General features: G+C 62.7%; 51 protein-coding genes (2 of these 51 cut by a window edge). 15 read left to right on the top strand and 36 right to left on the bottom strand.

Annotated features, from left to right (window positions below; genetic code table 11):
* The 3 genes from PQQ96_RS04405 to PQQ96_RS04395 all read right to left on the bottom strand — a co-directional run.
* A protein-coding gene (locus PQQ96_RS04405) for a glycosyltransferase family 4 protein (RefSeq protein WP_408289252.1) crosses the window boundary here: on the bottom strand, positions 1–779 show its beginning. The gene continues 1,669 nt to the left of window position 1, outside the view; the window shows 779 of its 2,448 coding nt (coding positions 1–779); it begins with the start codon at positions 777–779; its stop codon lies beyond the left edge, outside the window.
* Positions 776–2,242 carry a flippase gene (locus PQQ96_RS04400; protein ID WP_408289249.1) on the bottom strand — a complete coding sequence of 489 codons (1,467 nt, stop codon included), beginning with the start codon at positions 2,240–2,242 and terminating at the stop codon, positions 776–778. The genes PQQ96_RS04405 and PQQ96_RS04400 overlap by 4 nt, the downstream gene beginning before the upstream one ends.
* A 74-nt stretch (positions 2,243–2,316) precedes the next feature.
* On the bottom strand, positions 2,317–4,518 hold the full coding sequence (locus PQQ96_RS04395; RefSeq protein ID WP_408289246.1) for an NHL repeat-containing protein: 2,202 nt from the start codon (positions 4,516–4,518) through the stop codon (positions 2,317–2,319).
* A 677-nt stretch (positions 4,519–5,195) separates the two neighbouring features.
* On the opposite strand from PQQ96_RS04395, the gene PQQ96_RS04390 reads away from it, so the two are divergent.
* From PQQ96_RS04390 to gmd, 3 genes are read left to right on the top strand one after another with little or no spacing between them, the layout of a single operon-like run.
* A complete protein-coding gene (locus PQQ96_RS04390; RefSeq protein ID WP_408289243.1) occupies positions 5,196–6,284 on the top strand; it encodes an acyltransferase family protein in 1,089 nt (362 codons plus the stop codon).
* Positions 6,281–7,012, top strand: a complete 732-nt coding sequence (locus tag PQQ96_RS04385) for an SGNH/GDSL hydrolase family protein (RefSeq protein ID WP_408289241.1) — start codon at positions 6,281–6,283, stop codon at positions 7,010–7,012. Before PQQ96_RS04390 ends, PQQ96_RS04385 begins: the two co-directional genes overlap by 4 nt.
* A gap of 54 nt (positions 7,013–7,066) precedes the next feature.
* Positions 7,067–8,110, top strand: coding sequence for a GDP-mannose 4,6-dehydratase (gene gmd / locus PQQ96_RS04380; RefSeq protein WP_408289238.1), 1,044 nt, complete (start codon positions 7,067–7,069; stop codon positions 8,108–8,110).
* A gap of 99 nt (positions 8,111–8,209) precedes the next feature.
* Here gmd and PQQ96_RS04375 read toward each other — a convergent pair whose 3' ends face one another.
* The 10 genes from PQQ96_RS04375 to PQQ96_RS04330 all read right to left on the bottom strand — a co-directional run bounded on the left by PQQ96_RS04375 (position 8,210) and on the right by PQQ96_RS04330 (position 21,575).
* Entirely contained in the window at positions 8,210–9,376 is a 1,167-nt protein-coding gene (locus PQQ96_RS04375) for a glycosyltransferase family 4 protein (protein ID WP_408289235.1), read from the bottom strand.
* Positions 9,373–10,632: a glycosyltransferase family 4 protein gene (locus tag PQQ96_RS04370; protein WP_408289233.1), complete on the bottom strand. Its 1,260-nt coding sequence runs from the start codon at positions 10,630–10,632 to the stop codon at positions 9,373–9,375. The genes PQQ96_RS04375 and PQQ96_RS04370 overlap by 4 nt, the downstream gene beginning before the upstream one ends.
* On the bottom strand, positions 10,629–12,092 hold the full coding sequence (locus PQQ96_RS04365; protein ID WP_408289230.1) for a glucose-6-phosphate isomerase: 1,464 nt from the start codon (positions 12,090–12,092) through the stop codon (positions 10,629–10,631). The genes PQQ96_RS04370 and PQQ96_RS04365 overlap by 4 nt, the downstream gene beginning before the upstream one ends.
* 3 nt (positions 12,093–12,095) lie before the next feature.
* Positions 12,096–13,337, bottom strand: a complete 1,242-nt coding sequence (locus PQQ96_RS04360) for a glycosyltransferase (RefSeq protein ID WP_408289227.1) — start codon at positions 13,335–13,337, stop codon at positions 12,096–12,098.
* Positions 13,338–13,446: 109 nt separating this feature from the next.
* Complete coding sequence (locus PQQ96_RS04355) at positions 13,447–14,379, bottom strand: glycosyltransferase family 2 protein (protein ID WP_408289224.1); 933 nt, start codon at positions 14,377–14,379, stop codon at positions 13,447–13,449.
* Positions 14,380–14,454: 75 nt separating this feature from the next.
* A complete protein-coding gene (locus PQQ96_RS04350) occupies positions 14,455–16,653 on the bottom strand; it encodes a polysaccharide biosynthesis tyrosine autokinase (protein ID WP_408289383.1) in 2,199 nt (732 codons plus the stop codon).
* A gap of 157 nt (positions 16,654–16,810) precedes the next feature.
* Positions 16,811–18,049, bottom strand: coding sequence for a polysaccharide biosynthesis/export family protein (locus PQQ96_RS04345; protein WP_408289380.1), 1,239 nt, complete (start codon positions 18,047–18,049; stop codon positions 16,811–16,813).
* Positions 18,043–18,498, bottom strand: coding sequence for an arsenate reductase/protein-tyrosine-phosphatase family protein (locus PQQ96_RS04340; protein ID WP_408289221.1), 456 nt, complete (start codon positions 18,496–18,498; stop codon positions 18,043–18,045). Before PQQ96_RS04340 ends, PQQ96_RS04345 begins: the two co-directional genes overlap by 7 nt.
* Before the next feature lie 60 nt (positions 18,499–18,558).
* A complete protein-coding gene (locus PQQ96_RS04335) occupies positions 18,559–20,004 on the bottom strand; it encodes a UDP-glucose dehydrogenase family protein (protein WP_408289219.1) in 1,446 nt (481 codons plus the stop codon).
* A gap of 173 nt (positions 20,005–20,177) precedes the next feature.
* A complete protein-coding gene (locus PQQ96_RS04330; protein ID WP_408289216.1) occupies positions 20,178–21,575 on the bottom strand; it encodes an undecaprenyl-phosphate glucose phosphotransferase in 1,398 nt (465 codons plus the stop codon).
* Positions 21,576–22,222: 647 nt separating this feature from the next.
* Here PQQ96_RS04330 and PQQ96_RS04325 point away from each other — a divergent pair.
* Positions 22,223–23,776: a mannose-1-phosphate guanylyltransferase/mannose-6-phosphate isomerase gene (locus tag PQQ96_RS04325; RefSeq protein WP_408289213.1), complete on the top strand. Its 1,554-nt coding sequence runs from the start codon at positions 22,223–22,225 to the stop codon at positions 23,774–23,776.
* Positions 23,777–24,023: 247 nt separating this feature from the next.
* Here the strand turns inward: PQQ96_RS04325 and PQQ96_RS04320 are convergent, their stop codons facing one another.
* Together PQQ96_RS04320 and PQQ96_RS04315 are read right to left on the bottom strand one after the other, a co-directional pair.
* Positions 24,024–25,181, bottom strand: a complete 1,158-nt coding sequence (locus PQQ96_RS04320) for a DUF6566 family protein (protein WP_408289210.1) — start codon at positions 25,179–25,181, stop codon at positions 24,024–24,026.
* 585 nt (positions 25,182–25,766) lie between these two features.
* Positions 25,767–26,063: a YciI-like protein gene (locus PQQ96_RS04315; RefSeq protein WP_408289208.1), complete on the bottom strand. Its 297-nt coding sequence runs from the start codon at positions 26,061–26,063 to the stop codon at positions 25,767–25,769.
* Positions 26,064–26,511: 448 nt separating this feature from the next.
* Here PQQ96_RS04315 and PQQ96_RS04310 point away from each other — a divergent pair, with 448 nt between their 5' ends.
* The 3 genes from PQQ96_RS04310 to PQQ96_RS04300 all read left to right on the top strand — a co-directional run bounded on the left by PQQ96_RS04310 (position 26,512) and on the right by PQQ96_RS04300 (position 28,521).
* Positions 26,512–26,808, top strand: coding sequence for a PsiF family protein (locus PQQ96_RS04310; RefSeq protein ID WP_074283997.1), 297 nt, complete (start codon positions 26,512–26,514; stop codon positions 26,806–26,808).
* 321 nt (positions 26,809–27,129) lie between these two features.
* The gene (locus PQQ96_RS04305; RefSeq protein WP_408289205.1) at positions 27,130–27,576 is read left to right on the top strand and encodes a hypothetical protein; all 447 of its coding nucleotides are present in this window, start codon (positions 27,130–27,132) and stop codon (positions 27,574–27,576) included.
* A gap of 357 nt (positions 27,577–27,933) precedes the next feature.
* Positions 27,934–28,521, top strand: a complete 588-nt coding sequence (locus tag PQQ96_RS04300) for a BPSL1445 family SYLF domain-containing lipoprotein (RefSeq protein WP_408289202.1) — start codon at positions 27,934–27,936, stop codon at positions 28,519–28,521.
* 110 nt (positions 28,522–28,631) lie between these two features.
* Here the strand turns inward: PQQ96_RS04300 and PQQ96_RS04295 are convergent, their stop codons facing one another.
* The 10 genes from PQQ96_RS04295 to mltG form a co-directional block, all read right to left on the bottom strand.
* Complete coding sequence (locus tag PQQ96_RS04295) at positions 28,632–29,699, bottom strand: glycosyltransferase family 4 protein (RefSeq protein ID WP_408289200.1); 1,068 nt, start codon at positions 29,697–29,699, stop codon at positions 28,632–28,634.
* A 245-nt stretch (positions 29,700–29,944) separates the two neighbouring features.
* Positions 29,945–31,126, bottom strand: a complete 1,182-nt coding sequence (locus tag PQQ96_RS04290) for an AAA family ATPase (RefSeq protein ID WP_408289197.1) — start codon at positions 31,124–31,126, stop codon at positions 29,945–29,947.
* A 73-nt stretch (positions 31,127–31,199) separates the two neighbouring features.
* A complete protein-coding gene (gene otsA, locus PQQ96_RS04285) occupies positions 31,200–32,612 on the bottom strand; it encodes an alpha,alpha-trehalose-phosphate synthase (UDP-forming) (RefSeq protein ID WP_408289194.1) in 1,413 nt (470 codons plus the stop codon).
* Positions 32,613–32,966: 354 nt separating this feature from the next.
* Entirely contained in the window at positions 32,967–33,323 is a 357-nt protein-coding gene (locus PQQ96_RS04280) for a Rap1a/Tai family immunity protein (protein WP_408289191.1), read from the bottom strand.
* A 265-nt stretch (positions 33,324–33,588) separates the two neighbouring features.
* Complete coding sequence (locus tag PQQ96_RS04275) at positions 33,589–34,329, bottom strand: ankyrin repeat domain-containing protein (RefSeq protein WP_408289189.1); 741 nt, start codon at positions 34,327–34,329, stop codon at positions 33,589–33,591.
* Between the two features lie 52 nt (positions 34,330–34,381).
* The gene (locus PQQ96_RS04270) at positions 34,382–35,173 is read right to left on the bottom strand and encodes a TatD family hydrolase (protein ID WP_408289186.1); all 792 of its coding nucleotides are present in this window, start codon (positions 35,171–35,173) and stop codon (positions 34,382–34,384) included.
* A gap of 58 nt (positions 35,174–35,231) precedes the next feature.
* A complete protein-coding gene (locus PQQ96_RS04265) occupies positions 35,232–35,750 on the bottom strand; it encodes a GNAT family N-acetyltransferase (RefSeq protein WP_408289184.1) in 519 nt (172 codons plus the stop codon).
* Positions 35,751–35,856: 106 nt separating this feature from the next.
* Positions 35,857–36,891: a DNA polymerase III subunit delta' gene (locus tag PQQ96_RS04260; RefSeq protein WP_408289181.1), complete on the bottom strand. Its 1,035-nt coding sequence runs from the start codon at positions 36,889–36,891 to the stop codon at positions 35,857–35,859.
* Between the two features lie 94 nt (positions 36,892–36,985).
* Positions 36,986–37,606 (bottom strand): dTMP kinase, encoded by a 621-nt coding sequence (gene tmk / locus PQQ96_RS04255; protein WP_408289179.1) that lies wholly within the window; start codon positions 37,604–37,606, stop codon positions 36,986–36,988.
* Positions 37,606–38,616 (bottom strand): endolytic transglycosylase MltG, encoded by a 1,011-nt coding sequence (mltG, locus tag PQQ96_RS04250; RefSeq protein ID WP_408289176.1) that lies wholly within the window; start codon positions 38,614–38,616, stop codon positions 37,606–37,608. Before mltG ends, tmk begins: the two co-directional genes overlap by 1 nt.
* Positions 38,617–38,694: 78 nt before the next feature.
* On the opposite strand from mltG, the gene ygfZ reads away from it, so the two are divergent.
* Both ygfZ and PQQ96_RS04240 read left to right on the top strand, forming a co-directional pair.
* Positions 38,695–39,792 (top strand): CAF17-like 4Fe-4S cluster assembly/insertion protein YgfZ, encoded by a 1,098-nt coding sequence (gene ygfZ, locus PQQ96_RS04245; RefSeq protein ID WP_408289173.1) that lies wholly within the window; start codon positions 38,695–38,697, stop codon positions 39,790–39,792.
* Between the two features lie 90 nt (positions 39,793–39,882).
* Entirely contained in the window at positions 39,883–40,716 is an 834-nt protein-coding gene (locus PQQ96_RS04240) for an NRDE family protein (protein WP_408289170.1), read from the top strand.
* Positions 40,717–40,799: 83 nt separating this feature from the next.
* Here the strand turns inward: PQQ96_RS04240 and PQQ96_RS04235 are convergent, their stop codons facing one another.
* The 8 genes from PQQ96_RS04235 to PQQ96_RS04200 all read right to left on the bottom strand — a co-directional run bounded on the left by PQQ96_RS04235 (position 40,800) and on the right by PQQ96_RS04200 (position 47,720).
* Positions 40,800–41,759: an alpha/beta hydrolase gene (locus tag PQQ96_RS04235; RefSeq protein WP_408289167.1), complete on the bottom strand. Its 960-nt coding sequence runs from the start codon at positions 41,757–41,759 to the stop codon at positions 40,800–40,802.
* A 181-nt stretch (positions 41,760–41,940) separates the two neighbouring features.
* Positions 41,941–42,423, bottom strand: coding sequence for an outer membrane lipoprotein (locus PQQ96_RS04230; protein WP_408289165.1), 483 nt, complete (start codon positions 42,421–42,423; stop codon positions 41,941–41,943).
* A 32-nt stretch (positions 42,424–42,455) separates the two neighbouring features.
* Complete coding sequence (locus PQQ96_RS04225; protein WP_408289162.1) at positions 42,456–42,734, bottom strand: hypothetical protein; 279 nt, start codon at positions 42,732–42,734, stop codon at positions 42,456–42,458.
* A 406-nt stretch (positions 42,735–43,140) separates the two neighbouring features.
* Positions 43,141–44,037, bottom strand: a complete 897-nt coding sequence (locus PQQ96_RS04220) for an SDR family oxidoreductase (RefSeq protein ID WP_408289160.1) — start codon at positions 44,035–44,037, stop codon at positions 43,141–43,143.
* Positions 44,038–44,137: 100 nt separating this feature from the next.
* Positions 44,138–45,136: an NADP-dependent oxidoreductase gene (locus PQQ96_RS04215; RefSeq protein WP_408289158.1), complete on the bottom strand. Its 999-nt coding sequence runs from the start codon at positions 45,134–45,136 to the stop codon at positions 44,138–44,140.
* 112 nt (positions 45,137–45,248) lie between these two features.
* Positions 45,249–45,734: a PaaI family thioesterase gene (locus PQQ96_RS04210; protein ID WP_172310139.1), complete on the bottom strand. Its 486-nt coding sequence runs from the start codon at positions 45,732–45,734 to the stop codon at positions 45,249–45,251.
* Between the two features lie 8 nt (positions 45,735–45,742).
* Positions 45,743–46,045, bottom strand: coding sequence for a Dabb family protein (locus PQQ96_RS04205; RefSeq protein WP_408289154.1), 303 nt, complete (start codon positions 46,043–46,045; stop codon positions 45,743–45,745).
* A 178-nt stretch (positions 46,046–46,223) separates the two neighbouring features.
* Positions 46,224–47,720: an aminotransferase-like domain-containing protein gene (locus PQQ96_RS04200; RefSeq protein ID WP_408289377.1), complete on the bottom strand. Its 1,497-nt coding sequence runs from the start codon at positions 47,718–47,720 to the stop codon at positions 46,224–46,226.
* Between the two features lie 343 nt (positions 47,721–48,063).
* On the opposite strand from PQQ96_RS04200, the gene PQQ96_RS04195 reads away from it, so the two are divergent.
* Both PQQ96_RS04195 and PQQ96_RS04190 read left to right on the top strand, forming a co-directional pair.
* Positions 48,064–48,441 carry a hypothetical protein gene (locus PQQ96_RS04195; protein ID WP_408289151.1) on the top strand — a complete coding sequence of 126 codons (378 nt, stop codon included), beginning with the start codon at positions 48,064–48,066 and terminating at the stop codon, positions 48,439–48,441.
* A 70-nt stretch (positions 48,442–48,511) separates the two neighbouring features.
* Positions 48,512–49,054 (top strand): LEA/WHy family protein, encoded by a 543-nt coding sequence (locus PQQ96_RS04190; protein ID WP_408289148.1) that lies wholly within the window; start codon positions 48,512–48,514, stop codon positions 49,052–49,054.
* 172 nt (positions 49,055–49,226) lie between these two features.
* Here the strand turns inward: PQQ96_RS04190 and PQQ96_RS04185 are convergent, their stop codons facing one another.
* From PQQ96_RS04185 to PQQ96_RS04175, 3 genes are all read right to left on the bottom strand, one after another.
* Positions 49,227–50,405, bottom strand: a complete 1,179-nt coding sequence (locus PQQ96_RS04185; protein WP_408289145.1) for an acetyl-CoA C-acyltransferase — start codon at positions 50,403–50,405, stop codon at positions 49,227–49,229.
* A gap of 233 nt (positions 50,406–50,638) precedes the next feature.
* Positions 50,639–52,723, bottom strand: coding sequence for a 3-hydroxyacyl-CoA dehydrogenase NAD-binding domain-containing protein (locus tag PQQ96_RS04180; protein WP_408289143.1), 2,085 nt, complete (start codon positions 52,721–52,723; stop codon positions 50,639–50,641).
* Positions 52,724–52,865: 142 nt separating this feature from the next.
* Positions 52,866–54,551, bottom strand: a complete 1,686-nt coding sequence (locus PQQ96_RS04175) for a 3-(methylthio)propionyl-CoA ligase (protein ID WP_408289140.1) — start codon at positions 54,549–54,551, stop codon at positions 52,866–52,868.
* Positions 54,552–54,796: 245 nt separating this feature from the next.
* Between PQQ96_RS04175 and PQQ96_RS04170 the strand changes: the two genes are divergently transcribed.
* The 4 genes from PQQ96_RS04170 to PQQ96_RS04155 all read left to right on the top strand — a co-directional run.
* Positions 54,797–56,353, top strand: coding sequence for a protein adenylyltransferase SelO (locus tag PQQ96_RS04170; RefSeq protein WP_408289137.1), 1,557 nt, complete (start codon positions 54,797–54,799; stop codon positions 56,351–56,353).
* Positions 56,354–56,391: 38 nt separating this feature from the next.
* Positions 56,392–56,814: a peptide-methionine (R)-S-oxide reductase MsrB gene (gene msrB / locus PQQ96_RS04165; protein ID WP_408289134.1), complete on the top strand. Its 423-nt coding sequence runs from the start codon at positions 56,392–56,394 to the stop codon at positions 56,812–56,814.
* A gap of 277 nt (positions 56,815–57,091) precedes the next feature.
* Entirely contained in the window at positions 57,092–57,622 is a 531-nt protein-coding gene (locus PQQ96_RS04160) for a septation protein A (protein ID WP_408289131.1), read from the top strand.
* 1 nt (position 57,623) lies between these two features.
* A protein-coding gene (locus PQQ96_RS04155; protein WP_054042675.1) for a BolA family protein crosses the window boundary here: on the top strand, positions 57,624–57,671 show its 5' end (the start). The gene runs 267 nt beyond the window's last position; 48 of the gene's 315 nt are visible here — the first part of the coding sequence; its start codon is at positions 57,624–57,626; the stop codon falls past the right edge of the window.

Here is a 57,671-nt window from a genome sequence, read left to right as displayed (position 1 = left end):
TCGACGATCAGATCGATCTTCTTGTACGCCACCATCCGCGAGGCGGTCAGATAGAAATCCTCCTTGTCGGTGCACAGCGAAAACGCTTCGACATCGACGGGCGGAAAAATCACCTGTGCCTCGCGTTGATACACCTTCTTGATCCGCCGCGCGATAAAGTCGGAGTTCGCGACAAAGCCGTCCACCGAATTCGATGTGCGGATATCCCAGTTGCGGATGTAGTGAAGAATCAGGCGCGCCATCGCCGACTTAGGCCCGGCGGTCAGCTTCGACTGCTGCAAGTACTGGTGCTGCAGATCCCACGCATAGCGGATCGGTGAATGCACGTAGCTGATATGCACCTGATCGGGGCCAGTCAGAATGCCTTTCGCCACCGCGTGACTGCTGGAAATCACCACGTCATAGGCCGACACGTCGAGCTGCTCGATCGCGAGCGGCATCAACGGCAGATACGTGCGGTATTTGGTCCGTGCGAGCGGCAGTTTCTGGATGAACGAGGTCGTGACGGGCTTGCCGCGCAGAAAGCTGCGGTCGTCGAGAAAATCGACGAGGCTGAACAGGTCCGCATCCGGAAAGCACGCGACGATCTGTTCGAGCACCTTCTCCGCGCCCGCATAGGTGACGAGCCAGTCGTGCACGATCGCGACACGCACTGTCTTATCGCCGCGCAACGCCGTGCGGCGCGACGGCGCCTGAACGCCGGGAACGGTGGTCAGTTCAGCCAGGGCGCTGCGCGTCGTACGTTGCAGCACGGCTTCTTCAAGGACTTCGTGGTTCATGCGCTTTTCCTCGGATTCAGTCGCAACAGCAGTGAACGCGCAAGATCGCGCAAAGCAGGTGTCATCGTGATCGACCAGGCGACGTTCGCGCCGACCATCAACAGGCCGGCGACGATCGCCACAGCGAGACTCGGCAGGAAGCTGGCAAGCCACAGGCTGGCCAGCAGGAAAGCGAGGTGGGCAAGCATGTCGAGCGCGATCTGGCGTGCGCGGATCGCCGACAGGCGCAGCAGCACGGCGTAATCGAACAGTGCCCGGCCGGCCACGGCCACGGCCGCGCCGGTCAACCCGAAATGGGTGATGCCGAGCCACAATGCCCCTGCAAACAAGGGCAATTCGAACAAACCGACCCGTGCGGCAGTGGCCGGGTTGACCTGCGACTGGATCAGAATCCGCGTGACGTTCGCCTGACCGACAAGCCACACGGCGACGATCATGATGCGGCCCACCGGCGCGGCCACGGTGGCGATCTCATTGCCGACCCACAGATGCAGAAATGGCTCGAGCACCAGCATCGCGACCAGCGCGACCGGGGTAAACACACCGTTAAGAAATTCGAGCGACTGCTGCGTGATGGTGTCCGCATCCGCGCGACCCACGGCAGACAGACGCGGAAACAGCGTGCGCACCAGTGCGGTCGGCACAATGTTCAAACGCGTCACGAGATTCTGCGGCACCGTGTAGTACGTGACGAAACGCGCGCCAAGACTGGTGCCGAGCATCACGCGGTCGAGCGATTCCGCGATCATGTTGGTCACGCTCGCAATCAACATCCAGCCGCCGAAGTTGAAGAGTCCTTTCGCCACGCCAAGTTGCGGCGGCAGGATGCTGCGAATCTCCAGCACCTTCAGCGCGGAACGGCCCAGCAGAATCGCGGCCAGAATGCGCGCGAATACCGCTGCAGCAAGCACGTTCTGCAACGTCGCCCCCATCCAGAATGCAGCGCCAAGCGGCAGCAACTGGAACAGAAAAGTGCCGATGGTCTGATTGGTGTTATAGACACCGAAGCGTTCCGCGCCGTTGATTGCCCCGGCGAACACCCACGAGACGTTGGCAATCGGAATGGCCACCGCGAGCCACGGCAGCGCCATATAGACCTCATGCTGCAACTCCGGCGATACCTTGGTGAAATACGCGGTGTACAGAAACGCGCCGAAATAGATGATCAGGCCGCCAACGATGCCGGTCGCGAGATTGAGCCATGTCGCGCTCCAGAACACGCGGGCGCTCTCGCCCTTGTCGCCCGAGGCGCGCGCCTTCGAGATGTGATTCTGCGCGGCCATGCTCATGCCGAGATCGAGAATCCCGAAGTAGCCGATCAAGGTCCACACGAGACTGATCACGCCGTAGCGCTCGACGCCGAGCAGCTTGATATACGACGGCACGGTCACAAGCGAGACGAACGTCGGCAATACCAGCCCGAAGAAGTTGATCGCTACGTTCTTGAGAATGCCTTTATCCATCGGATGCCTTGAGTTAAATCGGTGACCTGATGATTCATTCGGAAGCCGTCATGCAATGCGCCAGTTCCGTCACGTCACGGTTTCCAGCGATACATCATCACTTTCCCGCGCGCGTCTTCTTCGACGAACACGAGGTACTCGCCATTGCTGCGCTTCGCCGCGCTGATGCCGTTGGGCACATCGACCCAGCCCGACGCGCGGCCCACTTCCGGGCCCGGACGGATCACGCCGACTTCCTTTCCGCTGTCCTTGTCCCACACATGCACCGCGCCGACCGGCTCCACGCCGAAGATGTATTGCCCTTCGACCGTGAGTCCGATGATCGTGGCGATGGGTTTGGTCTGCGTGGTCCACGGCAGCGTGATCGAATAGCGCTGCACCGGATTGCCGCTCGACCATTTGTCGTAGCGCACCAGCACGCGGCCCACTTCCTTCCAGAAACCGCGGTCCACGGGTGTATCGGGCGTATAGCCGGTCACATACATCGTGTCGGTGTCGGGCTCGTAGATCGCGCGATGCAGCTCGGTGAACGGTTGCGGCACCGGGTATTGCGTGAGGTTCGAATACGAGTATATGGGGTTGCCTTTCGCATCGAGTCCGCCGAAACGGAAGCGGTAGATGCCCTTCGAATCGCGGGTGCGCCAGATGTCGCCGGCGCTATCGACCCACCAGCCCCAGCCGCCCGCGAGCTTCGTGCCGCTCGTGTTGAGCGTGAATTCGTCCGTGTTGAACTTGCCGTCGCCGTTCACATCGCGCCAGATCCAGTCGCCGCCTGGCGGCGCATTCGGCACCTTGGCGACGGCGCGCTCACGCCCGGCGATGAATCCCGAAGGAATCGCCACTTCGCCGTCGTGCTGCGGGTCGAAGCGATAGATCTTCAGGTGGTCCGCGTACATGTCGGTCAGGTACAGGAACGTGTGACCCTTGAGCTTGCGAGCGATCGGCAGGCCGGGATATTGGTCAGTGTGAAAGACAGGGTCGTCGGGATACTTGAAGCGGTTCGACAGAAAGCCCGCGTATTTCCAGTCCTGACCGGCGGGCTTCGAGAGATCGAGTTCGAAGCGTTTGTTGCCGGTGTAGACGCTATCCGGACGTGACGGATCGATCCATGCCCCGTCGACGAACAACAAACCCTGCACCTGCCAGTTCTGTTTGCCGTCAGGCGCGTAGCTTTCGAGCGTGGCGCCGAGGCCCGCGCCGATCGGGTCGTAGCGCGGGCCGATGCCGTTAGTCGACACATAGACGTTGCCGCGCGCGTCCACGCCCACGCCGGTCAAACCGTTGAAGCGCTGCGGTCCTGGCTTGCCGGGCGTGCCGCTGAAAATGCCACCGCGTTCGCCAAGCGAGCCCGACTCCGTATAACGACCGTTGCTCTTGCTGAAGAACAGCACCTGCTGACGCGGGCCGTTGTCAGCGATCAGAACACGGCCTTGTGCATCGATAGCAATATCGACCGCAACCGTATCGGCGAGCAACGTGAACGTTTCGTCGATACGCTTGCCCGCGGCGGTGTAGTGCTCCACATGCAGTGCCTTGTCGTTGCGCGTGCCGCTCAACACCCAGAGCGTGCCGTCGGGGGCAAGCGCCATGCGGCCCGGTTCGTGCACCGTCCACGCGGTTCTCTGCTGCATCGATTCCGCGTCATAGACCTCGATGCGGTCGCGTGCGGTGTTCGCCGCATAAAGCGTGGTGTCGTTCGCAGCTAGTCCGCCGATCTCAGCACTCGTGCCCGTCGGCACTTCGTTCATCATCAGAAAGCCGGCTGCCAGTTGTGCATGCGGGTCGGCGTTTTTCGCGGCTGGCTGGAAAGGCGCGGCGCGCTTCGGATCGGCGATTTGCCTGCGTGAAATACCGAACCATTGCTTGCCTTTGTCCGGCCAAACGCCCTGCTCGACCAGGTGCCCCTTCTCGTTGCCAACCGCGATCGCCAGGAAGGCGTACTTGCGATTCAGCGCGACTGCGCTGCCGCCGCTGTTGCCCCAGCCATGCGTGCCACCCGCGAAGCCCAGCATCTTGCCGTTCTGGTAGACGCTCGCTTCGGCACCGCTTTCATCCCACGGCGCGTTCGTATAGACCTTGCCGTCGGGCGCGACCGCAATCGCGGTGATGTTGATCTGTGTCCACGTGCCGTCGCCGAAACCGAAGGTGTTGCCAATCCAGGAGTTTTTCGCGTTCAACACGGTTTCCGCGGATGCTGTGACGCTGACCGATGCCGCCGTCATACCGGCAGCACAGGCAAGGACAGCAATCCAGGTTTTGAACGTGAAACGGGCCAAAGTAATTCCTCCAATCAGGGCCGTGCCGCGATCAGGCAGATCGCCCGCGCGGGTGCAAAATTCAATGAAGTGACGGCAGAGACCGCTAGAAGCGACGTAAGAACGTGAGACTGATTGACGCAAGACACGACGTATAAGACGAGGCTTCGGGACCAGGCTCACCGCAGAGCCGTTACCCAAACGCGAACACTGAGCGGGTGACGCACGCGCCTTCCCTGACCGCCCTGATCCGCACGGCTCACATTACGTGGAAAAAACGCCACGACGAAAATCGAAAATAATTCAAAAATATTCGTCGCTTTAAGCGTGACGAAAGAAATCGATTTAAAAATAGATTAAATAAAAATGGCAGTGGATGCCCGCGTCCGGCAACGCCATGGCGCCCATCTTTACCGATGCAGCCTGATGTCGTCCGCACTTCTTACGCATTGCGACAATTTCAGGACACAAGCATAAAAATCTATTTCTAATGGATAACGAAACACCCTGTTGCAATCTGATTCATTTATCCATTTCATTCCCGTTTTTTCATCAATTTATTTTCCCTAGAATCGATTGCACTTCCGTTGCGACGCGAAGCGAGCGCGCTCCTGCCTTCCTCTTAAGCCCTGTGCTTGACTTGAGAAGTCTCACGCGTTCCTTCGCCCGGCCCATCCGCTTCACACCATGGACGGTTCATGACTGCTAGCGCACTGCCTTTAGCGCCCTCTCACTCTCGCCGCATCGTGCAGCTCGACGGCTTGCGCGCCATCGCCGTGCTTGCGGTGTTCGCGCAGCACGCCTTGAAGGCGCCGCTGTGGATGGGTGTCGATCTGTTTTTTGTTCTGAGTGGCTTTCTGATCACCGGCATCCTGCTCGAACGCAAGGCGCGTCAGCAGTCCTATTTCGGCTACTTCTATGCACGCCGGGCGCGGCGCATCCTGCCGCCTTATCTGCTGCTGATGGTCGTGTCGTCGATTCTGTTTGGCTTCGGTTGGGCGCAGCACTGGCAGTGGTACGCGTTTTTCGCGACCAATATCGGCGACGCGCTCAATCAAAGCGGCCACGACAGTCTGAATGTGCTGTGGTCGCTGGCGGTCGAAGAGCAGTTCTATATTTTCTGGCCGTTCGTGATCCTGTTGCTGCCCGAGCGCGTGCTCGGCTACGTGGCCGCCGCGTCGATCGTGCTCGTGCCGGTGCTGCGCGCGATCGCCACGCCGTGGTTCGATTCGTTCTGGCCCATTTATTACCTGACGCCGTTCCGCATGGACCTGTTGGCGGCCGGCGCGCTGCTCGCGGTCGCCGTACGGCGCGATCGCCATGCACTCGAGCCGTTCAAGGGCCTCGCCGTGCTCGGGTTTTTCGCCGCGCTCGCCGTGCTTGCGTGGCTGCATCTGCACTACCCGCGGTTTCGGGCGGCGAATACGCCGCTGTCGAACGCCGCGCTCTACAGCGTTTCGTTGGTGCTTTGTACTTCTGTCGTGGTCATCGCCCTGCAAAGCAAAGGCATCGTCAAGCGGCTGCTGTGCAACCCCGTGCTGGTCTATATCGGCACCATCAGCTACACGATCTATCTGATCCACCTGAGCGTGCTGTACAGGCTGTGGCCGCTGCATCTGAACCGCTATCTGACCGCGGCGCTCGCGCTCGCGATCACCCTCGCCTACGCCAGCATCACGTGGTTCGCGTTCGAAAAGCGTTTGATCTCCGGCTCGGCAGGCAAATTCCATGCTCCGGCCGGCAGCGTTTCAGGGGGCGCGTCGCAAGCGCCGCAAAGCCGCGCATGAGGCGCCGCGCGTGGCTCGCCGCGAGCGTGTCGGCCGCTGTGTCGGTGCTGGTTTCGCTGACACCGGACGCGCATGCCGGCACTTCAGCAACGCAAGTGCTGGTGGAAGCCTATGGCGATTCGACCACGCTCGGTATTACATGCAGCAACGGCCACTGCGGCCCCCAGGCGCAAAACGCCGTGTCGTATCTGCAGGACGAATTGCAGGCCAGGCACGGTCAACGGGTACGCGTCACGAACTATGGCGTGGGCGGCACAACGGCCACCCAGTTGCGCGATGGCACGGGCAACCGCCGCGCCGGCCCGACCGCCGGCCTGCCGTGGCAGGAACGGCTCGCCGCTTCGTCCGCGCAGATCGTGTTGATCAACTACGGCATCAACGAAGTGATGCAGAACCAGACGCCCGAACAGTTTTACGCGGCCGAAACAACGCTCGTGAAAACCGCCCGCGCGCTCGGCAAAGGACCGGTTCTGCAGACCTCGAACCCGATGCCCGACAACCACCTCAACGCGAGGCTAGCCGCGATGGTCGCGATGACGCGCCGCGTGGCCGCCGAGCAGCAGGTGCCGCTTGTCGATCAGTTCGCGTACGTCAGCAATCTGCCGGACTGGAAAACGTTGATGTCCGACGGCGCGCATCCCAAGCCGGGCTTGTACCGGCTCAAGGCCGAACAGGATTTTCAGGTCGTCGATCCGCTGGTGCGACGACTGCTGGACGGCACGCTTTGAAGCTCTTTTTCACGTGCACTTCTCTTTCTCTTTTACCAATATCGAAGGCAAGCTATGAGCCAACCACGCAAAGCGATCATCACCGGCGTATCCGGACAGGACGGCGCCTATCTGACCAAACTGCTGCTCGACAAGGGCTACCACGTGACCGGTACCTACCGGCGCACGAGTTCGGTCAACTTCTGGCGCATTCGTGAGCTCGGCGTGCTCGATCATCCGAATCTGCGTCTGGTCGAACACGATCTGACCGATCTGGGCTCGACGCTGCGCCTGCTCGAAGGCGCGCAGGCCGACGAGTTGTACAACCTCGCCGCGCAGAGTTTCGTGGGGGTCTCGTTCGACCAGCCCGTAACGACCGCCGAAGTCACCGGCATCGGCGCGTTGAACCTGCTCGAAGGCATCCGCATTCTGAATCCGAAGACCCGCTACTACCAGGCGTCGACCTCGGAAATGTTCGGTCTCGTGCAGGCGGTGCCGCAACGCGAGGACACGCCTTTCTATCCGCGCAGCCCGTATGGCGTGGCCAAACTGTTCGCGCACTGGTCGACCATCAACTATCGCGAGTCATACAACCTGTTCGCCAGCAGCGGCATTCTGTTCAATCACGAATCGCCGCTGCGTGGCCGCGAATTCGTCACCCGCAAGATCACGGACACGGTCGCGAAGATCAAGCTCGGCAAACAGGACGCGCTGGAACTCGGCAACCTGAGCGCCAAGCGCGACTGGGGCTTCGCGCTGGAATACGTGGAAGGCATGTGGCGCATGCTGCAAGCCGATGAACCCGACACCTTCGTGCTCGCCACCGGCCGCACCGAGACGGTCCGCGACTTCGTGCGCATGGCGTTTGCCGCGGCGGGTTATCAGCTCGAATGGTCGGGCAAGGAAGAGCGTGAGACCGGCATCGACGTCGCCACCGGCAAGACACTGGTGCGCGTGAATCCGAAGTTCTACCGCCCGGCGGAAGTGGACCTGCTGATCGGCTGCGCGGACAAGGCGCGCGAAAAACTCGGCTGGAAACCGGAAACCACCCTCGAACAACTGTGCCACATGATGGTTCATGCGGATCTTGGCCGCAATGAGCATCACGAGACGTTCTGATGCAGAGTGACGGCTGCTCCGGGCAGCCGTCAGGTCACCCCGTAAAAAAAGGCCTGATCGTCATGATTCAGGCCTTTTTTCTACTGCGTCATAAGGCCTTCAATGCACGCCACCCGCCGCAATCGCCTCGCTATACACAGACGCCACCCGCTTCGCGATCACCGAGTTGTCGAAGTTCTCGCGTGCATAACGGCGGCAAGCGTCGGCATCTGGCAACTTCAGTGAGCCGTTCAACGCACCGGCCAGCCCCTCAGCGATCGCCTTCGCCCCCGTCTCCGGCAACACCAGATTCGGCGACAAGCCCGCCACCGCTTCCGGCAGGCCGCCCACCGGCGTCACCAGCACGGGCGTACCCGAAGCCAGCGATTCGACGGTAATCAGCCCGAAGCCTTCGAGCGCCACCGTCGGCACCACGCTGATATTCGCCGCACGGTACAACGCCGCCAGATGCTGATCGGGCACGAAACCCAGCAGCTTCACGTTGTCCTCGAGGCCCGCCTCCGTGATACGCGCCTGTAACTCGCCTTCGAGCCGTCCCTTGCCCGCGATCAGCAGCAGCACATCGGGCGCAGTACGCTTGAGCAGCTTCACCGCATCGATCAGATCTTCGAGGCCCATCCGGCGCACCAGTCGCCGCACGGCCAGCACGATCGGTCGGTCTTGCGGCAATTGCAGCTTCAGGCGTGCCTCGGCCGGCGTGATCGGCAGATTGAACTGCTCGACGTCCACACACCCCGGCACGACACGGACGCGGTCCGGCGCGATGCGATAGCGCGACGTCAAAATCTTGCCGAAGGCCTCCGACAATACGATCAACCGCGACGAGCGCGCATACACCGATTGCTCCAGATAGCGCTTGGCGCGCTGGCCGAGCGAATCGGCGCCTTCCACGTGACTCTCGTCAGCCCACGGCCCCTGAAAATGCGAGACCTGCGGAATGCCACGTGTCACGTCGAGACCCGGAAACGTGTACAGCGCGAAGTGCGACGAAATCACGTCCGGACGCGATGTGCTGATCTCCTGGCGCAGCGCGCGGCGTGCCGCCATCAGGCGCAACGGCAGCGATTGCGCGGCGGAGCCGAAACCGTTGATCGCGCCACCGGTGTCCGCGGCGACTTTAGGCGAGCCCGCCACCACGCCGCGCACCGCGACGCCCGCGCCCGGCAAGGCGCCGACCAGTGAGTAGTACATGCGGTCGAGACCGCCCGCGCGCTCGGGAAACCAGTGCATCCCGATCTGTAGCGATTTGATTGGGCGCGTCGTCATGATTGTTGCCCCTGTGCGTTCTGCGTGTTGTGGTGAATGGTCTGGCCGGCCAGCGTGTTCAGCGTCAGCGCATCGGTCCTGGCGACCGCCGCCGCTTCCGTTTCGCTGCGCCGGCGGTCCTGTTGCTGCCCCGCCAATTGCCGGTACAGCGCGATGTATTGCGCGGCCATCCGCGCCCAGCCGAATCCAGTTGCCAGTTCATTGGCGGCGACACCCATCGCGCGACGCGCGTCGTCGTTGTCAGCAAGATGCGCGACGGCGCCGGCCAATGCTTTGGGATCGTCCGGATCGTCGAGCACGATGCCGCATTCCGGCGTGATGATTTCCGCGCCGCCGGCCGTGCGTGCCGTAACCACCGGCAGCCCCGCCGCCATCGCTTCGAGCAGCGACAGGCTCATGGCCTCATAGCGCGACGGGAACACGAACGCGTCGACCGAGTGCATCAGCACCGGCATCTCCTTGACCAGGCCGAGAAAATGCACGCGATGCGCAATACCGAGCGCCTTCGCCTCCTCCGGATAGGGACTGCCCGGCAGGAACCCGGCCACCGCGATCTGCACGTGCTCGGGCAGATGCTTGAGCGCGGCCAGCACCGTGCCGAGGTTCTTGCGCGGCGTGCGTAAATCGCCGACGAACAGCAGCAGGAATGCGTCCGCAGGCAAACCGAACTTCGCGCGATCGCCGGTTGCAGCCGCGAAGCCTTGGGTATCGACGCCGTTGTAAATGACATCGACCCGGTTATGTGGCGTCAATCCGATCGCGCAGATTTCATCGGCGACCTTTTGCGAGACCGCCGTAATGACCTTCGAGCGCCGGTAAGCCCAGCGTTCGAGCCATGCGTTGCAGCGTGTATAGACCGACTGATACGCGGACCACACGCCTTTCGTAAGCCCGAACGGGTAGTACTTGCTGCCGAACCAACCGCTATGCACGAAGTGCGACGTGTTGACGTCGGCAGACGCCCACGTGATGAATCCATTCACGTGCAACAGATCGAATTCACGGCGATGCCCGCGCAGCCACATCGCGCTCCTGAACGCGAACACCTGCTGGCGCAGCAGATTGGTGGGCCACCAGCGGCCGATTTTGATCGGCACCCAGCGGACGTTCGGATGGGCAAGAAGATCAGGGGCGACATGTGACGCGATCAGCGTCACACCGATGTTCTCATCGAGGGCGGCGCGCGCAATCTCGTGGTTGACGCGCCCCTGGCCGTCGTTATGGCGCACGACGTGCGTGACAATGGCGACTCTCAATCAGTGCCTCCGTGGAGAAGTAGCGTGCGTCTGCGGTTCATCTTTTCGTAGTGCACCGCGGAAAGGATCGAAAAAACACTCATGAAAAGCAGCAGCCCGCCGGTGCCCACCAGCGAATTGGTGAACACCAGCATCGCGAAGGTCGCGAGACTGAGGCTCAGGCAGGCGGAAACGAATTTGTCGTTGCGCAGCTTGAACGACGCGAGCGCCGCTCGCACCACCAGCCACACAATGCCGGACATGTAGAGCAAGGTGCCCGGCCAGCCGAGCACGAACGGGATATTCATCACGCCGCTGTCGAAGTTGCCGTACTGGCCAAGCTGACCGCCGTCGTTCGAGAGCTTCGTGGAGGTGCCGGTCGCGCCCATGCCTTCGCCGGAGACGTCGGTAAAGGCCGTCTTCGCGAAGGTCGCGTAGAACTCGTTACGCGCGGCGTAGCTCTGGTCGTCGCTCAGGTTGACGAGCGTGTTCAGACGCGCCTGCATCCGCTCGGCGACCGGGCCAACCGTAAGCAGCGGCACGCAAAGACCGGCAAGCAGCACCGCACTCGCAACGATCCGCACGCGCACCTTGTTATTCGACTTGACCAACTGGATCAGCAGCGCAATCACCCAGCCACCCCACGTCGAGCGCACGAGGCTCAGCGCGAACGCGAAGAAACCCAGCGCCGCCGCGATCCAGCGCACGCGGTGCGTGGCCGCCATCACGTAGACCATCGCCCCCATCATCGCGAACGCGAACGGGCCGGAAGAGTTCATCGTGCTGAACACGCGCACGCCCATCGGCACGGGGTCGCCTTGCGAGTTCATCTGCGAGCCGAGCATCCACAGCGCGTCCCACGGCGGCATGATGAAGAACTGGATCAGGCCATAGCCGCCCATCACCAGCATGCCCCAGATGAAGGTATTGACGATGGTGTCGCGATACTTAGGGTACTGACGCGTGTGCGCCATGATGTGAAAGCCAATCAGGATCGGATAGAGCCAGTTCGCCAGGTCATAGGTCGCGGCGAGCGGGCCGCTCGACATCACGCCGATCATGAACGCGTAGGCGAGCCCCATCAGAATCAGCAGCACCGGCAGGCCGCGCCGCTGCGACAGCAGTGTGTAGTAACGGAGCAAGGAAAACGCACTGATCATCGTCACCGCGAGCGGCGCGACCTGGATCAGGCTGGTCGGCGTGAACGAACCTTTGGACCAGTCGGCGAGACGCCGGACTTCCGGGCTCAGGAACCACAGCCACCACATGAAGCCGATGTAGCGCGCCGGGCTCTTGAAGTAGAGCCACAGGCCCGTCAGGATCGCGAGCACCGGAAATCCGAGCGTGAGCACCGTGCCCTGATGCGCGATGATCAGCATCGCCGTGATCAGCCACAGCAAGACCTCCGGCAGCCACTCCTTGCTACCGCTGGACAGACTCCGCCCTGCGTTATTGCCACCGGCTCGGGTTATTGTCGACATCGGTTAGAGGCCCCCGCGTGATTCGTGCGAAGGGCGTTGACCTTGCCTCTCGCCGCCGGCGCGGACCCGCGCGGGCTGGTTCGCAGCGGCAGCCGCCGCCGCACGCGGCGTCGTTGCGTCGATGTCGGCCGCGCCATGCTCCGCCATGCGTCCGCGCGACACCGCCCGTGTGCGCAGCATGTCCTGCGTGATGCGCACATGCTGCATCGCATAGTGCTGCGTGGTCAGATCACGCGACAGCAAACCGGCAGCCGCCGCCTGCGCCTGGCGCAACGCATCCACAGGCGAGGCGGCGAGCTGATCCACCGCGTCGCGCAACGCCTGTGGGTTGAACGGCGGGGTATACGCCGCTTCGCCCGCTGGAAAATAATCTTCCAGCGCGCCGACGTTGGTGACCACCATCGGCTTGCCGACCGCCGCTGCTTCAAGCATCACCGTAATGCCGGAGGCGTGCGAATTCGGCCGCAGCGGCACGACGATTACGTCGGCCCAGTCGTAGAGTTCGTGCTGTTTCCTGATGCCCGAAAACAGCGCGATCTCGACGTTCGGCGCGCGCAGCGAGGCGGGAATCCGGCGGCGTGTCGCGAGCTTGACCGTGTAGCACGCATCGTTGCCGAACGCCTTGATGAGCGTCTCCCAGTCACGGTCGCGATCGTTGCCGATGGCAGCGATACGGATCGGCGTGTGCGGCGTCCATTCGGTCGGCACCTTCACGGGAAAGTCCTGCGTGTTCAGGCCGTAGAGCAGAGGCTTGGCATCACGATTGAAGTAGCGCTGGCACAACTCGGCGTTTTCGCTGGCGAGCGTGGTCAGCTGGTCGGCACGCGTCATCAGCTTGCGATACAGCCAGCTGCGCACAATCCCATAGGAAGGCCATTTATCGAGCAGCCACACGCTTTGCGCGAGCAGTAAGGGTGATCCATCCGCCCCGGCCTTGCGGCCGCTCAGCAGCAGCATCAGCGCGGCGGACAGCCATTCCTGCTCGGTATGCGTCCAGATCACGTCCGAGCGCAGCATCTCGGCGCGGTTGCGCCACGTATGGATGAAGTCGAAGCCGAGCGCCGCTTTCAGGCCGCGACGCAGCAAACGCACCGGCTTGCTCTCCCGCGCGTCCTGCGAATAGGTCAGCGCGAACGCGTCGGATTGAGCGTGGTGATAGCCGTACAGACAGCCGATGTCGTCGCCCGGCCGGTAAAAGCGCGGGTCGGCACCGTAAAACAGATGGACGTGAACTTTCGTACTCATGCAGACACTCCGCTCTGCCGGTGGAAAGGAGCATCGGCCTGCGCGTGGAAACGCCTATGCCAATGCAAGAACGTGCAGGACGATTGGGGCACGCGGGGTCGCGCTGTAGTCATGCGGCTCGGGACAGCGCGCGACGCGCCTCATGCGCCCCGCTACGCACCGCCCGCCAGCGCGATAGCCTCAGGCCCGCCTGTTTCGAAACCAGCGCAAGCGCGACGTGCGTGAGGCCCGGATAGACCCGTGTGCCGACCAGCGTCCACCACCACCAGGCGGTCTCGCGGCGCAGCGGCGGCAACTGGTCGCGCAGGATCAGATGGAAGTTGAACGCGGCATTGCGCAACGCCGCCATGGTTTGCGCGTCGCGACGGTCATCGTCGAAACGTTCGGCCGGGAAATGGTCGACGGCCACACGCGGGTCGTATATCAGCTTCCAGCCGGCATTTTTCACGGCGAGGCTGAAGGCCATGTCGTTGTGAACCTGGGCGCCCGCGCCGCGCAGGCGCCGATCGAAACGGATCGTGCGGACTGCTTCGCGCCGGTAGCTCATGTTAGCGCCCTTCAGGATGTCGACTTCGCGTGCGCCGCCGACCCCAAGGTGGTGATTGCCGATAATCTTGCCGTGCGCCGTGACCTTGCCGACCAGCGGCCGCTCACCGTCCAGCACGCGGCCTTTTTCATGCACCCAGTCGCGTCCGCCCAGTGCGCCCAGGCGTGCATCGCTCCCGAACGCAGCAGCAATACGTTCGACCCAGTCAACATGCGGCGCGGCGTCGTCATCGGTAATCGCGATCACGTCGCCGTTGGCCGCATCCAGTCCGCGATTGAGGGCCGCGACCTGGCCGGGCACGTCCACCAGCGCGACGGACAACGCCAGCGTGCCCGGCACGGCGGGATCGCGCAGGCAGGTGTGGGTCGCTTCGTCGTCGGCGCGCGCGACCACCACCACTTCGTCCGGCGCGCGCGACTGCCGTTGCAGCGCCGCGAGGCAGCGCGCCAGGTCGGCCGGGCGGCGGTAAGTCGGAACCAGTACCGTCACTTTCATCGTGATGTCCTTCTTTATCGTGTATGCGCTGGGATCGGAGCAATGCGCTGAGCCTGGTGGCTCAGGGGCTCAGACTCAGGTACTCAAATATTCCTGGACCGCTGCATAGCCGCGGTCGTAACCGCCGCGCGCACGCGCCGGCATCCCGTTGAAGATGCCGCCCTGCACATGTACCCCGGCTGCGCGCAGACGCTTCAGTGCCTCCGCGATCTCGCCTTCGTTGTGCACGCCCGAGCGAATCACGAAGAAGGTCGAACCGGCATACGCACCGATAATCGACGCATCGGTCACGGCCAGCACCGGCGGCGTGTCGATCAGGATCACGTCGTAGCGCTTGGCGAGGCCGTCCAGGTATTGCGGCAAACGCGGCGACATCAGCAGTTCCGACGGATTGGGCGGACGGCGGCCGCACGAGATGAAGCTCAAGCCTTCAACGTTCGAGTTGCGGATCGCTTCTTCGAGCGAGATCTGCCCGCTCAGCAATTCCGACAGACCGTTGTCCTGCACACCGCCCACGTAACGTTCGAGCACACCGCGACGCATATCGCCGTCGATCATCAGCACGCGTTTGCCTGAGTTCGCCAGCAGCACCGCCAGATTGACCGTCAGGAAGCTCTTGCCGACGCCGGACATGGGGCCGGTCAACATGACGATGCGGTTCTTCGCATCCATCATCGTGAATTGCATGGACGTGCGCAGGCTGCGCAGGCTCTCGATCGTGACGTCCTTCGGCCGCGCATTCGCCAGCACCGCGCGCAGGCGTTCGCCGCCGCGCTGGAAGCTGCTTTCGAGCACAGCCTGTTCGGCGCTCAAAGGAACCAGACCGTACACCGGCAGATGGAACGCGCGCTCGATGTGGTCGGGGTCGTCGATCCCCTTGAACATATTGCGGCGCAGGAACACGAAACCGGTGCCGCAGATCAGCCCCAGAATCACGGCCGCCGAGAGAATCAGCACCTTCTTCGGCTTGACCGGCGCACCCGGGCGCATCGCGTAGTCGACGATATGCACGTTGCCACCAGTACCCGCTTTCTGCACCGACAACTCCTGCACGCGGTTGAGCAGCAGCACGTAAATGTCTTCGGCCACCTTGGCGTCGCGTTGCAACTGCACGGCCTTCACTTCGGTCGCCGGCAAATCGCGGAAGCGGTCGGCGTATTTGGCGCGTTGCGCCTCCAGTTCAGCCATCTGCTGACGCGCGGCCACGAGCATCGGATGGTCGTCGCCATAGCGCTCGGCCAGCTGCGTCATCTGCAGACGCAAACCGGCGATCTGCTGCTCGTACTGCACACTGCCTTCGAGGTAGACCTTGGCTTCATCGCTCGCATTGATCGAGCCGGACTGGCGCTGGTATGCGGTCAACGCGGCTTCCGCGCGTTCGAGATCGGCCTTCAGGCGCGGCTCTTCGCTCTTCAGGAAGTCGAGCATCTTGCTCGCGTCGACCTGCTTGTTCGACACGTGCTGACGCACATACGATTGCGCGAGCGCATTGGCCACCAAAGCAGCGTGCTCAGGGCTCTTGTCTTCCAGCGAGATCTGGATCACGCCGGTTTGCTTGCCCTGCTCCTGCACGGTGATGGCCGACTGGAACGCGGTGATCGCGTCAAGGTCGTTAAAGCGCGTCACGATGAACTCCTCACCCGGACGGGCCACCAGCTTGCTGACGAGGATCGTCACGCCGCCGCCCTGTTCCTGCTGGCCGACCTGACCACGCAGTAGCAGTGAGCCGTTCTCCGCATACAGTTCGTAGTGCTGGCCGTCCTGGACCTGCATCGTCAGCTTCGCGCCTTCCAGCGCCGGCACCACCTCGAGCGAATCGACCTCGGCGTCTTCACCGCCCCATGCGTAAGAAGACAGACCCAGCCACGGCCGCGCCGGCTGGCCCGGCGTCGCCAGGCGCGCGGCGATGCTGCCAAGCAGCGGAATCGTCTTCGGCGCGACGCTGAAGTTCAACTTCAGTTGCTGGACCACTGGGCCGATCACACCGCGGCTCTTGATGATTTCGATTTCGGCGTCGGTCGGCAACGAGGTCGAGCCGGTGGTGATCGCCGCACCCGTTTGCGTCTGCGTGAGCGCCTGCGATGTATTGTCGGACTGCTCGACTCGCACGTGGGCATCAGCCGAATAGATCGGCTTGGCGAGGAAACAGTACGCGGCGGCCAGCGCGACGATCGCCGCGGCGATTGCGATCAGCCACCAGATGTCGTCGAGGATCACCTGCACCAGTTGCCCGAGGACGACGTCCTCTTCTTCGGTCTTGATCGGACCGGCCATGTGTGGAGAGATTTGATTGCTCACAATTCGATCCCGTATCGGTTGCTTCGGCGTAGGCTTCAGCGTGTGCTTTTGGCGTGCTTTGGCGTGTGCCTTGGCGTTTGCTTCGGTCCCGCGCCCTGGGAAAGCGGCGCGGGCCTGTCGACGGCTCAGGTGCTTACTTCGTCAACTGCTTCAGGTAGAACAGCGTCTGTATGGTCGGCAGGACTTGCTGCAACACACGGTTGAACGTGGTCGAAGCGGCGGTGCCCACATACACGACATCCATCGGCTGCAACTGGAACTGGGACGACAGCATGATCGCGTCGGGCTGCGTCATATCGAGGCGGTACACGTCCGGCGTGGTCGGATGTTCACGCATGCCGCGCATCACGAAGATCTGGCGCGGATTGGCGTCCGTGTCGAGAATGCCGCCCCCCAGGGTGAGCGCGTCGGCGATGGTCAGGCGCCCCCTGACCATGGGCACCTGGATCGGCGTCTTCACCTCGCCCATCACGAAGACGCGGCTGTCGCTGTGGTCCGGCACGTTGATCACGTCACCGTTTTGCAGCATGACGTTCTGCGTGGTGTCGCCCTGGTCGAGCATGCGGTTCGCGTCGAGCACGTACAGCTTGTTGTTGCGCGTGAGGCGCACGCGCTGGATGTCGGCGTCGCTGTTGGTGCCGCCCGAGCGCGTGATCGCATCGACCAGCGTGAGCGGCACGTCGCTGATAGCGAGCGGGCCCGGCGTCTTCACGTCGCCGGTGACCTGCACTTTCTGGCCGCGATACGACAGTACGCGCACGTCGACCTGCGGATTGCGGATGTAGCGCACGAGGCCGGCGCTCAGCTGATCGCGCACTTCGCCCACCGTCTTGCCCGCGGCCTTGATGCGGCCGACGAAGGGGAAAAAGATTGTGCCGTCGGCGGCAATGGTCTGGCCGTAAGGATCGGCCTGGCCCGGCAGCGCGGCGGTGTACGGCTGCTGCAAGGCGCCGCCGATCGACTGCGTGGTGTTGCCGCCTGACGACAGCGTGCTGCCCTGCGGCGTGGTCAATTCAGGGTGATCCCATACGGTGATGCCGAGAATGTCCTGCGGCGAGAGCCGGTACACATACTGCGACGGGTCGCTGAAACGCGACGTGGGCAACGTCTGCTGCGCGGCGGCAGCCGCTTGCGCCTGCGCTTGTGCCGCGACCAGTGGGCCGTCGATCAGATGAACCGGATAGGTTTCGTTAGCTTGTTGACTCTGATGCTGACCGTCGTCTTTCAGACGGGACGTGTCGAGGTAATTGCCAGGTGCGGTAGCGCAGGCCGACAGAAAGGACGTCAGCAAAAGCGTGGCGGCGAACCTCGATTTAAAGCCCGTCGAGTTGAGGTTCGCGAATGTGTGTGCGGTGCGTTTTTTCATCAGCATATTTTTTTCAGCCATCCCATGACCAGATGTTCGATGAGCACGAGACTCTCCCTATAGTCGGCTTCCACGTGGCCGTGCGGGTCGGCGACGTCGGAGTCGTCTTCCCATTTGCCGAGTGGATAGACCTTGCCGCGCGATGCTGGATCGAGCGCCTCGACCGCGCTCACCTGCGCGCGCTCGGTGACGAGCACCAGGTCGGCGGTGCGCACGAGCCGGTGGTCGAGACGCCGAGAATAGTGGATGCCGGAGGCGACGCCCTGCTCGGCGAGCAGGCGCCGCATCACCGGATCCATGGCGTGGCCGTTCACGGCGCGCAGGCCCGCCGAATGAAACGCGATCGGCGCTGAGGACGGCCGCGACGCCGCGCGCTGCCGGGACTTGAACAGCATCTCGGCGGCAGGCGAACGGCACACGTTGGCGTGGCAGACGATCAGAACGTTAGCGAACATAGCGGGCTCCTTGATGAGGCGTGGCGGCGCGGCGGCTTATTGGTCAACTCATTGGCCAACTTATTGGCCGGCCTCGACTGCGTCGGCCGCATTGGCTGTTATCGACAGACCGCTTGCGCCGACCTTCGCCGGTGCATTGCGCAGCGCGTGCTGACGGCCGATCGCGTGATACTCGATACCGAGTTCGAGCAACGCGTCCGGTTCGTACAGATTGCGGCCGTCGAAAATCAGCGGCGTGTTGAGGCTTTCCTTGAGCGAACCAAAGTCGGGGCTCTTGAAGACCTTCCATTCGGTGAGGATCACGAGTGCATCGGCGCCCTCCGCCGCTTCCATCTCCTCACTCACGAACGACAGGCGCGCGTGCTGTTGCGGCACGTCCTTCAGGTCGAGGGCGAAGACGCGTTTCGATTCGTCGATCGCGACCGGGTCGTAGGCCTTCACGCGTGCGCCGCGGCGCAGCAGTTCGGCGATCAGTGGACGGCTCGGCGCTTCACGCATGTCGTCCGTGTTCGGCTTGAAGGCGAGACCCCACACGCCGAAGGTGCGATCCGACAGGTCTTCGCCCAGACGGTCGACGATCTTGTGCGCGAGGATCTTTTTCTGCGTGTCGTTGACGGCTTCCACCGCCTCGAGAATGCGCAGGTTGGCTTTGTGGTCGGCTGCCGTGCGAATCAGCGCCTGCACGTCTTTCGGGAAGCACGAGCCGCCGTAGCCGCAACCGGCATACAGGAAGTCGTAGCCAATCCGCGGATCCGAACCGATGCCGCGGCGCACCGCTTCGATATCCGCGCCGACGCGGTCAGCCAGATTCGCGAGTTCGTTCATGTACGAGATGCGCGTGGCGAGCATCGCGTTGGCCGCGTACTTGGTGAACTCGGCCGAGCGCACGTCCATGTACAGCGTGCGTTCGCGATTGCGGTTGAACGGCGCATAGAGGCGCTTCATCAGTTCGCGCGCTTTTTCGCCCGGCACGTCTTCATCGCAACCGAGCACGATACGGTCGGGCCGCGTGAAGTCTTCCACGGCCGCGCCTTCTTTCAGGAACTCCGGATTCGATACTACGGAGAACATAGGGCTCGCGTTGCGCGCGGCCAGTTCCCCGGCGATCACGTCGCGTACGCGCGCGGCCGTGCCGACCGGCACCGTCGATTTGTCGACGATCACCGTGAAGCCTGTCATATGGCGGCCGATGTTGCGGGCGGCGGCAAGCACGTATTGCAGGTCGGCGGATCCGTCTTCGTCCGACGGCGTGCCCACCGCGATGAACTGGATGTCGCCGTGTGCAACCGCGGCTTCGATGTCGGTCGAGAACTTCAGGCGGCCCGCTTTGCGATTGCGCGCAACGATCTCCTGCAGACCCGGTTCATGGATCGGCACGCCGCCGTTGTTGAGCACGTCGATCTTGCGCTGATCGACGTCGAGACAGAACACGTCGTGGCCGATGTCAGCCAGACAAGCGCCCGTTACGAGGCCTACGTAGCCACTACCGATGATCGTCAGGTTCATGTATTACACCTCGGAGAATGGAGTTGAGTCAGGAAAGCGGTCACGCACTGCGTTGTGCGAGCGCTGCTCGCAAGAAAACGCCGGGCCGCCCCAAGTTTTCCGCACCATCGGAAGTCCCCTTGGGGGATTGCTCCCCCTCGGGGGGCTGGCGCGAAGCGACAGGTGGGGGGCCATCAATATGCGTTGCTGCCCACAAAGCCCTTCCACAGCGTCAGCACGACAATCTTGATGTCGAGCCAGAAGGTCCAGTGCTGCATGTAGTACAGATCGAGCTTGACGCGGCCCATCATCTTTTCGATGCGATCGGTTTCGCCGCGATAGCCGTTGATCTGTGCCCAACCGGTGATACCCGGCTTGATCCGGTAACGGTGCATGTAGCCCTTCACCAGATCCTTGTAGATGTCGTCGTGTTCGAGCGCGTGGGGGCGTGGGCCGACCACGGACATCTCGCCGCGCAACACGTTGATGAATTGCGGCAGTTCGTCGAGGCTGGTGCGCCGCAGGAACGCGCCGACCGCGGTGATGCGCGGATCGCGCCGTGTGGCCTGGGTGATCTTGCCGGCCTCTTCCTTGTGCATCTTCATCGAGCGAAACTTGTAGATCTCGAACTGATTGCCATCGATACCCTTCCTCTTCTGGCGGAAGAACACCGGGCCTGGCGAACTCACCTTCACCATCACCGCGATCACCAGCATCACCGGCGCCAGCGCGGTCAATGCCGCCAGCGCGAACAGACGGTCGAAGACGCGCTTGGGCAGCACGCGCAGATCGGTGATCGGCGAGGCGGCCAGGTTGATCGCCGGCACGCCGAGCAGATCGACCATCGGCTGATTGAACAGCGTCAGACTGCGCACGTCCGGAATGAAGCGGATGTTCACGAAGTCGTTCTTCAGGTCCATCACGAAGCGGTGGATCGCCTTTTCCTTCGAGATCGGCAGCGCGAGCCACAGTTCGCGAATCGCGCGTTGACGCACCAGTTGAAGCATCCGCGCGTAATCGCGCTCGACCGGCACGCCTTCGATCGAATCGCTCGCATCGGGGTCTTCGTAAGGGTTAATCGTGCCGTCCTCATCGAACACCACAACCGGGCTGAAACCCGTTTCCGGACGGCTGCGCATCTGTTCGATCAGGAAGCGCCCGTACCGCGCGTCGCCAACAATCGCCACCGCGCGCTGATTGAAGCCTTCGCGGCGCAGTCCGCGCAGGATCGAATAGATGATCACCTTGGTGACGATCAACAGCACGATCGTGGCGACCGCCCAATAGACGAGCCACAGCCGCGACAGACTGTCCGAGCGGTGCAGGCTGAAGCTGATCAGCACGCCCGTGACCTCCACCATCACCCAACCGCCGGCGACGCGGCACAGCAGGTCGTAAAGCGGCTTGCCGCGCCACGACTGATAGATGCCCAGCGCGGGAAAGACCACCACTACCAGCAGGCAGTCGAACGCGAGCGACACGCTTTGGACGTCGTCCAGCCACACCAATTTCCCGTTGTGCACGGCCGTCGCGATGGCGGCGCCGAGCGCGACCATGGCAATGTCGATGATTCTCGATAGAACGCTCAGCATGCGCTGCCCCTCAGTTCGTCAGTCAAGTGCCATCCATTGGTTGGTTGAATTCCCGTCACACTCATTCAGTCCTCTCTCCTCGCGCACAACGCCGGTATCCGCGCCTGCCGAATAAACGCGCGACGCGAAACGGATTGAACCCGTGCTAATTGGCCTGCCGCTTTCCGGACTAAAAAATTCCTGAACGCATGAATCGGAAAGCAGGCGTCTGAATGAGTGAATACCCGAGTACAGGTATAGATAAAGCGATATTAAAATTCGCGCTGCAAGTCTGCAAAATATCTCAAAATGTATCGGTCAAAATTTCGGAATTTTTTCTGAATTTTGCGCGGTAATTGTTACCGGATTTTCGTTTGAAAAGCCCTTTTTTCGCCTTTGTGGAGACGGCGGCGAGTCAACCTGTCGGTTTTCCTACACAACCTACACCCCGCCTTTCCGTTTCTTTTTTCGCCATTCCATCGCGCAAAAAAATTTGCCCGCTATTTTTCCCAGTAATTTTTATTTTTTATAAATCAGACAGACATTTTTCATTCACGAATCGGCTAATTTAATTAGGTGTTTTATATAGTTTTTAATTAACGCGCTTTTATTGATCCCTTACTTCGTGATAAAACTCGACGCATTCACCCAGCCTCGAGGAGTCCATCATGACAGCTTCGGTTACGGCCACACCCGCCGACACCCGGTCCACGCAAGCTATGCCCCTTAACGTCAAGCTCAAGGTTCATCCCGTGATTCTGGCGGGCGGCTCCGGCACACGGCTATGGCCGATGTCGCGCGAGCAGCACCCGAAACAACTGATCGGCCTGCTCGGCGACGACTCGCTGCTGCAGTCGACCACCCGCCGGCTCGACGGGCTCGAAACCGGCCATCTGCTCGCCGAGCAACTCGTCGTGGTGGCCAACGAAGAACAACGTTTCACGACCGCCGAGCAATTGCGCACGAGCGGCAAGCCGACCCGGCTGATTCTCGAGCCCACCGGACGCGACACGGCGCCCGCGCTAACGGTAGCTGCCCTTTCGATCGCCGCGCAGGATGAGGACGGCATCATGGTCGTGATGCCCGCCGATCACGCGGTGACCGACATCGATGGTTTTCATGCAGCGGTGGCCGCCGGCGTGCAGCACGCCGCCGCCGGTCAAATCGTAACGATGGGCATCGTGCCGACGCGCGCGGAAACGGGCTATGGCTATATCCGCATCGGCGCGGCGCTTGGCATGCCTAATGACGCGCGCATAACGGACGCCGATGCAGCCGGTAAGATCGGCGCGCATAAGCTCGACCGTTTCGTCGAAAAACCGCATCTGGAGCTGGCGCAGCGTTATATCGAATCGCAGGAATACTGGTGGAACAGCGGCATCTTCATCATGCGCGCATCGACCTGGCTGAAGGCGATCCGTCACTTCCAGCCGGCGATTTACGAAGCCTGCGAAGCGGCGTTCGCGGGCGGCAAGGCAGACGGCGATTTCTTCCGTCTGCAACGTGACGCCTTCAGCGCCTCGCCGTCGAATTCGATCGACTACGCGGTGATGGAGCAACTGGGCAACGATCAGACTGCTGCGTCCGGCGTAGTGGTGCCGCTGCAAGCGGGCTGGTCGGATGTGGGTTCGTGGGACGCGATCTGGGATATCTCGGAGAAGGACGTCGATCAGAACGTGGGCCGTGGCCGCGTGATGTTCGAAGGGGCCACCTCGACCTTCGCGCATTCGGAAGGACGCCTGATTGCCTGTGTCGGCACACAGAATCTCGTGGTGGTCGAAACGGCCGATGCGATTCTCGTCGCGGACAAATCGCGTGTGCAGGACGTCAAGAAGATCGTCGGACGGATTCGAAGCGATGGCGGGCTGGAGGCAGCCAACCATCGCAAGGTGCATCGCCCGTGGGGCAACTACGATTCCGTCGATACCGGTGAGCGCTTCCAGGTCAAACGCATCGTCGTGAAACCCGGCGCGCGGCTCTCGCTGCAAATGCATCATCACCGTGCCGAACACTGGATCGTCGTGCGCGGCACCGCGCTCGTCACGCGGGGTGAAGAGCGCTTTATCGTCTCCGAAAACGAATCGGCTTATATTCCGCTGGGGGTCACCCACCGTCTCGAGAACCCGGGCAAGATGCCGCTCGAAATGATCGAGGTGCAGTCGGGCTCATATCTCGGCGAAGACGATATCGTGCGCTTCGACGATACGTATGGACGGCAATGAAGCATGTCACTCACGCACGTCGCTGAAACACATCACTGAAGCACGTCACTGAAGCATGCCAATGAGGAACGCCGGTGAAGGACGCCGGCGGCCAACATTACATCGGCGCCGAGGCAACATCGATTAGCGTCAATCAGACAACGTCCATGATTCACAACGGATGAAACGGGAACCTGCGGCGGTTGCTCCTACCGGCCGCGGGGTACTGTTGTTCTAGCCACACTTACATCCGCACTTACAGCCTCGCTCATCCCGCATGGGAGATGAGTTCTGGGTACGACGGGAAACGATCTGACGCACTGTTTTCGGTCGCGGGTGCGGCCGGTTCGCTGGGGTAACGGCGCAGCGGTCCACGGAACGCATTGAGCGGACCGTGCAAAGGCGCCCCGTGATTCACCGTGACCGGCTCCGGCACATGACGCACGGCCGGTAACGGACGCGCCATCGCCGCGGGGGCGTTGACCGCAGGTGCGGCGTCGGCTGCGGCCTGCGTGCGGCATTCACGGTCGATCCATTGCCGCGCCCAGTCGAGCGCGTACTGCTCCGCCGCGACGGCCTCCACAAAGCGCGGGCCAACGAGGCCGGAACGCTCGACGCGTTTGCCGTCCTTCATGATCTCCGCCCACGCGCGATACATGGCGTTGGGCACCTGCTCCGCCGCCACATAGATCACATAACCGCGCCGGTCGTCGACCTGCGTGCCACGTGGCGCGAGGCTCATCGACAGCGAGTTGCGCTGATCGTCAAGCTGATGCATGCGGCGCGCCGATGCGATGGCCGAATCCAGATCGTGCATAGCCGCGCCCACCGCCCCTGCCTCGTCCATGCCTTGCCGATCGGCGCGCATAGCAGGCCGTGCTGCATGTGACGGGGATGCAGAGGGCGTAGAGGGTGCGCGCGACACCGGCGGCACATTCGTCAGCCCGGACAACTGGCGCGTGATATCGGCCATCGGATCGGCCGGACGCCAACTGCGCAGGCCGTTCGAGATGCCGGGCGCCTGCCACGACTCGGGGCTCTTCCACGACACGCCACGCAGACTTTCATCGCGCACGCTGGGGGCTTCTGCTACCGGTGCTGCCGGTTTGGCCGCGATGGGCGGCCCCGGTTGCGGGACGTACGCGAAGGTACGCCCGGTGGCATGCGACAACAGCCGAACCATCTCGAGGAGGGTGCCGTTCAATTGCCATTCTTCGAAACGGCGCCGGCATGTCGGACCCGACGGATAGCGGCCCGGCAGCTTCGACCACGATTCGCCGGTTGTCAGAATCCACAGGACGGCATTCGCCACGATACGTGGTTCGGCGCGGGGCCGGCCGCGTCGGTTCAGACGGACGGCCGGCTCATCAGAGACAAGCGCTGCCAGCAGCGCCCATTCGTCATTGCTTAGCTCATCGAAAAACATTGGGTTTTCTCCACGCAGCCTGGCCGGGCTGCGGCGTTGGACGGCCACGGATTCAACTGTCACGATCCGTGTGCAGCCCGCGGTTGCACAAATATGTTTTGTACGTTCTGTTTGCTGGGTCAATGGCGCACTGGCTTAGTGCGGTTTGTCCCTATTGCGAAGCACAAAACGTGGTCTCACTCGTGCATGGGAGAATTTGTGCACGAAGCATACCATCACCAGGGTTTGCGTGAATATGACTGAGACAAGTGTTACGGATGGAAACAATCTTGTCCTTTTTGCTGTGTCGCTTCACTCATTGCCGTAACAGAACTGCTGGCGGTTTCGGCGGCGAAAGCCGCTATTGCACAGCACAATGGCCCGGTAAGCCCGGCGAATGGCATTTACGAAACCGGCGCTCGATCCACAATGCATTTCGATGCGTTTTGAGCGTATTTTTTGCCTGACTGGCAGGTGTATGGACGCGGTGGGTGGACAGCACCTGACTGACATCGCGGCACAATTGTCGCGCGAGCGAGCGCAGCGCTTGCGCATGCGGTTTGCATTCCTCTCCACGCCGGAGAAGCGCGGCGGATGGGCTCGCTTCTAGCGCACAGGCTTCGCCGCGCCCTCACCCACCACGGTCATCCATTGGCGTACGCGCCAGCTCGATACAAGCCCCGCGAGCACGTACGGATCGGCCTTGGCAAAGGCTTCGGCGGCTGCGGGAGAGTCGCCTTCGAAGAGCAGCACGGCGGCATCCACGGGCTCGGTCAACGCCCCGGCCAGTTGCAGCTCGCCGCGCGCCGCTGCCGCCCAGGCAAGTTTCAGATGCTCGTCGCGATACGCGCCACGCCGTTCGAGATAGCCCGGCACGAGGTCATACATCAACAGATAGTGCATGGCGAGCCTCCTTCGGCTTGCGTGACAGAGACGGTGCGCGGCGCATCGGCGCAAGGATTCGGGTCTATATTACTCATTTGATCGACAACGGGATTTTTTGCCAATTTTCCATTCATTTTCATCTGCAGCAATGTGGATCGAATAGTTAGAATTTTATCGTCCATATGAAATGACGGCGAACTAATTCAATTGCATGCGTCTCGTCAATTGATCTGGATTGCATAACAAATTTTTGCGCTGCTGCGATTCAGCCGTTTTATTCACCGGAGCGCCGCTCTCCCCCGCCCCGTAGGGGAAAACCAGCGTGAGCGTCTGTCAACCAGAACGCTCTTTTATCCGTTCTGGCAGACAGCATTTGCCATAATGGACATGCCGAGGGGTCCTGGACGCCGTTGACGCCCCCACGCATGAACGACCAAAAACGTTTTCACCACCGATGGAGTGTCACATGAAAATCCAATCCGCAATCGCTACGCTGGTGCTGGGTGCTGTCCTCGTTTCGCCGGTGTTTGCTCAGAACAGCCAGCAAACGAAAATGGCCGACTGTAACAAGCAGGCCGGCGACAAGAAAGGTGACGACCGCAAGGCCTTCATGAAGACCTGTCTGTCGGCCAAGCCGGCCGCTGCCGCACCGATGAGCCAGCAGGACAAGATGAAAGCGTGCAACACGCAAGCCACCGGCAAGAAAGGCGACGACCGCAAGGCTTTCATGAAGACCTGCCTGTCGTCCGCACCGGCTAACTAAAACAAACGCGCGGCAACCGGCGCCTCCCGCGCGCCGCGCGTTTAGCCGCGTTTTGCTCGAACAGGGCCGCGCCATTTCCGGCGCGGCTGCCACCTTTCTCCTGTCCCGAGTCCTGCGCTCACTTCCGCGCTTATTCCCGCTTTCTCCAGCAGTTCATCTCCCCGGCAACCGCCCTCGCGCGACACATCCCTTCGCAGTCGATCCGCGCGAACGCGTCGTTTTTCTTCTATGATGGCTGCGGAGACGGCCCACCCCCATACACAACATTAGACGGGCCGCCATCTTGTCGTTGGTGCTGCAGAGCACCGATCGGAGGCAAGGATGGTATCGAAGCATAAGAACCGCTGGTTGAGACGGTGGCTGGTCGTCATCATATTCTGGGCCGTGCCCGTGGCGATCGTGGCAGTCAGCGAGATCCGGGAGGAAATGGCGTACAACGCCGTCGACCTGAACCGCGAGCTGACCACGTGGGATTTCACCGACGCACAACGCGCCGCCGGTGCACCCGCGCGCTGCCATGGCAAGCCCGACGAGGCGCAAGCCGCCGGCTGCCCGGCCGATGTGCTCGCCGCCAATGCGCCGCGCCAGCAGGACGCCCGCAACGAATACAGCGTGCGCCGCTCGACGCTCATGGCTTACCTCTGGCACGCGTTCGTCGGCTACTGGATCGTGCCGGCCGTCACGCTGTTTCTGATTGGTGTGTTGATCGGCATGATTCGCCGTGCGCTGCGGCGCCCGCCCGTCAAAAGTCCGGCGAACCATGGGTGAGATGCGGTACAGCGCCAACGCAACACTTTCGGTTCGACTTCAGCAAGGATCGTGAGCGCGATAAATCGGTAAAAACGGGCACCTGAAACGGTTTCAATCCAGCCGCCGACAAGCCGGCCCCAACCCGGAACGATGCATCGGGCGCCCATTCGAACGTGCGGCTCCAGCGTCTTTTAACACTCCCCTGCGGTCGGTCAAAATTACATCGCCGCGCTTTGCAATGCTCGAAACCCCCGCCACACAAGGCTTTTCGCCGAACGACGAAGCTCTTCCTATACGGTTACGTGTGATATAACTGAAAGGCAACCCGGCAACACCATATGAGGTTGTGCCCAGGAACCATGATGGAGAAAAACGATGCAAAGACGAAACTTCATGCTGAAGACTACCGCTGTGCTCGCTGTCGGAGGCCTTGCTCTCGCTGGTTGTACGACCAACGGCAGCAGCCCGAACACGCCCTCCACTGATGCATCCAAACGCCAGTCAATCGACGCCAGCGTCGACGGCACCATGTCGCGCCTGTTCCAGACCGTAACGGGTTCGCGCGAACTCGTATCCAAAGCACGCGGCGTACTCGTGTTCCCGTCGGTACTGCAAGTGGGCTTCATTGTCGGCGGCCAGTATGGCGAAGGCGCGCTGCGCGTCGGCGGCAGCTCGGTGGGCTACTACAGCACGATTTCCGGCTCGTTCGGCCTGCAGGCCGGTGCGCAGTCGAAGGCCATCATCTTCCTGTTCATGACTCAAGACTCGCTCGACTCATTCCGCAATGCCGACGGCTGGTCGGCGGGCGGCGACGCTTCCGTCGCGCTGGTGAAGATGGGCGCCAACGGTGCGATCGATACGACCACGGCAACGGCCCCGGTTGAAGTATTCGTGCTCACCAATACCGGCCTGATGGCCGATATCTCGCTGCAGGGCACCAAGGTCTCGCGCCTGAAGATCTAAGCGCACGATCCGTGCGCGGGTCCCGAAGGCCGCAGCAATAAAAAAACGGCGATGCGCATGGCCCATCGCCGTTCTTTTTCAAGCTGCCGTGTGAGGCCGCGCGACTGCGCTCAGCTTCCCGACGTATCGATCACCTTGAAGCGCGAACGCTTCTGCGCGCGAATCACCGACTGATACGCATCCACATACTGCTGCGCCATCCGGTGCGACGTGAAACGCTCCTCGAAGCGTTGCCGCACACCCGCCCGCGGCACCTTATGCAGGCGATTGACCGCCGCCACCGCGCCAATCTCATCTTCGACGATAAAGCCGGTCACCCCGTCGTCCAGCACTTCCGGCACCGAGCCGCGGTTAAACGCGATCACCGGCGTGCCGCACGCCATCGCTTCGATCATCACGAGGCCGAACGGCTCCGGCCAGTCGATCGGGAAAAGCAGCGCATGTGCGCCCGAGAGAAACTCAGCTTTCTGGTTGTCCGCGATTTCGCCGATGAATTCGACATATGGCAAGTCCAGCAACGGGCGGATTTCGTGCTCGAAGTATTCGCGGTCGGCGGCATCCACTTTCGCCGCGATACGAATCGGCATACCGCAGCGCCCGGCAATCCGGATCGCAATATCGACCCGCTTTTCCGGTGAGATACGGCCGAGAAACGCGAGGTACTTCTGCTCGACCGGCTGCGGCGTGTAGAGCTGCTCCGGCAGACCGTGATAGACGGTGGTGAGCCACTTGGCCTGCGGCAATGGATGGCGCTGCGAATTCGAAATCGAGATCACCGGCGCCGTGTTGAAGGTGTCGAACACCGGCTGTTGCTCGGGCAGATCGAGGCGGCCATGCATCGTCGTGACGAAGGGGGTCTCCTGGCGCTTGAAGACCGAAAACGAGTAATAGTCGAGGTGGAAATGCAGCACGTCGAAGTTTTCGGCCTGGCGGCGCACCAGTTCCATCAACAGCATATGAGGTGCGATGCGGTCGCGGATACCCGGGTCCAGACGCAGCGCGCGCGGCCAGACGGGTTCGAGCTTTGCACTGGTGACGGAGTCGCCGCTCGCGAACAGCGTCACGTCATGGCCGAGTTCTACCAGCGCCTCGGTGATATAGGACACGACGCGTTCCGTGCCGCCGTATAGCTTCGGCGGCACCGATTCGGTCAAGGGGGCGATCTGCGCAATCTTCATATTGTGTCTCCGTGATCTGACGGCTGGCGCCCATGGCGGTGCACGTCAGCGGCGCTGTGTAAGGCAGCGCCTGGCCTTCTCCATCAATGCAGTGACCGCCGGGCGTCCGCTTGCACCATCCGCATCAAAGCATTATTCATCAGGGCGCCACAAAAAGCCCTTGGCTTTGCAATTCCAGCGCAATGTTACATTCAGATTACATCCGGTGGCGCGCATTATTCGCGCGTGCGCCGCAACGTCCGCCCCTATCGCGCCGGCCATTTCCAGGCCGGCAGGTCGCGATCGTCTGCATCGGTAATGCGCGTGGCGCCGAAGTGCTTCTCGAGCACGATCGACTGGCTGTCGTCCTCCCGTTCGAGCGCCGCGATCAGCCGCGCCGCGTGCGACACCACCAGCACCTGGGAATGCGCGGAAGCCCGCGCGATCAGGCGCGCCAGCGCCGGCAGCAGGTCCGGATGCAAGCTCGTTTCCGGTTCGTTCAGCACCAGCAGCGCGGGCGGACGCGGCGTCAACAGCGCGGCCACCAGCAACAGGTAGCGCAAGGTGCCGTCCGATAGTTCCGCGCCCTTTAGCGGCCGCAGCAGGCCATATTGCTGCATCGACACCTCGAAGCGGCCATCCTGAGTTGCAATGTCGAGGCGCGAACCCGGGAAGGCGTCGTCGATGGCGGTATCCAGCGCAACCGGGTCGCCCATCTCGCGAATGGTTTGCAAAGCCGCGGCGAGGTCCGCGCCGTCGTTCGAAAGCACCGGGGTGTGTGTACCGATCTGTGGCAGACGCGCGGCCGCTTCAGCATCCGTGCGGAAGTGGTCGTAGAAGCGCCACGAGCGAATCTGCTCGCGCACGGTGATCATCTCGGGGGCGGTCCGCGGGTCGGAGAACTCCGTCATCATGCTGTCGAAACTGGCGACGGGCTGGGGGATGGTTTGCCAGTCGCCAGTTTCATCGCGCGCGTGGATCGCAGCGCCACGCCGATCAACCAGTAGCGCGGACGGTCGCAGCACTGGGCCGCTCCAGATACATTCGCGTTTGATCATTGGATCAAGCAGGAACCTGCTGCGCGTCTCAGGCGGGCGCTCATCTGGCGGCGGCAGCCCGAGATCTATCGCATAACCGAACTCATCGCCAGAAAAGCCGAGCCGCAAACTCACCGGCTCCTTGCGGCGCGTGCCCTCGACCGGCAACTCCCCGGCCAGCACCGCGCGCGAGAAGCGTTCAGGCCCGGCCCACAACGTGGATTGCAACCCGCCCTCACGCGCGAGCGACGTAATCACCCCACCGCGCGCGGTCTCAGCCAGCAAGCGCAGCGAGCGATACACGCTCGACTTCCCGCTGCCATTCGCACCCGTGATGACATTCAATTGCCCGAGCGGCACGATCAGCTCGCGCAGCGACCGGTACCCCGCAATGGCCAACGTTCTCAGCATGCGGCCACCTGGCGAACCGCCGCGCGCCGTCTGACGCTCAGTGAAACAACTTCGTTCAAACGCATCATTCTCATTAGTTATGTCCGCCGCCTTTACCCGGCTTCTGTATGGGCACGTTGCGCAAATCGTTCAGGAAGGTATCGCGCCACACCCCGAGATCGTTCTTGCGCAGCGCGGCCATGTTGATCTCGTGACGCCGCTGGCGCGCGTCGAGCGGCATTTGCAAGGCACGCTGCAAGGCCTCGCACATGCCAATCGCATCGTGCGGATTGACCAGCAACGCGCCGGTCAGCTCTGCGGCGGCGCCTGCGAAAATCGACAACACTAGCACGCCCGGATCGTCGGGATTTTGCGCTGCGACATACTCCTTCGCGACGAGGTTCATACCGTCATGCAACGGCGTGACAAAGCCGATCTGTGACTCGCGAAACAGCGACATCAGCTTCCAGCGGTCGTACTGCTGATTCAGGTAACGGATCGGCGTGTAGTCGAGACCTGAGTAACGGCCGTTGATGCGCCCTGCTTCGTATTCGAGATCCTGGCGGATCTTCTGATAGGTGGCGACGTCCGAACGGGTGGGCGGCGCGATCTGCACCAGCGTGACGTTGCCGCGCCATTCGGGCGAGCGTTCCAGCAACTGCTCGAAGGCGCGAAAACGTTCAACGAGCCCCTTCGAATAATCGAGCCGGTCGACGCTCATGATCAGCTTGCGGCCCTCCAGACTCTGCTTCAGGTCAAGCACGTGCTGGCGGCTTTCGTAGCGCTGCGCCTGTTCGGCGATTTCATCGGGGAACACGCCGATCCGATAGACGCCCGTGCGCAGCTTGCGGCCGAAGGCTTCGACGTGATTGCCTTCGCTCACGGTGCCACGTGCGTGGCGCGTCACGTAGTCGTGGAACGCGAGTTCATCGGTCGCGGTCTGGAAGCCCAGCAGGTCATAGCACGACAGCGATTTCACCAACTCTTCGTGCGGCGGAATATTGAGCAGAATCTGCGGCGCGGGAAACGGAATGTGCAGGAAGAAGCCGATGCGGTTCGTGATGCCTTCGGAGCGCAGCGCTTCAGCGAACGGAATCAGATGGTAGTCATGAATCCAGATCACGTCGTCGGGTTCGAGCAGCTTGATCAGCTTGTGCGCGAGCCATGCGTTGACACGCCGGTAGCCCGCATACTCCTCGCGCTCGTAGCGTGCGAGGTCGTTGCGGTAGTGGAACACCGGCCATAGCGTCGCGTTTGAGAAGCCGCGGTAGTACTGGTCGTAATCCTTGCGCGTGAGGCCGACGGTCGCGAAGGTCACGGCGCCATCCTGCTCCAGCGTCGGACCGGCGTTGGCGACGGTCTCGCTCACCACGTCGCCGCTCCAGCCGAACCACACCCCTCCCGCGTCCTTCAGCGCGCCGAACACGCCCACCGCGAGGCCACCCGCCGACCCCTTGGTTTCCGTCGGCGTTGCGACGCGATTCGACACGACGATCAGTCGACCCATATTGGTAGTCCTCCTTGATTCGCGCGACGCGGCCGACGTGCTGTAGAACACTTCGCCTGCTTCTGCGCGACAACGCTTGAGCGAAAGCTAGCCGGTGAAGCCGGCCGGGCAGACGACACCGCGTCGGGTTCGTGACTCAGATGGACAGTTCGACTGCTGCAGTGCCCGGTCAGTTGCACCTGGCTGGCGCATCACTAACATCTGAACTGTAGCGAGGCTTCGGAGATACGACTGAGGTCGTCGAGAGTTGGCAGCTTCCGGGCGCGCGCGGCCGGCTTCGGGCCGGCATGGAGGCAGGCACGCGGCGCAGACTTCAGCCGCGAGTCATGTCAAATTTTCAAACCAGCTACGCGATCAATTGCCGCTCTTGCAAGGAAATGCCTTGCCGAGCCCCAGCGAGATCGCCGTGCTAGCGTTATAGCCCGCGACGATCGGATTCTCGGCGATGTACTTGCGTACCGCGTCGGTGAGTTGCGCCGAACGCGCGTCCGGCGGCAGGCAGAAGTACTGGCCGACGCGCGGCCCGGTAGTGCCGCCGATCGCGTCGATCGTGTTGAAGATACCGTCGGCGGCGCCTTCGATATAGGCGGCACACGCACTGCGCGATGCCACATCGGTCTTCGTGCACAGCTTGTTGAGGTCGCCTCCCGTAAACGCGGCTGCCGATAGCGGTACGGCAAGCGCGCTGGCGAAAATCAAGGCCCGCAGCATGGTGTTCCTTTCCAGGGTCGTTTATCAGGCGGTCTTGCGCCGCATCGAACCGGCGCGCCTCGTAGCACGCCAAGTCGCCATTCTGCACTGTTTTGCGAAGCGGCAGGCATGCCAACCGCCGCTATCTTCAGGCAAATTTGTGCGGCCGGGCGCTTTGGCGGCTGACATCGTGGTGGCCGGCAATCCGGTGGCCGGCATCCCGGTGGCCGGTATCCCGACCGCCAACCCTCTGGCCGCCGGCCGGCGCTCCGGTTTTTCACACAGTTCACTTCTGTTGCATTTGCTGCAGGCGCGCGGTGAGTCCTTCGACCACGTCCGGCTCCTTGTAGGTCTTCGCAAAATCGAGCGCGGTCAGGCCGATCTGGTTCTTCACCGTGAGGTCCGCGCCGTTGTCGAGCAGAAGCTTCACCGTCGACACATGACCGCCACGTGCGGCCATCATCAGCGGCGTGGTGCCGTTCGGCGAGCCGGCGTCGACATAGGCCGAGTGGTCGAGCAGCACCTTGACGATATCGTCGTGACCGTTTGCGGCCGCGTAGTGCAGCGGCGCCCAGCCCTTCTTGTTGACTTCGGCGTCCTTCGCGATCAGCTGGTTGACGAAGTCAAGGTCGCCGTTCAACGCGGCCATCATCATCGCGTTCTCACCGGCCTTGTCCTGGATCTCGATGTTGGTCTTCGGATTGGCGAGCAGTGCGGCGCCCACCTTGTCCGACTTCTCGCGCGCGGCGATCACCAGCAGCGGGATGCCCTGGTTGTCGACGCTGTTCGGATCCATGCCCTTGGCGAGCAGCTTGTTGACGCCGTCGACGTCGTCGAATTTAACCGACTTGATGAGCGAGTCGATCGGTGCGGCCTGAACCGGCGAAGCGACCAGCGAAGTCAGCGCGGCGCAGGCGAGCGTGGCGGCCAGCGCAAGGCGCGACGCGCTGCGGCGCGCCGAACCGAGCGCGGTTTGCGCCACTGAAGTCTCTTGAAACGCTGCGGTTGAAGTCGAATAATTTGTCATGTTGTACTTTAGGAAACTTCCCTATCCATTTGATATTTATTAACTTTACCGATCACACACCAACGGGCGCGGGAATCTTGAAGAGCCGGAAGAAATTTTGTGTCGTCGCGGCGGCCAGCGCCGTATCCGGCATCTCGCGTTGTTGCGCGATGAAGCGTCCGACATAACTGACGTACGCAGGTTCATTGGGCTTGCCGCGATACGGCACCGGCGCGAGGTACGGCGAGTCGGTTTCGATCAGCAAACGGTCGAGCGGCACGCGGCGCGCGACGTCCTGCACGTCGGTGGCGCTCTTGAACGTGACGATGCCCGACAGCGAAATGTAAAAATTCTGCGCCAGCGCCTGCTCAGCTACCGCCCACGGTTCGGTGAAGCAATGCATCACACCGCCCGGCTCGCTCGCGCGCTCCTCGGCCATGATGCGCAGCGTGTCTTCCGCCGACGAACGCGTGTGGATGATCAGCGGCTTCTTTGTGGCATGCGCCGCGCGGATATGGGTGCGAAAGCGCTCGCGCTGCCATTCCATGTCAGCGATCGTGCGGCCTTCCAGGCGGTAGTAGTCGAGACCGGTCTCGCCGATCGCGACCACCTTCGGATGCTCGGCCAGCTCAATGAGTTCGGCGAGACTCGGCTCGCGCATATCCTCGTGATCCGGATGCACGCCGACCGACGCATACACGTTCTCGTACTGGCTGGCGATCGCGAGGACAGACGGCAGCGTCTCCAGGTCGACCGAGACGCACAGCGCATGCGTGACCGAATGGCTGCGCATGCTCTCAAGCACCTGCGGCAGGCGGTCGGCGAGTCCTTCGAAGTTGATGTGGCAGTGCGAATCGACAAACATGATGATGTCCTGCGGGTAAATAGCTTGATGTGAATCCGGCTGCGAATCAGGCTGTAAATCAGGCCGCGGTTGCGTCGAGCCGCTTGCCGAGAATCACCAGATCGCGCTCCACGCCGTCCAGCACCGCAACGCGCGGGAGCGAGCCCCACGTGTCGAAACCGAAGCCGCGGAACAGGCGCAGGCTCGCGTCATTGTGGCCGAAGATAAAGCCCAGCACCGTGTCAATGCCGAGTTCTGGCGCCACCGCAAGCGATGCCGCCAGCAGTTGCTTGCCGAGCCCCTTGCCGCGCACGCTTTCGTCCAGATAGATGCTGACTTCGGCGGTGCGCAGATAGGCCGGGCGGCCGTAGAAGTCGGAGAAGCTCAGCCATGCGATCACGCGGCCCGGCTGCTGCGGATCCTCCACCACCCACAGGGGGCGCTTGTGCGGGCCGTGTGCGTGAAACCACGCCAGACGGCTTTCGACGCTCACCGGCTCCAGATCGGCCGTGACTTGCCGCGACGGCACAGTCGAGTTGTAGATGGCGACGATTGCGGGCAGATCGTCGAGCGTGGCATCGCGGTAGGAAAGGCTCATAGTGCTTTGAACGTGAGGTAGGAGACGAATCAGCGGAGGCCCGCACGGGTGGGTGCGGCGCAGTCACACTGGCCGGCCCTGGCTGGCCGCTCCGCCATCAACAGACTTACGCGAACAGCTCGCGATAGCCGATAAACAGTTCTTCGAACACCAGCCGCGCGTTCAGCGGATGGTTCTCGACGGCGCGCTGGCGCGTCACGGTGCGCATGAAGCGCGCGAACGCGCTGGCGTCGGCTTGCGATGCGCAGCGCGTTAACGCCGTCGACGCTTGCGGAAAATAGCGCGGCGTGCCGGCTGTGCGCTGCGCCAGCAAATCGTACATCCAGCGCTGCAGCCAGCCGAGCACGAGCGGCACCGGCAACTTCTGCAGCGCCTCGCCGCAGGCAAACGCGTCGCAGTCGGCACCGGCCGCCAGTTGCTTGAGGGTCCAGTCACGCAGCGTGCGGTTCTCGTCGCTCGCGAGTGCAAGGGCCGTGAGCGGCGCGCCGCCGGCTTCGGCGAGCAGCGCGGGCGCTTCGGCGACGCCTTGCGCGGCGAGCCACTTCGTTGCGACGTCTGGCGCGGGCATGGTCATCGGCCATTGGCGGCAACGGCTGATGATGGTGGGCAGCAGGCGGTCGACGCGGGCCGACACCATCAAAAACACCACACCCGCCGGCGGTTCTTCGAGCGTTTTCAGGAGCGCGTTGGCCGCGGCGATGTTCAGCCCCTCGGCGGGATACAACACGACCACCCGCGCGCCGCCACGATGCGAGCCCACGCCGACGAAATCGAGCAAGCCACGAATCTGCTCGATCTTGATCTCCTTGCTGGGCGCGCGCGTCTTCTTGCCTTCGTCGCCGTCGGCTTTCTCGGCTTTTTCCTCTGCGGCGTTAGCAAGACCGGCTTCGGCGGCCAGCGCTTCAGGCACGACGATCCGATAGTCCGGATGATTGCCCTGCGTGAACCAGTTGCACGCCACGCACGCGCCGCAGGGCTCGCCGTTGGCCTGCTGAGCCTCGCACAGGAGCCCTTGCGCCAGGTGCTGCGCGAAGCGCAGCTTGCCGATCCCCGCCTGGCCATGCAGCAGCAAGGCGTGCGGCCAGTGCCCACGCAACTGCTGAAGGCGGTTCCAGTCATCGGCTTGCCACGGATAAATCATTGTTTCTCTTTTCAATCAATCGGTTGAAGACACTTGACGAGATATCAGGCGAACTTCGTCCGTTGTTATAACTCAGGATTATATTCTTTTAAAATCAAAGCGATGCGATCAACTCTTCAAGTTGCTTCTGAATGCGTGAGATGCTCTGCGAAGAGTCAATGATAGCGAACCGGTACGGCGCCTCTTCGGCGCGGCGCAGATATTCGGCGCGGGTGCGGTTAAAAAATGCCTCCGACTCGCTTTCGAACCGATCCGGATCGCGCGCGGCGCTGCGCCGTTCGTTGGCGATTTCCGGCGCCAGGTCGAACAATACCGTCAGTTCCGGCTGAAAGCCGCCCTGCACCCAGCGCTCCAGTGTTTCGAGCTTGTCGCGCGGCAGACCGCGGCCGCCGCCCTGGTAGGCAAAGGTCGCGTCGCTGAAACGGTCGGATAGCACCCAGTCGCCGCGCGCTAGCGCCGGCTCGATGACTTCGGCCAGATGCTGGCGACGCAGCGCGAACATCAGCAGCGCCTCGGTTTCGAGGTCCATTTTCTGATGCAGCACGATCTCGCGGATCTGTTCGCCGAGCGGCGTGCCGCCCGGCTCGCGTGTCATCACGACCGAGCGGCCGGTGCTCGCGACTTTCTCTTCGAGGCGTTCACGAAACCAGCTTAAGTGGGTGGTTTTGCCGGCACCGTCGATGCCCTCAAACGTTATGAATTTGCCCCGCGCCATCATTGCCCTCGAATGTATTTGTCCACGGCCTTGTTGTGATCGCCGAGGGTGTCAGAAAAGATACTGCTGCCGTCGCCACGCGATACGAAGTACAGCGCGGTGGATTGCGCCGGGTTCATCGCCGCCTGCAGCGATGCGACACCGGGCAGCGAGATGGGTGTTGGCGGAAGCCCCATCCGGGTGTAGGTATTGTAGGGAGTGTCGGTCTGCAGATCTTTCTTCCTGATGCGGCCGGTGTAACTGTCACCCATGCCGTAGATCACGGTCGGGTCGGTTTGCAGCGGCATGCCCACCCGCAGGCGGTTCGCGAACACGGCCGCCACCATTGGCCGGTCCGATGGCTTGCCGGTTTCCTTCTCGATGATCGACGCCATCGTCAACGCGTCGTACGGGGTCTTGTAAGGCAGGTTCGGCGCACGGGCGAGCCACGCCTCGTCAAGACGCACGCGCATCAGCCGGTACGCACGGCGGTAGACGTCCAGATCGCTGGTGTTCTTGTCGAACAGATAGGTGTCCGGGAAAAACAGCCCCTCGCCATTGCCGATCGACGCTTCCGGCGCGCCGATCGCGTTCATCAGATCGGTGTCGCTCATGCCTGCCGAGTCGTGCTTGAGCGCCGGATTGGCGTCCAGCTCGGCGCGCATGCGCTTGAACGTCCACCCTTCGATGATGGTCGCCACGTACTCATTGACGTCGCCGAGTGCGATTTTTTGCAGCACTTCGTACGGCGTGATGCCTGTCTTGAACTCGTAGTTGCCGGATTTCAGATTGCTTTGCAGGCCGAGCAGCCGCGTCATGATGACGAACAGTTCAGGCTGGACCGGTACGCCGCCACGGTTGAGCTGCAGCGTGACGCTGCGCAAGCTGCTGTGCGGTTTGACGGTGACATCGAGTTGCGCCGGGGTCAAATCGAGTGGGCTGGTCGCCCAGTGATATCCGCCTGCGATTGCGGCTGCGGCCAGCACAACGACGATTGAGCCGGCGACGAAACATTTCTTCAGAAGGGACATGCGTAACGGGGCTGGGTTGGACCTCATATAATACTTGTTTGCCTTAGCTAAAGTCAGAATTGACTGTTCCCGGAATCCATGAACACACCGCTCGCTAACGCTTCAGGCTCGCCTTCAGTTGCGCCCGCAGTTGCTCACACGGGCACGGCTGCCGCGGTACAGGCTTCCGCACCCGTCGGACTTCCGGCCTTGCCGCGCCCCGCCGCTGATGAATTCGACGCTATTGTTCAGCAAGGCGCCTACATGCCGCTGAGCCAGTTCGGCGTGATCGACGTAACCGGCGACGATGCGGCGAGCTTCCTGCACGGCCAGTTGACCAACGACACCCAGCATCTCGACGCCGCCAATGCGCGCCTCGCGGGGTACTGCTCGGCCAAGGGCCGACTGCTGGCGTCGTTCCTGACCTGGCGCACGGGCGACAGGATCCGCCTGCTGGTGTCGAAAGACGTGCAGGCCGCCGTGCAAAAGCGGCTGTCCATGTTCGTTCTGCGCGCCAAGGCAAAGCTTGTGGATGCGAGTGGCGAACTGGCGGTAGTGGGCCTCGCGGGCGACGTGCGCAAAGCGCTTTCCGGCGTGTTCGATGCGCTGCCCGACGGCGTGCATGTCCAGGTGGACGGCACGGCGGGTTCGCTGATTCGTGTTCCGGACGCGCTCGACCGGCTGCGCTATCTATGGGTCGGTCCGAAGGCCGCAATCGAGGCGCACCTGCCCTTGCTCGACGAAAAGCTCAAGCGCGTGTCGCCGGCGGTATGGGACTGGCTCGACATTCGTGCGGGCGAACCGCGTATCACGCAGCCGGTGGTCGAGCAATTCGTGCCGCAAATGGTCAATTTCGACGTGCTCGGCGCGGTCAATTTCCGCAAAGGCTGCTATCCGGGTCAGGAAGTGGTGGCACGCAGCCAGTATCGCGGCACGATCAAGCGGCGCACCTCGCTCGCGAACGTGGCGGGCGAACTGGCGACGGTCAAGGCCGGTGCGGAACTGTTCCACTCGGCCGATCCGGGCCAGCCGTGCGGGATGGTGGTGAATGCGGCGTCGGCGCCGGCAGGCGGCGTCGATGTGCTGGTGGAGATCAAGCTGGCGGCGCTCGAAGGCGGCTCGGTGCATCTGGGCGCGGCGGATGGTCCGGCGCTGACGTTCCTGGCCTTGCCGTATGGGTTGCCGACCGAGGTTTAAGCTTCCGAACCCGAGCGGCGCAATCAAGCGCCGCTTTTTTCTGGCATCTGTTACTTCAACTCGACCACCCCCACCGGGAGACGCCCCCCGATGTGCCTGATCGTCTTCGACTGGCGACCCGATGCGGTCGACGGACCGCTCTTCACGCTCGCCGCGAATCGCGACGAATTCTTCCGCCGCACCGCCGAGCCGATCAGTTGGTGGCATGACGCGCCGACCGTGCTGGCCGGCCGTGATCTGGTGGGCGGTGGCACGTGGCTCGGCATGTCGCGCGATGGCCGTTTCGCCGCGCTGACCAACTACCGCGCGCCGCATGAAATGCGCGCCGATGCGCCGACGCGAGGCACGCTGGTCAGCGACTGGCTCAGCAGCTCGGGCAACGGCCAGCACGAAACACCGCTCGACTATCTGCAACACGTCGCGCAAACCGGCGACATCTACAACGGCTTCAATCTGCTTGTCGGCGACTGGACGCGCCGCGAGCTCGGCTGGTACTGCAACCGGTCGGGCACCGCGCCCACGCTGCTCGCGCCGGGCACGCACGGCATCTCGAACGCGGTACTCGACACCGCATGGCCGAAGCTGGTCAAAAAACGCGCGGAACTGGGCGCCATGCTCACGCGTGAGGCGATGCCGCCGCTCGAACGCCTGATCGATCTGATGCGCGATCCGCGCCTCGCGCGCGATGACGAGTTGCCGTCCACCGGCATTCCGCTCGAGCGCGAACGGGCGTTGTCGGCGGCGTTTATTGAAACGCCGGAATACGGCACGCGCGGCACGACCGCGGTGCGCGTGGTGGCACATGGCGAGGTGATCAGCGTAGCGGCCGCCGAACGCAGCGACGACAATGGCTCGCACCGAATCGTGCGCCCCGGCGACTTCGAGCGCAGCTTCGCGTTCAACGTTGAACGCGAGATCGCCTGACGATCGCTTGACGACCGCCTCGCCGTTGGCGCAGTCGGACGATCAATCGCACGATCTCCCAGACTGCTTGGACAGAGCGCTGCCTACTCGCCGCCGAACGCCGCCCGCAATGCCGCGGCGGCATCCTGATGTGCCTGCGCAACGTCGGGCACGAAGCCGCCCATCTTGAAGAACTCGTGGATCATGCCCGGGTAGCGTTTCAGCGTGACCTGATTGCCCGCTGCGCGAAGTTTTTCCGCATAGGCATCGCCTTCGTCGCTTAAGGGATCGTATTCGGCGGTCGCGATCCATGCCGGTGCGAAGCCGCTGAAAGCAGGCGCGCCGCGCTTGCCATCCAGCGGCGCGAAACGCCAGTCGTCCCGGTCGCGCTTATCGCGCACGTATTGCTCGAAGAACCATTGAATCGTGTCGCCCGACAGCAGGAAACCATCGGCGAGGCGCGAGTGTGAATCGGTTTGCTGATGGCCGCTGGTGCCCGGATAGATCAACAATTGCAGCGCGAGCTTGATGCCCGCGTCGCGTGCCAGCACCGCACACACCGTTGCTAGCGTGCCGCCCGCGCTATCGCCGCCCACGGCCAGCCGCTCGATATCGACACCGTATTCCGCGGCATGCGCGTGCAGCCAGGTCAACGCATCGAAGGCGTCTTCTACGGCGGTGGGAAATTTGTACTCGGGCGCGAGACGGTAATCGACCGACAGCACCGTGCACCTGCCGTCGCGCGCGAACATCCGGCACAACGCATCGTGCGTATCGACACTGCCGACCGTGAAGCCGCCGCCGTGGTAGTACACCAGCGCCGGCGCAGGCTCGGCCCAACTCGGCTCGACGGGCTGATAAAGACGCGCGCGGATCGTCGCGCCGTCGCGCGTCGGCACGCGCAGGTCTTCGACCGAGAACATCGGCGCGCTCGCGATCTCCAGAATCGGCGCGCTTTTTTCATAGGACGCACGCGCCTGTTGCGGGGTCAACTCGTGAAGTTGCGGGCGCTTAGCGCGCGCAATCATGTCGAGCACCTGCTCGATCTTTGGATTCAGCGGCATTGGGCGGCAAGCGGCACAGGTACGCCGCTGGGGTGGAATAAGCGCCGTATGATGCCATGAAGGGGCCTGCGACTGCCTAAACGAATCCAGACGGCAGTAACCTCTCAAAGCTCAATTTGCATTGATGTTTCGCATCAGTTGAGCCGCGCCCCGATGGAACGTTGAACCCAAAGCAGCCGGCCTAGCGCGTTACCCGGGTCACGCCGTCGCTTGCCAGTAGCCGCACGCGCTCGCCTGCCGCGAACGGCTCTCCCGTGTCGGTTTGCGTGATCGCCCGTAAATCGCCGGTGTCCAGCTTGACGGTGATTTCAAGTCCCTTTTTCCTGTCGAACGTGTTCTCGATGGAACTGCCCAGCAAGGCACCGGCGATGCCGCCGACGATACCGGTCGCAATCGCCCCGCTGCCGCCACCGATCGCACTCCCGCCGATCGCACCGAGTGCCGCGCCGCCCAATGTGCCCAAGCCGCTGGGCGAATCCTTGATCGTGACCTGCCGCACGCTTTCGACGACGCCGAAGCGCACCGTCTCCTCGCGTTGCGCCTGTGACGATGTGTAGACATCGGCGGACGAACTATTCAGCGCGCACCCCGAGGCAAGCAGCGCGAAGATGCCGGCGAGTGCCAGGACGGCTGAGCAGGAAAGACGAGTTGATTTCATGATCATGTTGATCGCGTTGTTCAGGGAGCCGGCATCGTTCACAGGCCGTCATCGATCAGCAGCGGCTGAAACGTGCCATAGCGGATCGTTCTTGCGTCGTGCAGCGCCCGACGTTGCTCTCTCATCACTTCATGATCGATCTCGTCGGCGCGCTGCAACTGCTCATCCGGCGTCAACGTGCGTACGACGGGCGACGGTTCAGGCGAGCGGCTGAGAATCTGTGCGGGCGCGTCGGCACAACCGGCCATTGCGCAGACCGTGGCCGTCACCAACAAAGCTTTGCCGAGACGGCAGGCAAGCGAAGCAAATGCGTCCATGCGATGACACCAGGAGTTAAAGGAGATCGTTCGATTCGTACTCAACGGCCAGGGGCGACAGATGCGCTCGTGGCGCCTCAATCGGACACGCCAATGCACATTGCGCGTCGATGCTTGAACGGACTGAAGCTTAGTTCACCGCGATTCGCTTGACTGTGCGAAAAAGAAGGGATTTGTTGAGAATTGTGCAGATGCGCCGTGCGCGCCAAATACCGCACGGAGCAGAAAATGCACCGCGCATTCACGGATTGGCTTGCGCACCGTTTGCGTGGGACGGAGTGTTCGTTCTGCCAGGCATCAGGCGATGACCAGCATGGATTGATGGGTTCGCGCTAGCGCGACGAACCCGCGCAACTGAGAGGCGTCTGTGCTGCTTCTTATGCCGCAAAAGAAGCCAGAAAAGGCCCTACTCGTTTTGCTTGACTGCCGGTTTGAGTGACAGCGGATCAGTCGGGTTACGCAACTGCTCGATATCTTCGTGTCGCAGCTTCACCGTCGCCATGATGCCCGGATGCGTGACGATATAGAAACGGCGCGCCGCGATCGCTTCAAACGTCATCTCGGCGACGTCGGTCGCGCTCAGCTTGCCCGATTGCACCGCGCGTTGCAGTTGTTTGCCGGCGGCGATCTGCGAGCGGGTCGGCCCGCTATCGTTACGCAGTTCCGCGGGCCGCGCGCGTTCCGCATCGGCGATGCCGGTCGGCACGAAGGCCGGACACAGCAGCGAACAGCCCACCTCGCCGCCCGCCGCCTCAGCGTTTTTTGCCGCCTGCGCCAGTTGCAGATCGTGATAGAGCGTCTCCGTGAGGGACACGACAGCGTGCTTCGAGGCGTTGTAGATGCCCATCGCGGGCGGCGACAGCAGACCCGCCACCGACGCCGTGTTGACGATATGCGCGGGTTCGTTCTGCCGCAGCATGATCGGCGTAAAGGCGCGCACGCCGTGCGCGACGCCCATCACGTTGACGTTGAACACCCACGCCCAATCGTTCGCCGAGCTTTCCCAGAGGAAGCCACCCGAGCCCACGCCCGCGTTGTTGAAGAGAAGATGCACCTTGCCGTAGGCGTCGAGCGCCGCTTGCGCGAGCGCCTCGACCTGGGCGGCGTCGGACACGTCCGTCGGCACGCCGATTGCCTCGGCGCCGCCGGCGCACAAGGCGTCGACGGTTTGCAGAAGCGCCTGCGGATTCACGTCGGCCAGCACCAGCTTCATGCCGAGCGACGCGCCCTTCTCCGCGAACGCCCGGCCGAAGCCGCTTGCCGCACCGGTGATCACCGCCACCTTGCCTGCGAATTCGAACATCCTTTTCTCTCCTGGGTTGAGCGGCTCGAGTTAATGGGTTCAGGTCTATCGGCAGGGGCCATCGACATATCTCGAGTGGATCGTTCGACAGCCGCCGCGATCAGATCAGCTTGACGAGCTGCTTGCCGAAGTTCTTGCCCTTCAGGAGACCGATGAATGCCTCGGGCGCCGCATCGAGCCCTGGTGCGATGGTCTCGCGGTATTGCAGCTTCTTCTGCGCGACCAGCGTGCCGAGTTGCTTGAGCGCTTCGGGCCACACATCCATATGCTCGCTGACGATAAAGCCCTGCACCAGCAGCCGTTGCGTGAGCATCAGCGATGGGTGCCTGAGCGGCAACGGCTGGCCGTCGTAGCCCGCGATAAAACCGCACAGTGCGATACGTCCGAACGCATTCATGCGCGCCAGCGTCACGTCGAGCACTTCGCCGCCGACGTTCTCGAAGTAGCCATCGACACCGTCCGGCGTCACGGCTTTGAGGTCCTTATACAGATTGCCGGCCTTGTAGTCGACGCAGGCATCGAAGCCGAGCGTCTCGACCACGTAGCGGCACTTGTCCGCGCCGCCCGCAATACCGACCGCGCGCGCGCCGGCGAGCTTCGCCAGTTGGCCGACCACACTGCCCACCGCGCCGCTCGCCGCGCTGACCACCACGGTATCGCCCGCTTTCGGCACGATGATCCTGTTCAGGCCATACCAGGCCGTCACGCCGGGCATGCCGACCGGGCCCAGATAAGCCGACAGCGGCACGTGCGTATCGTCGACTTTTTGCACGCCTGCACCGTTCGAGGTGCCGTACTCCTGCCAGCCGAACATCGCGACAACTTTATCGCCGACCGCGAATTTCGGATTCTTCGACTCCACCACTTCGCCCACTGTGCCGCCGATCATCACTTCGTCCAGCGGCTGCGGCACTGCATACGACTTGCTGTCGTTCATTCGACCACGCATGTACGGGTCGAGCGACAGGAAGTGATTACGCACGCGGAATTCGCCATCGGCGAGCGGCGCGAGCGGAGTTTCGACGAGCTTGAAGTTATCGGGCGTAACCGCGCCTTGCGGACGCGAAGCCAGCACGAGTTGACGGTTGATCTGGGGCATGACGATCGTCTCCATGGGTTACCGATGTGATCGGCGAATAATTCGAACGAACGGCGTCTGCAAAAGAGGGACCCGCGCGCGGCTCTCGACACGCGCGCGGTCCATCCGGTGATTAGCCGTCGCTAGGACCGGGCTTCGCCGATGGGTCGCTGCGCAGACGCTGTTGCGTCACGTCGCGGCCCACGGCGAGACGCCGCATGTATTTGAAGGTGCCGAGTGCTTTGGCGACGAAGTGGCCTTCGCTGTCGCGGATCTCGCCTTCGCAATAGGCCATGGTGGTCGAGCGGTGCAGCACGCGGCCGGTGGCGCGCAATTCACCGCGGCCTGGCTGCATGAAGTTGACTTTCATCTCGATGGTGACCACGCCAACGCCGTCGCCCGCCAGACTGCGCGCGGCCATCGCGAGTGCGACGTCGGCGAGCGTCATGGTCACGCCGCCATGCGCGACGTCCCACGTGTTCATGTGATCGGGCTGCAACGGCAGCACGACTTCGCTGACGCCGTCGGCAACCGATACGAGTTGTGCGCCGAGCCGGTCGACGAACGGGCTTTCGGGCAACGACGCGCTGCCCGTTTTAGATGAGGATGAATCGGTCATTGCTGATTTCAGATTTCGTAGTCGACACATTCACGCGATTCACGCACTGCACCGGTGAAGCCCTTGAGCGCCTGGTGCGTCGGATGGACCTGGTAGGCGTCAAGCGCGGCTTTGTCGGTGAAGTCCGAGACGAGCACGATGTCGTAAGTTGATTCGAGGCCCGGTGCCGCGATGCCGACTTCGAGCTTCAGCATGCCGGGGACGATGTCGCGGCAACCTTCGAGCTTTTCCTTCAGCTTCAGCACGTTCTCGGCACGCGAGGCGCCCTCCGCGGTTTCTTTGAGCTTCCACATCACAATATGACGAATCACGGGATCACCTTGTTCGATTCAATTCGTTGGGCCGGCACTTTGCGTCCGCCGAAACGGCGCACGCACGCAATAGGAAATGATAACCGCTACGGCGTTCGCGCATACGTGGAGGCTACGCACGCCGGCCGAACGGATAAGGCCGAATGCGTCTATGCGCCGCGCTGTCCGGCTAGTCAGATCACGCCGCACTCGCCACCATCCGTGCCGCCAGACGCCCTAACCTGCGCACCGCGTCATCGGCCTGATCGAGATCCGTACTCGGACAACTCAGGCGAATGAAATGATCGAAACGGCCGGCGTTCGAAAACACCGTGCCCGGCATCACGCGGATGCCTTCCTCCAGAGCCGCGTCGAAAAATGCAGACGACGCGACTTCGCGCGGCAGCTCGATCCAGAAAAACATGCCCCCGCCCGGCGGCGTGAAGCGCGTCCCGTCGGGAAACGATGCGGCGATCGCTGCGGCCATCCGTTCGCGCTGAATCCGCAGGCGGTCGCGCAACCGCCTCAAATGCCGCTCATACGCATTCGTTTCCAGAAATTCGGCGAGCACGACTTGCGACAACTGCTCGTTATGCCGCGACTGCGCGAACTTCAACATGCCGATGCGTGGATGCCAGCGTCCACCGTTGATCCAGCCGACCCGCATGCCGGGCGCCAGCGTCTTGTTGAACGACGTGCAATGGATCACCGTACCGTCGGTGTCCCACGCCTTCAACGATTTAGGCGGCTGCGCGGTGTCGGCGAGTTCGCGGTAGGGATCGTCTTCGATCAGCGGAATGCCGGCTCGCGCGCACAGCTCAACGAGCCGCGCCTTGTGGGCGTCGGGCATCACGCTGCCGAGCGGGTTCTGCAGATTCGGCACAACCACCACCGCTTTGATGTCGGGGTGTGTTTGCAGCGCGAACGCCAGCGCTTCGATGGCGAGACCGCTGGTGGGACTGGCCGGAATTTCTAGCGCGCGCAGGCCGAGGCTTTCGAGCGCCTGCAGCATGCCGAAGAAACACGGCGATTCCACCGCGACCGTGTCGCCCGGCTGCGTGACCGCGCGCAAGGCCAGGTTCACGGCCTCGATGCCGCCGTGGGTCATGATCACGTCGTCCGCGCCGATCTGGATACCGACGTCGAGCGCACGGCGCGCAATGATCGCGCGCAGCTCGGGATCGCCCTGATCAGGTCCGGCCGCGGTCAGCAAGGTTGGCCGTCGGCGCAATGCGCGTAGTGCCGCCTTCTGCAAGGCGTCGGTGGGATAAAGATCGGGCGATGCGGTCGCGCCGCCCAGATTCAACGCGTCGGGATAGCGCTGGAATTTGGACACGATGGCCGAAATCGCCGAATGGATGCCGACGAACTGCGCGGCGCCTGGCGCGGCCGCGAGGTCGGGCTCGGTGGCCGCGGGCAGCGCGGTGGTTTGACGGGCGCGCACGAAATAACCGGCGCGCGGCCGGGCGTCGATCAGTGCGTCGCGCTCCAGGGTGCGATAGCTCTCGGTAGCCGTAGCGAGGCTTACCCCGTGCCGCTGCATGAATGCGCGCATCGACGGCATGCGATCGCCGGGGCGCAGCACGCCGTTATCGATCGCGCGGCGGTATTGGTCGGCCAGTTGGCGGTAGAGGGGCCGGCCATCTGGGGGGCGGCCAGTCGAGCGCACATCCACAGCTGGTGCTTCGAGCGCCAAATTGGTCGCGGACCGGTCCACCTGCGCTGCGTTTGACGACAGACTAGCCGAAGGCTCGTCCACGCGCGATAGGTTCGCCGGTTGGTTGTTCAAAAGCCGGTCCACCGGAGGTGCTTCCGTGCACGACACCGATTGTGTGTCTGGTGTGAAGGTAGAAGAGCTCATGATCCGATGGTGCAGACAGTTCGCACGCGGTGACAGATACACATCGGCGTGATTCCAACCGATACAGCACACTGAAACGCCACGTTGTACCGGTTCACATTGTGCATTGTTGCGCCTGTTTTCGCGTGGGCGGACTCAATAAGCTATGTGGCATGAAAACGGTTTAAAGGAATCGCTCATGCCCACCACTCAAGCTCGCGCCGATTTGCCTCGCGATGCCGCCACCTCGCGCGCTGCGGCCGGTCAGATGGCCGTACACGATCTGCGCGCACGAACATCGATCGTGGCCGTCGAAGGCGACCTGCAACTCGACTTCCGCGATCATTCTCTGGCGTGGCTCGGAGACGCCGTCCCGATCACGTCGGTCACGCTGCATGAAGGCGAACGCTACGTCACACCACAGCGCGGCGTCGTGTCGATCAGCGCAGGGCATTCGAAATCCGCCGTGTTCGTCGTCCAGCCCTGCCGGCCCGAAAACGAGTGGCACGGTTTCATCAGTCAAGCCGCGCGCAATCTGACGAGCCTCATCAAAACGCGGCTGCAGCGCGCCACCTGAAACGTCGCTACTGGCGCAAAACGGCCCGCTACAATGCATGACCCAACCCGCTTCCTTCGAGGTGCCGGTCATGTCCTTCTTTCGCGTACTGCTGTCCCGCCCTGATGCCCGTTATGCCCGCCTGGCCGCGATCCTCGCCATCGTCACGCTGACGCTCAACGGCTGCGCCGGCCTGTTCGGCGGCGACCCTTTGCGCGTGAACGTGGCCGGCATCGAACCGGTCGACGGTCAGGGTCTGGAGATGCGCTTCAATGTCAAACTGCGCGTCCAGAATCCCAATGAATCCGCGGTCACCTTCGACGGCGTGTCGCTTGCTCTCGAACTGAACGGCAAGCCGTTCGCCAGCGGTGTCAGCGATCAGGGCGGCACCGTGCCGCGCTTCGGCGAAACAATCGTCACTGTGCCGATGACAGTGCCCGCCTTCGCCGCGGTTCGCCAGGCTTTCGCGTTTGCGGGCGCCGTGCAGACGGGCGCCGTGCAAGCGGGCGGCGCGCAGTCGGGGCAGATTCCGTATATCCTGCGCGGCAAGCTCGCCGGTGGCCTGACGAGCACGACACGTTTCGTCGATCAAGGTGCGTTAAGCCTGCCGGCACTCGGCATGGCTTTGCCCTGATGCGCCCGGTCTGTGCCGCCCATCGATGCCGGCGGTTCATGCCGGCTACTCAAGCGAGCCATACTCACGCCTCACGCAAATAAAATCGGGTGTCGCGGATTCAATGCCTGCACGTCACCTTGCACCGAACCACACGACACCCGCGTTTAATCAAGCCCGCTCTCGCGCCTGATCAGACCACTTCGAACAGACCCGCCGCACCCTGGCCGCCGCCGATACACATCGTGACGACGACCAGCTTGGCACCGCGCCGCTTGCCTTCGATCAGCGCATGGCCGGTCAAACGCGCGCCCGACACGCCATACGGATGACCCACCGCGATCGCGCCGCCGTTCACGTTCAGGCGGTCGTGCGGAATGCCGAGCTTGTCGGCGCAATACAGCACCTGCACCGCGAACGCTTCGTTCAGCTCCCACAGGTCGATGTCCTCGACCTTCAGGCCGGCCTGCTTGAGCAGCTTCGGCACGGCGAACACCGGGCCGATGCCCATCTCGTCCGGCTCGCAACCCGCCACCGCAAAGCCGCGGAAAATACCCAGCGGTTGCAGACCTTCGCGCTCCGCGACTTTCGCGTTCATCACGACGCAAGCCGACGCACCGTCCGAGAACTGGCTCGCGTTGCCTGCGGTGATCACGCCGCCCGGCATCGCGGTGCGGATCTTCGACACGCCTTCGAGCGTCGTGTCGGCACGAATGCCTTCGTCGGCGCTGACGGTCACTTCTTTCGTGTAGAGGCGGCCGGTCGCTTTGTCGGCGACGCCGGCCAGCACCGTCATCGGCACGATCTCGTCCTTGAACTTGCCGGCTTCGAGTGCGGCCGCGGCACGCTGTTGCGAGCGCACGCCGTATTCGTCCTGACGTTCCTTCGAGATCGAATAGCGTTTCGCGACGTTCTCGGCGGTCTGCAACATCGACCAGTAGATTTCCGGCTTGTTCTTGCTGAGCCAGCCTTCGGCCACCATGTGGCGGTTCATCTCGTTCTGCACGCACGAGATCGATTCCACGCCACCGGCGACGAACACATCGCCCTCACCGGCGATCACGCGTTGTGCAGCCAGTGCGATTGTTTGCAAACCCGACGAGCAGAAACGGTTCACCGTCATGCCCGGCACGCTAACCGGCAAACCGGCGCGCAGTGCGATCTGGCGCGCGATGTTGGCGCCCGTCGCGCCTTCCGGATTCGCGCAGCCCACGATCACGTCTTCGATACGCGCCGGGTCCAGCTTCGCGCGCTCGACAGCGGCTTGCGTTGCGTGGCCGCCGAGCGTTGCGCCGTGGGTCATGTTGAAACCGCCGCGCCATGATTTGGCGAGACCCGTCCGGGCGGTCGATACGATTACGGCGTCAGTCATGCATGTCTCCAGCTTCCAGATGTTGATGGTGGGCGCTTGCCGATCGCTTCATGCACCGCGGCGGCCCGCACTGCGGTGCGGCGCCGGTGGCGCGTCGTGCCGCACTCCGCTGCACGCTGCTGCATTCGCAAGGCCCATCGGCGTGGTGGAGTCGAAGCGTCAGCGCTTACACGCGCCGCATTCCAGTCTTCACCACGCCGCTCATTTCATTCACACGGTGATCGGGCAATCCTTCAACCGTTGAACCCACGCCCCTTTGCCGCCAGCTCCGCGATGCTCGGCGCCAATTGCCAGGCGTCGCCATTCGGGCGCGACGCATAGCGGCGAATCGCGCGCTCGACGTTGTACAGACCGACCGTATCCGCGTACAGCATCGGGCCGCCGCGATAAAGCGGGAAGCCGTAACCGGTCAGATAAACCATGTCGATGTCCGACGCCTTCGACGCAATGCCTTCCTCGAGAATCTTCGCGCCTTCGTTGACGAGCGCGAACACGAGGCGCTCGACGATTTCCTCGTCGCTGATCTTGCGGCGCTCAGCGTTGGCTTCTTTCGAGAAGGCCGTGATCATCTCGTCGACCACTTTCGACGGATACGCGGTGCGGTCGCCCGCCTTGTAGTCGTACCAGCCGCCACCGGTCTTCTGGCCGAAGCGCCCCGTCTCGCACAGACGGTCGGCGATCTTCGAATAGTGCATGTCAGGATGTTCCTGATAGCGGCGCTTGCGGATCGCCCAGCCGATGTCGTTACCCGCCAGGTCGCTCATACGGAACGGGCCCATCGCGAAGCCGAACTTCTCGATGGCCTTGTCCACTTGAGCGGGCAACGCGCCTTCTTCGAGCATGAAGAGCGCTTGACGGATGTACTGTTCGATCATGCGGTTGCCAATGAAGCCGTCGCAGACGCCCGAGACCACGGCGGTCTTCCTGATCTTCTTCGCGAGCTTCATGACGGTGGCGAGCACGTCTTTCGCCGTCTCCTTGCCGCGCACGACTTCGAGCAGCTTCATCACGTTGGCCGGGCTGAAGAAGTGCATGCCGACCACGTCTTGCGGACGCTTCGTGAAAGCGGCGATCTTGTCGACATCCAGCGTGGACGTGTTCGACGCGAGAATCGCGCCGGGCTTCGCCACTTCGTCGAGACGCTTGAACACCTGCTCCTTGACGCCGAGTTCCTCAAACACCGCTTCGACAATCATGTCGGCGTTTTTCAGGTCGTCATAGGAAAGCGTCGGCGTGATCAACGCCATACGCTGTTCCAGCGCTTCGGGTTTGAGTTTGCCTTTCTTGACGGTGGCTTCGTAGTTCTTGCGGATCGTGGCAATGCCGCGGTCGAGTGCTTCCTGCTTCGTTTCCAGCAGCGTGACCGGAATGCCCGCGTTGATGAAGTTCATTGCGATGCCGCCACCCATCGTGCCGGCGCCGATCACTGCGACCTGCTTGATGTCACGCACCGGCGTGTCCGACGGCACGTCGGGAATCTTGCTCGCGGCGCGTTCGCCGAAGAACGCATGACGCAGCGCGTGGCTTTCCGGCGTCTGCACGAGCGCGATGAAGCATTCGCGTTCGAACGCGAGGCCCTTGTCGAAACCTTTCTGCACGCCCGCTTCCACTGCGTCGATGCACTTCAGCGGCGCCGGGAAATTTTTCGCGACGCCCGTGACGGTATTGCGCGCGAACTGGATGAAACCAGCGGCATTCGGATGTTCGATCTTGCGGTCGCGTACCTTCGGATGCGGGCCCGTTTTCGCGCCGACCTTGCGGGCAAACGCGAGCGCCGCTTCGACCAGATCGCCTTCCACGACTTCGTCGAACAGGCCCGAATCGGCCAGCTTCTCCGACATCACCGGCGCACCGGAGACAATCATGTTGAGCGCGGCTTCAAGGCCGATTGCACGCGGCAGACGCTGCGTGCCGCCCGCGCCCGGCAGGATGCCGAGCTTCACTTCCGGCAGCGCGATCTGCGCGCCGGGTGCGGCGATCCGGTAATGCGCGCCGAGCGCCAGTTCGAGGCCGCCGCCCATGGCGACGCTGTGAATCGCGGCGATAACCGGCTTGGCGCTGCCCTCGACGGTCTTGATGACCGTATGGAGGGTGGGCTCCTGGGTCGCCTTCGGCGTGTTGAATTCGGTGATATCGGCGCCGCCCGAGAAGGCTTTGCCGGCACCCGTCAGCACGATCGCCTTGATGGCCGGATCGTTCTGCGCGCGCTCGATCCCTTCGACGATACCCGCTCGCGTCGAGAGGCCGAGGCCGTTTACGGGAGGATTGTTCAGCGTGATGACGGCCACGCCGTCATGAGTTGTGTAGTCCACTGCCATCTGCCAGCCTCCATGCGATGAGGCGGCGCATCACGCGCCGCCCGTCCGGTTGATCGAGTCGACTCATTGTCCGACTTTATCTCCGATTTCCCCGGGGTCAGCAGGCAGAATACACAAAAAAGCACGCTCGTTCAATTTATCGTTAAGCGGGGTTTCCCCTGGCAAGCGGTGTAAGGGGGCAATCCCTTTCGTCTTCGAGCGCGGACGGCAGGACGTGGTCGCGGAAAATGTCGCGCAGTTTGAGTTTCTGCAGCTTGCCGGTGGCCGTGTGCGGGAGTTCGTCGACGAAGGCCACGTCGTCGGGAATCCACCATTTGGCGACCTTGCCGTCGTAGAACGCGAGCAACTCCTCGCGTGTTATGTCGAAACCCGCCCGCTTGACGATCACCAGCAGCGGCCGCTCGGTCCATTTCGGATGCGCGCAGGCGATGCACGCGGCTTCTGCCACGGCCGGGTGCGCGATCGCGACGTTCTCGATGTCGATCGAACTGATCCACTCGCCGCCGGATTTGATGACGTCTTTCGAGCGATCCGTGATGTGCAGGAAGCTGTCCCGGTCGATCGTGGCGACGTCGCCGGTGGGGAACCAGCCATCCACCAGCGGCGAATCGTCCTTGCGGAAATACCGGTCGATCACCCAGGGTCCGCGCACGTGCAGATCGCCGAACGCGACACCGTCCCACGGCAGATCGCGTCCGTCTTCGCCGACGATCTTCATATCGACGCCGTAGATCGCATGCCCCTGCTTCTCGAGCAGCTTGCGCTGCTCCGGCAGCGGGCGCTGACTCTGCTCCCACGTCAGCTTCGACAAGGTGCCGAGCGGCGACATTTCGGTCATGCCCCATGCATGGATCACCTGCACCCCATACTCGTCCTCGAACGCACGCAGCATCGCCGGCGGGCAGGCTGAACCGCCTATCACCGTGCGATTCAGCGACGAGAACCGCACACCGGCCTCGCGCAGGTAGTTGAGCAAGCCGAGCCACACGGTCGGCACCCCGGCCGAATACGTGACGTGTTCGCTTTCCATCAATTCATAGAGCGATTTGCCGTCCAGATCCTTGCCGGGAAAGACCAGCTTCGCGCCGGTCAGCGGCGCGGCGTGCGGAATGCCCCAGGCGTTGACATGGAACATCGGCACGACTGGCAGCACGGCGTCGCGCGCGGACAGGCTCATTGCATCGGGCAGCGACGCGCCGAACGCATGCAGCACCGTCGAGCGATGCGAGTACAGCGCGCCTTTCGGATTGCCGGTGGTGCCCGACGTATAGCAGAGGTACGACGCCTGACGTTCGTCGAGTGGCGGCCAATCGTAGTTGCCGTCCTGCGCGGTGACCAGCGTTTCGTAGCTGAGCACCGGCGTTTGCATCTTCGGCAGATGGTCTTCGTCGGCTAAAGCAATCCAGCCGCGCATTTTCGGGCACTGCGGCGCGAGCGCATCGACGAGCGGTGCGAACGTGGTGTCGAAGAGCACGTAGGCGTCGTCGGCGTGGTTGATGATATAGGCGATCTGATCAGGAAAGAGGCGCGGATTGATCGTGTGGCACACGGCGCCGAAGCCCGTCGTGCCGTAATACGCTTCCAGATGCCGGTAGCCGTTCCAGGCCAGCGTGGCCACCCGCTCGCCGGGTTCGACGCCGAGCGCGATCAGCGCCTGCGCCAGCTGCTTCGCGCGCTTTTCGCAGTCGCGGTAGGTGTAGCGATGCACGTCGCCTTCGATGCGCCGCGACACGATCTCCGTATCGCCGAAATGCCGCGCGGCATGCGCGAGCAACGAGGACACGGTGAGCGGCACGTCCATCATCTGGCCAAGCAGCGGCGTCGTCATAAAGAGAGGTCTCCTCGCCTTGTTTGCGTCATTGGGGTTGCAGCTCGGGGGCCGCGCGACGCGCTTCGGTGGGTCGCAAGGGACGCTCCGGTGAGTCGCGTGGCGCGCTCTGAAACGGCGCAGGAGCGCTCCGGCAAGAGACGCCCGGCACGCCGGCGCGTGCCTGGCTAAACCTCGGGCTAAGGGCCGGCCAGCAGCTCCGCGGGCGCGGACTTACAATATCGGTTAATCCAGAGGCGCTCAATATGTCGTTTTCCCCAAGCATTGCAGGGTTATCCGGGCCGTTATCGGCTCTTTCCTACGCACTGACCACTTCGCCTGAAAGCGCATTTGCACAGCTCGGCAGCGCGTTTCTAACGCGGCTGCCGGCGGCGCCGCTTAGTGCACCGTACGTAGTCGGGTTCTCCGAAGAAACCGCTGCGCTACTCGGTTTAGCGCCCGGGGTCCAGAATGACCCGGGCTTCGCCGAACTGTTCTCGGGCAACACCACGCGTGAATGGCCTTCCGAAGCGCTGCCGTATGCGTCGGTGTATTCGGGGCATCAGTTTGGCGTGTGGGCCGGCCAGCTTGGCGACGGCCGCGCGCTCGGTCTCGGCGAAGTCGAACACAATGGCCAACGCTTCGAACTGCAACTCAAAGGCGCGGGCCGCACGCCCTATTCGCGCATGGGCGACGGTCGCGCCGTGCTGCGTTCGTCGATCCGCGAATATCTGTGCTCGGAAGCGATGCATCACCTTGGCATTCCGACTACCCGCGCGCTGTGCGTGATCGGCTCTGACCAGCCGGTGCGTCGCGAGGAAGTCGAAACCGCGGCGGTCGTCACGCGCGTGGCGCCGAGTTTCGTGCGCTTCGGGCACTTCGAGCATTTCTATTCGAACGATCGCGTCGATGCACTGCGCGCGCTCGCCGATCACGTAATCGAGCGCTTCTATCCGCATTGCCACGAAGCTGACGATCCGTATCTCGCGCTGCTGAATGAAGCGGTGATGTCAACGGCCGATCTCATGGTCGAATGGCAAGCGGTCGGCTTCTGCCACGGCGTGATGAATACCGACAACATGTCGATTCTCGGTCTCACGATCGACTACGGCCCGTTCGGTTTCATGGACGGCTTCGACGCCGGCTACATCTGCAATCACTCCGACTCGCAAGGCCGCTACGCGTACAAGATGCAGCCGCAGATTGCGTACTGGAACCTCTTTTGCCTCGCGCAAGGCTTGCTGCCGCTACTGGGCGAAAAGCATGAGGAGAGCGTGCGCGGCGACAAGGCGATCGAAGACGCGCAGCGTGTGCTCGGCGGCTTCAAAGACCGTTTCGCGCCAGCGTTGGAAAAACGCATGCGCGCGAAACTCGGCCTGGAAAGCGAGCGCGAAGGTGACGATGCCTTGGTCAACCGCCTGTTCGAAGTGATGCACGCCAACCGTGCGGATTTCACGCTGACGTTCCGCAATCTGGCGCGTATTTCCAAACACGATGCGAGCGGCGACGCGCCGGTGCGCGACCTGTTCCTCGACCGCGCCGCGTTCGATGCGTGGGTGAACGACTACCGCGCGCGTCTGTCCGAAGAAACACGTGACGACGCCGCGCGCGCCATTGCAATGAACCGTGTGAACCCCAAATTCGTACTTCGTAATCATCTGGCGGAAACGGCAATCCGCCGGGCGAAAGAGAAGGACTTCTCCGAAGTGGAACGTTTGGCCGCGGTCTTGCGCCGTCCGTTCGACGAACAGCCGGAAAACGAAGCGTATGCGGCGCTGCCGCCGGATTGGGCCAGCTCGCTGGAAGTGAGTTGCTCTTCGTGACGAGCCCCCAATACAATCTTGAGACAGGAACCCCGACCATGAACAAGCCCGACGACCTCAACACTGGCGCCCCCGCCGTGCAGAAAGACGACGCCGAGTGGCGCAAACAGCTCTCCGACATCGAATACCAGGTGACGCGGCACGCCGCCACCGAGCGCCCCTTCACCGGCCGCTACCATGACCACTGGGACCGCGGCATCTATGACTGCGTCTGTTGCGGCACGCCGCTGTTCGAGTCGGACACCAAGTTCGACGCCGGTTGTGGCTGGCCGAGCTACTTCAAACCGATCAACGGCGAAGTGATCACCGAGAAGACCGACCGCACGCACGGCATGCTGCGCATCGAGGTGGAGTGCAAGAACTGCGGCGCGCATCTGGGCCACGTGTTCGAAGACGGACCGGCGCCGACCGGTCTGCGTTACTGCATCAATTCGGCTGCGTTACAATTCGAGCCCAAGTAACGCAGCGCGGAGTTCGGCGCGTTGCCGGCCGGCGGGCCATTTTGTGCATCCGTGCATTCATGCACGGTTGCAGCATCACCCGCCTGCTGGCCGCGACACCCTTCATCCGGCTTGCGAACCGGACAACCCACCGTCGGCAGTCAGGCAACGAGCAGCCGCTCACACTGGCGAGCACCGCTCACCAGCCGCGGCGGCGGGTTCATGCAGCCAACCACCACGGGCGCCCCGCGCCGCGTCCCTCTTTCTCCGACCCACTCTCCGAATTCCCGACCAGATAATGAAATTCCTGTTCGATCTGTTCCCGATCATCCTGTTCTTCGTCACCTTCAAGATATGGGGCATCTTCACGGCGACGGCAGTGGCGATCGTTGCCACGCTGGTGCAGATCGCGTGGGTGGCATTCCGCCACCGCAAGGTCGATCCGATGCTGTGGGTGAGCCTCGGCGTCGTCACCGTTTTCGGCGGCGCGACGCTGGTGCTGCACAACGATACCTTTATCAAATGGAAGCCGACCGTGTTGTACTGGGCATTTTCGGTCGCGCTGATCGTCTCGCAACTGGCCTTCAACAAGAACCTGATCGAGGCGATGATGGGCAAGCAGATCACGCTGCCGCATACGATCTGGGGCAAGCTGAACATCGTTTGGGCGATTTTCTTCGTGCTGCTCGGACTGGTTAACCTGTTCGTCGCTTATCACTACACGACCGACCAGTGGGTCAATTTCAAGCTGTTCGGCGCGACCGGATGCCTCGTGGTATTCATCGTCGGACAGAGTTTGTGGCTGTCGAAGTATATGAAGGAAGAATGACATGACGAGCGATGTGTTCATGCACGCCACCACGGCCGAGCGCGCCGCG

This window comes from Paraburkholderia sediminicola (assembly GCF_046027825.1).
In the GTDB taxonomy this organism is placed as follows: Bacteria; Pseudomonadota; Gammaproteobacteria; order Burkholderiales; family Burkholderiaceae; genus Paraburkholderia; species Paraburkholderia sediminicola_D.
The sequence above is the reverse complement of the archived record's forward strand: the minus strand, read 5'-3'. Positions and strand labels throughout refer to the sequence as shown.

Excerpts from the sequence above, each read along its gene's own strand:
- PQQ96_RS04305 (WP_408289205.1), top strand. The coding sequence starts at position 27,130 with ATGGTATCGAAGCATAAGAACCGCTGGTTGAGACGGTGGCTGGTCGTC.
- PQQ96_RS04195 (WP_408289151.1), top strand. The coding sequence starts at position 48,064 with ATGCCCACCACTCAAGCTCGCGCCGATTTGCCTCGCGATGCCGCCACC.
- PQQ96_RS04215 (WP_408289158.1), bottom strand. The coding sequence starts at position 45,136 with ATGCCCCAGATCAACCGTCAACTCGTGCTGGCTTCGCGTCCGCAAGGC.
- PQQ96_RS04310 (WP_074283997.1), top strand. The coding sequence starts at position 26,512 with ATGAAAATCCAATCCGCAATCGCTACGCTGGTGCTGGGTGCTGTCCTC.
- PQQ96_RS04320 (WP_408289210.1), bottom strand. The coding sequence starts at position 25,181 with ATGTTTTTCGATGAGCTAAGCAATGACGAATGGGCGCTGCTGGCAGCG.
- PQQ96_RS04210 (WP_172310139.1), bottom strand. The coding sequence starts at position 45,734 with ATGACCGATTCATCCTCATCTAAAACGGGCAGCGCGTCGTTGCCCGAA.
- msrB (WP_408289134.1), top strand. The coding sequence starts at position 56,392 with ATGAACAAGCCCGACGACCTCAACACTGGCGCCCCCGCCGTGCAGAAA.
- PQQ96_RS04360 (WP_408289227.1), bottom strand. The coding sequence starts at position 13,337 with ATGAGTACGAAAGTTCACGTCCATCTGTTTTACGGTGCCGACCCGCGC.
- PQQ96_RS04355 (WP_408289224.1), bottom strand. The coding sequence starts at position 14,379 with ATGAAAGTGACGGTACTGGTTCCGACTTACCGCCGCCCGGCCGACCTG.
- PQQ96_RS04300 (WP_408289202.1), top strand. The coding sequence starts at position 27,934 with ATGCAAAGACGAAACTTCATGCTGAAGACTACCGCTGTGCTCGCTGTC.
- PQQ96_RS04345 (WP_408289380.1), bottom strand. The coding sequence starts at position 18,049 with ATGCTGATGAAAAAACGCACCGCACACACATTCGCGAACCTCAACTCG.
- tmk (WP_408289179.1), bottom strand. The coding sequence starts at position 37,606 with ATGGCGCGGGGCAAATTCATAACGTTTGAGGGCATCGACGGTGCCGGC.
- PQQ96_RS04270 (WP_408289186.1), bottom strand. The coding sequence starts at position 35,173 with ATGTTTGTCGATTCGCACTGCCACATCAACTTCGAAGGACTCGCCGAC.
- PQQ96_RS04290 (WP_408289197.1), bottom strand. The coding sequence starts at position 31,126 with ATGCTGAGAACGTTGGCCATTGCGGGGTACCGGTCGCTGCGCGAGCTG.
- PQQ96_RS04295 (WP_408289200.1), bottom strand. The coding sequence starts at position 29,699 with ATGAAGATTGCGCAGATCGCCCCCTTGACCGAATCGGTGCCGCCGAAG.
- PQQ96_RS04235 (WP_408289167.1), bottom strand. The coding sequence starts at position 41,759 with ATGCCGCTGAATCCAAAGATCGAGCAGGTGCTCGACATGATTGCGCGC.
- PQQ96_RS04190 (WP_408289148.1), top strand. The coding sequence starts at position 48,512 with ATGTCCTTCTTTCGCGTACTGCTGTCCCGCCCTGATGCCCGTTATGCC.
- PQQ96_RS04400 (WP_408289249.1), bottom strand. The coding sequence starts at position 2,242 with ATGGATAAAGGCATTCTCAAGAACGTAGCGATCAACTTCTTCGGGCTG.
- PQQ96_RS04230 (WP_408289165.1), bottom strand. The coding sequence starts at position 42,423 with ATGATCATGAAATCAACTCGTCTTTCCTGCTCAGCCGTCCTGGCACTC.
- mltG (WP_408289176.1), bottom strand. The coding sequence starts at position 38,616 with ATGTCCCTTCTGAAGAAATGTTTCGTCGCCGGCTCAATCGTCGTTGTG.
- PQQ96_RS04220 (WP_408289160.1), bottom strand. The coding sequence starts at position 44,037 with ATGTTCGAATTCGCAGGCAAGGTGGCGGTGATCACCGGTGCGGCAAGC.
- PQQ96_RS04280 (WP_408289191.1), bottom strand. The coding sequence starts at position 33,323 with ATGCTGCGGGCCTTGATTTTCGCCAGCGCGCTTGCCGTACCGCTATCG.
- PQQ96_RS04240 (WP_408289170.1), top strand. The coding sequence starts at position 39,883 with ATGTGCCTGATCGTCTTCGACTGGCGACCCGATGCGGTCGACGGACCG.
- PQQ96_RS04225 (WP_408289162.1), bottom strand. The coding sequence starts at position 42,734 with ATGGACGCATTTGCTTCGCTTGCCTGCCGTCTCGGCAAAGCTTTGTTG.
- PQQ96_RS04340 (WP_408289221.1), bottom strand. The coding sequence starts at position 18,498 with ATGTTCGCTAACGTTCTGATCGTCTGCCACGCCAACGTGTGCCGTTCG.
- PQQ96_RS04350 (WP_408289383.1), bottom strand. The coding sequence starts at position 16,653 with ATGGCCGGTCCGATCAAGACCGAAGAAGAGGACGTCGTCCTCGGGCAA.
- PQQ96_RS04335 (WP_408289219.1), bottom strand. The coding sequence starts at position 20,004 with ATGAACCTGACGATCATCGGTAGTGGCTACGTAGGCCTCGTAACGGGC.
- PQQ96_RS04260 (WP_408289181.1), bottom strand. The coding sequence starts at position 36,891 with ATGATTTATCCGTGGCAAGCCGATGACTGGAACCGCCTTCAGCAGTTG.
- PQQ96_RS04185 (WP_408289145.1), bottom strand. The coding sequence starts at position 50,405 with ATGACTGACGCCGTAATCGTATCGACCGCCCGGACGGGTCTCGCCAAA.
- PQQ96_RS04390 (WP_408289243.1), top strand. The coding sequence starts at position 5,196 with ATGACTGCTAGCGCACTGCCTTTAGCGCCCTCTCACTCTCGCCGCATC.
- PQQ96_RS04315 (WP_408289208.1), bottom strand. The coding sequence starts at position 26,063 with ATGCACTATCTGTTGATGTATGACCTCGTGCCGGGCTATCTCGAACGG.
- PQQ96_RS04365 (WP_408289230.1), bottom strand. The coding sequence starts at position 12,092 with ATGTCGACAATAACCCGAGCCGGTGGCAATAACGCAGGGCGGAGTCTG.
- gmd (WP_408289238.1), top strand. The coding sequence starts at position 7,067 with ATGAGCCAACCACGCAAAGCGATCATCACCGGCGTATCCGGACAGGAC.
- PQQ96_RS04385 (WP_408289241.1), top strand. The coding sequence starts at position 6,281 with ATGAGGCGCCGCGCGTGGCTCGCCGCGAGCGTGTCGGCCGCTGTGTCG.
- PQQ96_RS04170 (WP_408289137.1), top strand. The coding sequence starts at position 54,797 with ATGTCGTTTTCCCCAAGCATTGCAGGGTTATCCGGGCCGTTATCGGCT.
- PQQ96_RS04265 (WP_408289184.1), bottom strand. The coding sequence starts at position 35,750 with ATGAGCCTTTCCTACCGCGATGCCACGCTCGACGATCTGCCCGCAATC.
- otsA (WP_408289194.1), bottom strand. The coding sequence starts at position 32,612 with ATGGGTCGACTGATCGTCGTGTCGAATCGCGTCGCAACGCCGACGGAA.
- PQQ96_RS04180 (WP_408289143.1), bottom strand. The coding sequence starts at position 52,723 with ATGGCAGTGGACTACACAACTCATGACGGCGTGGCCGTCATCACGCTG.
- PQQ96_RS04160 (WP_408289131.1), top strand. The coding sequence starts at position 57,092 with ATGAAATTCCTGTTCGATCTGTTCCCGATCATCCTGTTCTTCGTCACC.
- PQQ96_RS04275 (WP_408289189.1), bottom strand. The coding sequence starts at position 34,329 with ATGACAAATTATTCGACTTCAACCGCAGCGTTTCAAGAGACTTCAGTG.
- ygfZ (WP_408289173.1), top strand. The coding sequence starts at position 38,695 with ATGAACACACCGCTCGCTAACGCTTCAGGCTCGCCTTCAGTTGCGCCC.
- PQQ96_RS04175 (WP_408289140.1), bottom strand. The coding sequence starts at position 54,551 with ATGACGACGCCGCTGCTTGGCCAGATGATGGACGTGCCGCTCACCGTG.
- PQQ96_RS04375 (WP_408289235.1), bottom strand. The coding sequence starts at position 9,376 with ATGACGACGCGCCCAATCAAATCGCTACAGATCGGGATGCACTGGTTT.
- PQQ96_RS04325 (WP_408289213.1), top strand. The coding sequence starts at position 22,223 with ATGACAGCTTCGGTTACGGCCACACCCGCCGACACCCGGTCCACGCAA.
- PQQ96_RS04330 (WP_408289216.1), bottom strand. The coding sequence starts at position 21,575 with ATGCTGAGCGTTCTATCGAGAATCATCGACATTGCCATGGTCGCGCTC.